Annotated in this window: 51 protein-coding genes, 1 tRNA gene and 3 pseudogenes; 28 read left to right on the forward strand and 27 right to left on the reverse strand. The window is 72.2% G+C overall.

Features of this window, described 5'->3' with window-relative positions:
* Positions 1 to 145: 145 nt before the first annotated feature.
* Together K7G59_RS09655 and K7G59_RS09660 are read right to left on the reverse strand one after the other, a co-directional pair.
* Positions 146 to 472, reverse strand: a complete 327-nt coding sequence (locus K7G59_RS09655; RefSeq protein ID WP_225832287.1) for an antibiotic biosynthesis monooxygenase — start codon at positions 470 to 472, stop codon at positions 146 to 148.
* A 31-nt stretch (positions 473 to 503) separates the two neighbouring features.
* Complete coding sequence (locus K7G59_RS09660; protein WP_225832289.1) at positions 504 to 1,490, reverse strand: hypothetical protein; 987 nt, start codon at positions 1,488 to 1,490, stop codon at positions 504 to 506.
* A 232-nt stretch (positions 1,491 to 1,722) separates the two neighbouring features.
* On the opposite strand from K7G59_RS09660, the gene K7G59_RS09665 reads away from it, so the two are divergent.
* The 3 genes from K7G59_RS09665 to K7G59_RS09675 all read left to right on the forward strand — a co-directional run bounded on the left by K7G59_RS09665 (position 1,723) and on the right by K7G59_RS09675 (position 4,967).
* Positions 1,723 to 3,204 carry an FG-GAP and VCBS repeat-containing protein gene (locus tag K7G59_RS09665; protein ID WP_225832292.1) on the forward strand — a complete coding sequence of 494 codons (1,482 nt, stop codon included), beginning with the start codon at positions 1,723 to 1,725 and terminating at the stop codon, positions 3,202 to 3,204.
* 218 nt (positions 3,205 to 3,422) lie between these two features.
* Positions 3,423 to 4,460: a Yip1 family protein gene (locus tag K7G59_RS09670; RefSeq protein ID WP_225832294.1), complete on the forward strand. Its 1,038-nt coding sequence runs from the start codon at positions 3,423 to 3,425 to the stop codon at positions 4,458 to 4,460.
* 189 nt (positions 4,461 to 4,649) lie between these two features.
* Entirely contained in the window at positions 4,650 to 4,967 is a 318-nt protein-coding gene (locus K7G59_RS09675) for a hypothetical protein (RefSeq protein WP_225832297.1), read from the forward strand.
* A gap of 23 nt (positions 4,968 to 4,990) precedes the next feature.
* Here K7G59_RS09675 and K7G59_RS09680 read toward each other — a convergent pair whose 3' ends face one another.
* Together K7G59_RS09680 and dcd are read right to left on the reverse strand one after the other, a co-directional pair.
* Positions 4,991 to 5,500 (reverse strand): phosphoribosyltransferase, encoded by a 510-nt coding sequence (locus K7G59_RS09680; protein WP_225832300.1) that lies wholly within the window; start codon positions 5,498 to 5,500, stop codon positions 4,991 to 4,993.
* A 13-nt stretch (positions 5,501 to 5,513) separates the two neighbouring features.
* The gene (dcd, locus tag K7G59_RS09685; RefSeq protein WP_225832303.1) at positions 5,514 to 6,089 is read right to left on the reverse strand and encodes a dCTP deaminase; all 576 of its coding nucleotides are present in this window, start codon (positions 6,087 to 6,089) and stop codon (positions 5,514 to 5,516) included.
* 529 nt (positions 6,090 to 6,618) lie between these two features.
* On the opposite strand from dcd, the gene K7G59_RS09690 reads away from it, so the two are divergent.
* Positions 6,619 to 6,692 (forward strand) — tRNA-Gly (locus K7G59_RS09690).
* Between the two features lie 201 nt (positions 6,693 to 6,893).
* Here K7G59_RS09690 and K7G59_RS09695 read toward each other — a convergent pair.
* Positions 6,894 to 7,358, reverse strand: coding sequence for an ABA4-like family protein (locus K7G59_RS09695; protein ID WP_225832306.1), 465 nt, complete (start codon positions 7,356 to 7,358; stop codon positions 6,894 to 6,896).
* A complete protein-coding gene (locus tag K7G59_RS09700) occupies positions 7,355 to 8,272 on the reverse strand; it encodes a hypothetical protein (protein ID WP_225833081.1) in 918 nt (305 codons plus the stop codon). The genes K7G59_RS09695 and K7G59_RS09700 overlap by 4 nt, the downstream gene beginning before the upstream one ends.
* A 220-nt stretch (positions 8,273 to 8,492) precedes the next feature.
* On the opposite strand from K7G59_RS09700, the gene K7G59_RS09705 reads away from it, so the two are divergent.
* Positions 8,493 to 9,146: a MerR family transcriptional regulator gene (locus K7G59_RS09705; RefSeq protein WP_225832308.1), complete on the forward strand. Its 654-nt coding sequence runs from the start codon at positions 8,493 to 8,495 to the stop codon at positions 9,144 to 9,146.
* A 283-nt stretch (positions 9,147 to 9,429) separates the two neighbouring features.
* Here the strand turns inward: K7G59_RS09705 and K7G59_RS09710 are convergent, their stop codons facing one another.
* Positions 9,430 to 10,344, reverse strand: coding sequence for a serine/threonine-protein kinase (locus K7G59_RS09710; protein ID WP_225832311.1), 915 nt, complete (start codon positions 10,342 to 10,344; stop codon positions 9,430 to 9,432).
* Between the two features lie 108 nt (positions 10,345 to 10,452).
* Here K7G59_RS09710 and K7G59_RS09715 point away from each other — a divergent pair, with 108 nt between their 5' ends.
* The 4 genes and pseudogenes from K7G59_RS09715 to K7G59_RS09730 form a co-directional block, all read left to right on the forward strand.
* Complete coding sequence (locus K7G59_RS09715; protein WP_225832314.1) at positions 10,453 to 10,998, forward strand: RNA polymerase sigma factor; 546 nt, start codon at positions 10,453 to 10,455, stop codon at positions 10,996 to 10,998.
* Positions 10,999 to 11,233: 235 nt separating this feature from the next.
* Entirely contained in the window at positions 11,234 to 11,806 is a 573-nt protein-coding gene (locus K7G59_RS09720) for a hypothetical protein (protein ID WP_225832316.1), read from the forward strand.
* 135 nt (positions 11,807 to 11,941) lie between these two features.
* The gene (locus tag K7G59_RS09725; RefSeq protein WP_225832319.1) at positions 11,942 to 12,637 is read left to right on the forward strand and encodes a hypothetical protein; all 696 of its coding nucleotides are present in this window, start codon (positions 11,942 to 11,944) and stop codon (positions 12,635 to 12,637) included.
* 243 nt (positions 12,638 to 12,880) lie between these two features.
* Positions 12,881 to 13,045, forward strand: a pseudogene (locus K7G59_RS09730) (VapC toxin family PIN domain ribonuclease); the annotation flags it as partial.
* A gap of 1,129 nt (positions 13,046 to 14,174) precedes the next feature.
* Here the strand turns inward: K7G59_RS09730 and K7G59_RS35285 are convergent.
* Positions 14,175 to 14,798: pseudogene (locus tag K7G59_RS35285) on the reverse strand (mucin-1); the annotation flags it as partial.
* A 144-nt stretch (positions 14,799 to 14,942) separates the two neighbouring features.
* Here K7G59_RS35285 and K7G59_RS09740 point away from each other — a divergent pair.
* The 5 genes from K7G59_RS09740 (at position 14,943) to K7G59_RS09760 (ending at position 21,296) form a co-directional block, all read left to right on the forward strand.
* Positions 14,943 to 15,962 carry a LacI family DNA-binding transcriptional regulator gene (locus K7G59_RS09740; RefSeq protein ID WP_225832325.1) on the forward strand — a complete coding sequence of 340 codons (1,020 nt, stop codon included), beginning with the start codon at positions 14,943 to 14,945 and terminating at the stop codon, positions 15,960 to 15,962.
* A 94-nt stretch (positions 15,963 to 16,056) separates the two neighbouring features.
* The gene (locus K7G59_RS09745) at positions 16,057 to 17,400 is read left to right on the forward strand and encodes a sugar ABC transporter substrate-binding protein (RefSeq protein WP_225832328.1); all 1,344 of its coding nucleotides are present in this window, start codon (positions 16,057 to 16,059) and stop codon (positions 17,398 to 17,400) included.
* Between the two features lie 92 nt (positions 17,401 to 17,492).
* Positions 17,493 to 18,485, forward strand: a complete 993-nt coding sequence (locus tag K7G59_RS09750; RefSeq protein ID WP_308295009.1) for a sugar ABC transporter permease — start codon at positions 17,493 to 17,495, stop codon at positions 18,483 to 18,485.
* 8 nt (positions 18,486 to 18,493) lie between these two features.
* Entirely contained in the window at positions 18,494 to 19,336 is an 843-nt protein-coding gene (locus K7G59_RS09755) for a carbohydrate ABC transporter permease (protein ID WP_225832333.1), read from the forward strand.
* A 562-nt stretch (positions 19,337 to 19,898) separates the two neighbouring features.
* Positions 19,899 to 21,296, forward strand: a complete 1,398-nt coding sequence (locus K7G59_RS09760) for an amino acid permease (RefSeq protein WP_225832336.1) — start codon at positions 19,899 to 19,901, stop codon at positions 21,294 to 21,296.
* A gap of 31 nt (positions 21,297 to 21,327) precedes the next feature.
* On the opposite strand, the gene K7G59_RS09765 is transcribed toward K7G59_RS09760, so the two are convergent.
* The 5 genes from K7G59_RS09765 to K7G59_RS09785 form a co-directional block, all read right to left on the reverse strand.
* Positions 21,328 to 21,921, reverse strand: a complete 594-nt coding sequence (locus K7G59_RS09765) for a hypothetical protein (RefSeq protein WP_225832339.1) — start codon at positions 21,919 to 21,921, stop codon at positions 21,328 to 21,330.
* A gap of 93 nt (positions 21,922 to 22,014) precedes the next feature.
* The gene (locus K7G59_RS09770; protein ID WP_225832342.1) at positions 22,015 to 22,545 is read right to left on the reverse strand and encodes a TerD family protein; all 531 of its coding nucleotides are present in this window, start codon (positions 22,543 to 22,545) and stop codon (positions 22,015 to 22,017) included.
* Positions 22,546 to 22,781: 236 nt separating this feature from the next.
* Positions 22,782 to 23,648 (reverse strand): potassium channel family protein, encoded by an 867-nt coding sequence (locus tag K7G59_RS09775; protein ID WP_225832344.1) that lies wholly within the window; start codon positions 23,646 to 23,648, stop codon positions 22,782 to 22,784.
* A gap of 188 nt (positions 23,649 to 23,836) precedes the next feature.
* Positions 23,837 to 25,120, reverse strand: coding sequence for a hypothetical protein (locus tag K7G59_RS09780; protein WP_225832347.1), 1,284 nt, complete (start codon positions 25,118 to 25,120; stop codon positions 23,837 to 23,839).
* A 78-nt stretch (positions 25,121 to 25,198) separates the two neighbouring features.
* Complete coding sequence (locus K7G59_RS09785; RefSeq protein ID WP_225832349.1) at positions 25,199 to 25,696, reverse strand: SigE family RNA polymerase sigma factor; 498 nt, start codon at positions 25,694 to 25,696, stop codon at positions 25,199 to 25,201.
* A gap of 203 nt (positions 25,697 to 25,899) precedes the next feature.
* On the opposite strand from K7G59_RS09785, the gene K7G59_RS09790 reads away from it, so the two are divergent.
* The 3 genes and pseudogenes from K7G59_RS09790 to K7G59_RS09800 form a co-directional block, all read left to right on the forward strand.
* On the forward strand, positions 25,900 to 27,240 hold the full coding sequence (locus K7G59_RS09790; protein WP_225832351.1) for an MFS transporter: 1,341 nt from the start codon (positions 25,900 to 25,902) through the stop codon (positions 27,238 to 27,240).
* A gap of 264 nt (positions 27,241 to 27,504) precedes the next feature.
* Positions 27,505 to 28,170, forward strand: coding sequence for an SDR family NAD(P)-dependent oxidoreductase (locus tag K7G59_RS09795; protein ID WP_225832353.1), 666 nt, complete (start codon positions 27,505 to 27,507; stop codon positions 28,168 to 28,170).
* Positions 28,171 to 28,366: 196 nt separating this feature from the next.
* Positions 28,367 to 29,200: pseudogene (locus tag K7G59_RS09800) on the forward strand (MIP/aquaporin family protein); the annotation flags it as partial.
* A gap of 609 nt (positions 29,201 to 29,809) precedes the next feature.
* Here K7G59_RS09800 and K7G59_RS09805 read toward each other — a convergent pair.
* Complete coding sequence (locus K7G59_RS09805) at positions 29,810 to 31,246, reverse strand: hypothetical protein (RefSeq protein ID WP_225832357.1); 1,437 nt, start codon at positions 31,244 to 31,246, stop codon at positions 29,810 to 29,812.
* Between the two features lie 112 nt (positions 31,247 to 31,358).
* On the opposite strand from K7G59_RS09805, the gene K7G59_RS09810 reads away from it, so the two are divergent.
* Entirely contained in the window at positions 31,359 to 32,600 is a 1,242-nt protein-coding gene (locus K7G59_RS09810) for a molybdopterin-dependent oxidoreductase (protein WP_225832359.1), read from the forward strand.
* A gap of 346 nt (positions 32,601 to 32,946) precedes the next feature.
* Here K7G59_RS09810 and K7G59_RS09815 read toward each other — a convergent pair whose 3' ends face one another.
* The 3 genes from K7G59_RS09815 to K7G59_RS09825 are packed head-to-tail and all read right to left on the reverse strand — an operon-like array spanning position 32,947 to position 35,071.
* The gene (locus K7G59_RS09815) at positions 32,947 to 33,705 is read right to left on the reverse strand and encodes a methyltransferase domain-containing protein (protein ID WP_225832362.1); all 759 of its coding nucleotides are present in this window, start codon (positions 33,703 to 33,705) and stop codon (positions 32,947 to 32,949) included.
* Complete coding sequence (locus K7G59_RS09820; protein ID WP_225832364.1) at positions 33,702 to 34,325, reverse strand: DUF2064 domain-containing protein; 624 nt, start codon at positions 34,323 to 34,325, stop codon at positions 33,702 to 33,704. The genes K7G59_RS09815 and K7G59_RS09820 overlap by 4 nt, the downstream gene beginning before the upstream one ends.
* A complete protein-coding gene (locus tag K7G59_RS09825; protein WP_225832366.1) occupies positions 34,322 to 35,071 on the reverse strand; it encodes a glycosyltransferase family 2 protein in 750 nt (249 codons plus the stop codon). The genes K7G59_RS09820 and K7G59_RS09825 overlap by 4 nt, the downstream gene beginning before the upstream one ends.
* Before the next feature lie 113 nt (positions 35,072 to 35,184).
* Here K7G59_RS09825 and K7G59_RS09830 point away from each other — a divergent pair, with 113 nt between their 5' ends.
* Positions 35,185 to 35,928, forward strand: coding sequence for a response regulator transcription factor (locus tag K7G59_RS09830; protein ID WP_225832368.1), 744 nt, complete (start codon positions 35,185 to 35,187; stop codon positions 35,926 to 35,928).
* A complete protein-coding gene (locus tag K7G59_RS09835) occupies positions 35,921 to 37,033 on the forward strand; it encodes a sensor histidine kinase KdpD (protein ID WP_225832371.1) in 1,113 nt (370 codons plus the stop codon). The genes K7G59_RS09830 and K7G59_RS09835 overlap by 8 nt, the downstream gene beginning before the upstream one ends.
* A 17-nt stretch (positions 37,034 to 37,050) precedes the next feature.
* Here the strand turns inward: K7G59_RS09835 and K7G59_RS09840 are convergent, their stop codons facing one another.
* From K7G59_RS09840 to K7G59_RS09855, 4 genes are all read right to left on the reverse strand, one after another.
* On the reverse strand, positions 37,051 to 38,514 hold the full coding sequence (locus K7G59_RS09840) for an FG-GAP and VCBS repeat-containing protein (protein ID WP_225832373.1): 1,464 nt from the start codon (positions 38,512 to 38,514) through the stop codon (positions 37,051 to 37,053).
* A 71-nt stretch (positions 38,515 to 38,585) separates the two neighbouring features.
* Entirely contained in the window at positions 38,586 to 40,004 is a 1,419-nt protein-coding gene (locus K7G59_RS09845; RefSeq protein ID WP_225832375.1) for an FG-GAP-like repeat-containing protein, read from the reverse strand.
* A 78-nt stretch (positions 40,005 to 40,082) separates the two neighbouring features.
* Entirely contained in the window at positions 40,083 to 41,261 is a 1,179-nt protein-coding gene (locus K7G59_RS09850; RefSeq protein WP_374114210.1) for an MFS transporter, read from the reverse strand.
* A gap of 220 nt (positions 41,262 to 41,481) precedes the next feature.
* Positions 41,482 to 42,318, reverse strand: a complete 837-nt coding sequence (locus K7G59_RS09855) for an undecaprenyl-diphosphate phosphatase (RefSeq protein ID WP_225832379.1) — start codon at positions 42,316 to 42,318, stop codon at positions 41,482 to 41,484.
* A 96-nt stretch (positions 42,319 to 42,414) separates the two neighbouring features.
* Here K7G59_RS09855 and K7G59_RS09860 point away from each other — a divergent pair, with 96 nt between their 5' ends.
* Complete coding sequence (locus tag K7G59_RS09860) at positions 42,415 to 42,804, forward strand: BlaI/MecI/CopY family transcriptional regulator (RefSeq protein ID WP_225832381.1); 390 nt, start codon at positions 42,415 to 42,417, stop codon at positions 42,802 to 42,804.
* A 13-nt stretch (positions 42,805 to 42,817) separates the two neighbouring features.
* Positions 42,818 to 43,798: a M56 family metallopeptidase gene (locus tag K7G59_RS09865; RefSeq protein WP_225832383.1), complete on the forward strand. Its 981-nt coding sequence runs from the start codon at positions 42,818 to 42,820 to the stop codon at positions 43,796 to 43,798.
* 22 nt (positions 43,799 to 43,820) lie between these two features.
* Here K7G59_RS09865 and K7G59_RS09870 read toward each other — a convergent pair whose 3' ends face one another.
* A complete protein-coding gene (locus K7G59_RS09870) occupies positions 43,821 to 44,597 on the reverse strand; it encodes a VOC family protein (protein WP_225832384.1) in 777 nt (258 codons plus the stop codon).
* Positions 44,598 to 44,879: 282 nt separating this feature from the next.
* On the opposite strand from K7G59_RS09870, the gene K7G59_RS09875 reads away from it, so the two are divergent.
* Positions 44,880 to 45,887, forward strand: coding sequence for an NAD(P)-dependent oxidoreductase (locus K7G59_RS09875; protein ID WP_225832386.1), 1,008 nt, complete (start codon positions 44,880 to 44,882; stop codon positions 45,885 to 45,887).
* Position 45,888: 1 nt separating this feature from the next.
* Here the strand turns inward: K7G59_RS09875 and K7G59_RS09880 are convergent, their stop codons facing one another.
* From K7G59_RS09880 to K7G59_RS09890, 3 genes are read right to left on the reverse strand one after another with little or no spacing between them, the layout of a single operon-like run.
* Positions 45,889 to 46,761: a phosphatase PAP2 family protein gene (locus K7G59_RS09880; protein WP_225832388.1), complete on the reverse strand. Its 873-nt coding sequence runs from the start codon at positions 46,759 to 46,761 to the stop codon at positions 45,889 to 45,891.
* 46 nt (positions 46,762 to 46,807) lie between these two features.
* Entirely contained in the window at positions 46,808 to 47,671 is an 864-nt protein-coding gene (locus K7G59_RS09885; protein WP_225832390.1) for a polyphosphate polymerase domain-containing protein, read from the reverse strand.
* On the reverse strand, positions 47,668 to 48,345 hold the full coding sequence (locus K7G59_RS09890) for a DUF4956 domain-containing protein (RefSeq protein WP_225832392.1): 678 nt from the start codon (positions 48,343 to 48,345) through the stop codon (positions 47,668 to 47,670). The genes K7G59_RS09885 and K7G59_RS09890 overlap by 4 nt, the downstream gene beginning before the upstream one ends.
* A gap of 152 nt (positions 48,346 to 48,497) precedes the next feature.
* Between K7G59_RS09890 and K7G59_RS09895 the strand changes: the two genes are divergently transcribed.
* From K7G59_RS09895 to K7G59_RS09905, 3 genes are all read left to right on the forward strand, one after another.
* Complete coding sequence (locus K7G59_RS09895; protein WP_225832394.1) at positions 48,498 to 49,169, forward strand: response regulator transcription factor; 672 nt, start codon at positions 48,498 to 48,500, stop codon at positions 49,167 to 49,169.
* Complete coding sequence (locus K7G59_RS09900; RefSeq protein WP_225832397.1) at positions 49,166 to 50,566, forward strand: HAMP domain-containing sensor histidine kinase; 1,401 nt, start codon at positions 49,166 to 49,168, stop codon at positions 50,564 to 50,566. Before K7G59_RS09895 ends, K7G59_RS09900 begins: the two co-directional genes overlap by 4 nt.
* A gap of 103 nt (positions 50,567 to 50,669) precedes the next feature.
* On the forward strand, positions 50,670 to 51,122 hold the full coding sequence (locus tag K7G59_RS09905; RefSeq protein ID WP_225832400.1) for a hypothetical protein: 453 nt from the start codon (positions 50,670 to 50,672) through the stop codon (positions 51,120 to 51,122).
* 81 nt (positions 51,123 to 51,203) lie between these two features.
* Here K7G59_RS09905 and K7G59_RS09910 read toward each other — a convergent pair whose 3' ends face one another.
* Together K7G59_RS09910 and K7G59_RS09915 are read right to left on the reverse strand one after the other, a co-directional pair.
* On the reverse strand, positions 51,204 to 52,052 hold the full coding sequence (locus K7G59_RS09910) for a hypothetical protein (protein ID WP_225832402.1): 849 nt from the start codon (positions 52,050 to 52,052) through the stop codon (positions 51,204 to 51,206).
* Positions 52,053 to 52,139: 87 nt separating this feature from the next.
* Positions 52,140 to 52,772 carry an RNA polymerase sigma factor gene (locus K7G59_RS09915; protein ID WP_225832404.1) on the reverse strand — a complete coding sequence of 211 codons (633 nt, stop codon included), beginning with the start codon at positions 52,770 to 52,772 and terminating at the stop codon, positions 52,140 to 52,142.
* Between the two features lie 367 nt (positions 52,773 to 53,139).
* Between K7G59_RS09915 and K7G59_RS09920 the strand changes: the two genes are divergently transcribed.
* Complete coding sequence (locus tag K7G59_RS09920; protein ID WP_225832406.1) at positions 53,140 to 53,868, forward strand: hypothetical protein; 729 nt, start codon at positions 53,140 to 53,142, stop codon at positions 53,866 to 53,868.
* A 15-nt stretch (positions 53,869 to 53,883) separates the two neighbouring features.
* Positions 53,884 to 56,343, forward strand: coding sequence for a bifunctional polysaccharide deacetylase/glycosyltransferase family 2 protein (locus tag K7G59_RS09925; protein WP_225832408.1), 2,460 nt, complete (start codon positions 53,884 to 53,886; stop codon positions 56,341 to 56,343).

Below are 56,343 nucleotides of genomic sequence, written 5' to 3' on the forward strand. Positions count from 1 at the left end.
TCGACCCGGCGGGCGAGACGGAGCTGGAGAGCGAGCCTGAGCCCGAGCCGGTGAAGTGACACCCCGGTGACATGACCGGCCGCTGAAAAGCCCGACGGCGCCCCCTGACCCGCACAGGCAGGGGGCGCCGTCGTATCCGCGGTGGCTACGCCTCCTTGGGCCCCGCCTGCTGGACGACCTCGAAGGACCACAGAGTCGAGCCGGAGGCCGCGGGCTTCGGGCGCTCCCCGCCCTCTCCGCCTCCCTGGTGCGCCGACTTCATCGGCCCCTCCATCCACGCCTGGAACGACTCCTCGTCACGCCAGCGCGTGTACACCAGGTACTGGTCGGTGCCCTCGACGGGCCGCAGCAGCTCGAACCATTCGAAGCCGTCGGAGTTCTCCACGGCGTGGGCCCGCGAGGCGAACCGCTTCTCCAGAACCTCCCGCTGCTCGGCGGGAACGGTCAGCACGTTGATCTTCACTACGCTCATGGACCCATCCTGACCCACACCCCGGCCGTTCTCAGAAGGCGGTCGTGCCGGCGTACACCAAGAGGATGAGTACGAAGCCGCCCCCGGCGAACACGTACGACACCACGGTCGCCTCCTGCCCCAGCAGGATCGGGCGCCACGCCAGGTACAGCCCGACGACGAACAGGCCACGGACCGTCTGTGCCCAGGCCGACCAGGCCCGTTCCCGGAGGGAGTCCGTGTCGGGGGCCAGGGAGAAGACCGAACCCATGACGACACCGCCGACCACGGCGAGGAGAACGAAGGCGTGCAGCGCCGCCCTTCCCGACTCGTCGTCCGGGAACGCCTTCCACCGGCCGGCGGCAAGGGTCGGCAGGTCCTTGGCCTCGTTGACGTATCCGCCCAGTCCGGGTTCGGACGGGGACCACAGCACCTGGACCCGGGTGCCGTCGCGCGGTTCGTCGTAGGTGTACGCACCCTTCACGAGGAGGTGCCCGGGACCGCCGTCGACCGCCAGCACCAGCCGTGAGGCATAGCCCTGCACCTGGTCCTCGTCGTCCAGCTCGGCCCGTGTCCGCAGCGGCTTGCCCACCACACGTGCCGTGCTCACCCCGGCGCCCGCGTCCCGCAGCTTCTCGATCCGCCCGTCGGACGGCATGCTCATCAGGCACGCGAACATGGCCCCGGAGGCGACGGCCACCAGCAGCCAGACGACAGCCGTGCGGCCCTTGACCCACAGCGCGCAGTCGTCGAAGCCGGGTCTTCGTGCGCCGGTCTTCCCCACGCCGCTCTGCCGCACGCCCTTCTTCAGCGAGACCCCGCCAAGGCCCGGCGGTCCCGCCTCGTCCATCAGCCGCAGCGCCCACAGCGCCACCACCCGCGGCGCCGTGGACCCGGCAGCCACGCCACCCCACACCAACGGCCCGTTCCAGGGATGTGACGTGGGCGCGACCCCCAGCAGCCATGCACACGCGACCGCCCCCGCGCCCCATCCCACCAGCCCGCACATCCGGACCAGCCACACCAGCACGGACGCCATCCGTACCCCCTCCAGCGAGCGCCCGGTCCCCCGGCGCGGAAAGCCCCCGGCAGTCAGGCACAGCAACCCCTGCCGTGACCGAAAATATCCCCAACCTTCGTGTGTCCCGGCAGGTCTCCAGATCGCCATCCATCCCGTGAACCACGGAACGACCGGTGGTGAACACGGGCAGAACGCACAACACCGTCTGCGGATGCTCCCCCAGGCATCCCCCGCATGCCGAGGAGACCGCATGCACACGTATCCCCGACTGGCCCTGGCAACGGCCACGGCAGCCGCCCTGACGGGCGGTCTGCTCACCTTCGCCGCGTCACCCGCGACCGCCGCCGACTCCGTCAAGGTCGCCAAGGCCGACTTCAACGGCGACGGCATCGGCGACATCGCCACCTCGGCGCCCACCGCCTCCGTCAACGGCCACGACAAGGCCGGTCAGGTCGTCGTGGTGTACGGCACCGCCACCGGCGTTTCCTCCGCCAAGCACACCACCATCAGCCAGAACACCACGGGCGTGCCCGGCGACGCCGAGACGGGCGACATGTTCGGCACCGCGCTGGCGTACGCCGACTTCAACGGCGACGGCTACGACGACCTCGCGGTCGGGACCCTGCACGAGAAGGTCGGCACCGACACCAACGGCGGCGACCTCGCCATCCTCCTGGGCTCCAGCAGCGGTCTGACCGGCAAGAGCATCCATGTCACCGACCCGGCCCCCTCCGCCCACGACTACTGGGGCAAGAACCTGGCCGCGGGCGACTTCGACGGCGACGGCAAGACCGACCTGGTCGTCGGCAGCTCCACCGCCACCCTCTACCTCTACAAGGGCGGCTTCACCACCTCCGGCGGCTACGGCAGCCGTACCACCGTCAAGCCGCCCATCCTGTCGGGCACCAACGACTACCCGTACGGTCCGGTGAACCTGACCGCCGGTGACGTCAACGGCGACGGCCGCACCGACCTCGTCGTCGACGGCTACGAGACCACGACCTCGTACGGCTGGAACACCAACTACTGGCTGCCCGGCATCGCGAGCGGTCTGAGCGGCTCCTCGGCCAAGGCTCTCAAGCCCGGCATCATCACCGCCATCGGCGACATCAACGGCGACGGCTACGGCGACATCGTGAGCGGGGCCGGCTGGGACAACACCACCAGCGACGGCACACCCGTCCCGGACTCCGCCAAGGGCGGCAAGGTGAACATCACCTACGGCTCCGGCTCGGGCCCGGCCGGCACCACCGGCATCACCCAGGACACCGGCAACGTGCCCGGCTCCTCGGAGAAGGGCGACACCTTCGGCTGGGACCTCGACCTCGGAGACGTCAACGGCGACGGCTACCAGGACCTCGTCGTCAGCACCCCGAAGGAGGACATCGCCGGTGTCCCCGACACCGGCATGGTCACCGTCCTGTACGGCTCCTCGGCCGGCGTGAACACCACCTCCGGCATGCAGTCCTTCGCCCAGAGCAGCGCGGGCGTCCCGGGCGGCGACGAGAAGAGCGACCTGTTCGGCGCCGACGTCAAGCTCGACGACGTCACCGGCGACGGCAAGGCCGACCTGGTGGTGGGCTCGTACGAGAACGGCGGCGACGGTGCGCTCACGTACCTGCCGTCCAACGGCACGAAGATCACCACGAGCGGCTCCCGCCAGATCGGCGCGTCCACCGTGGGCGTCTCCACGGCCGGCACGCCCCAGTTCGGCGCGCTCTTCGCCGACTGAGCGGGCGCCGGAGCCGTGTGGCCGTTCAGGTCCGCGCGTCCGGCATCACCGCCACCGGCTCCGAGGCCCGCCGGCACGCCCCTGGACGGCCCGGCGGGCCTGCCGCACTTCGGGGACGTACCGGGGGGGCCGAGCACCCTTCGGAGCGCTGCCGGGCCGGTGGAACCGTCAGGAACCCCCGGTCCGCCCCCGACCCTCCCCTGACGGTCCCCTAGGGGATGTCACAGCTCGGCCGCAAAGCCGGGCCTGAACACCCGGGTCCGGCACGTGACGTGACCGGACCAGGTACGTTCGATGACGTGGCTGGATTCAGGAACGGACGCGGGGGCCGGGACAACCGCCCTCCGCAGGGACAGCAGGCGCCGCAGGGGTCGTACGGCCGGCCGGGACCGGGGTCGCACGGACGGCAGCCCAGGGGTCAGCAGCCCGGCGGGCCGTCGTACGGCTACCCGTCGGCGCCGCAGCCGTACCCGCAGCAGCGGCCCGCGTACGGCCCCGGCGGCCAGTGGCAGCCGCGGCAGGACGACGGACCGGAGTACTTCGGCGACGGCGGCTACGCGGCCCCGGGCCCGGGATACGGCCAGGGCGGCGGCCACGACCCGTACGCGGCCGACAATCCGGGCCACACCCAGGCGTTCTCCATCGACGAGGCCGCCGGCTACACCCAGGGCGAGACCTACCAGGCGGGCTCGGCCGCGCCGTCCGCCCCGCTCGGACCGCGCCTGCACTGGAAGGAGCTGCTGCGGGGCATCGTCTTCAGCCCCGACCAGACGTTCCTGCGGATGCGGGACTACACGATGTGGGGCCCGGCCCTCGTCGTCACCTTCCTCTACGGCCTGCTCGCCGTCTTCGGCTTCGACGGTGCCCGCCAGGACGCGATCAACGCCACGCTCTCGAACGCGGTGCCGATCGTCCTGGTGACGGCGGTGGCCATGGTGATCAGCGCCGTCGTGCTGGGCGCGGTCACCCACACCCTCGCCCGCCAGCTCGGCGGCGACGGCGCCTGGCAGCCCACGGTCGGCCTGTCCATGCTGATCATGTCCCTCACGGACGCCCCTCGCCTGGTCTTCGCCCTGTTCTTCGGCGGCGACGCCGGCTTCGTCCAGCTCCTCGGCTGGGCCACCTGGATCGGCGCGGGCGCCCTGCTGACCCTGATGGTCTCCCGCTCGCACGACCTGCCCTGGCCGAAGGCTCTGGCGGCGTCGGCGATCCAGCTGATCGCACTGCTGTCGATCGTGAAACTGGGCACGTTCTAGCCGCTCACCGGCGCGTCGAAGCCCGCCGGCCGGCAGACACCGGTGGGACACCACTTGATCACTGCGTCCCTGCGTCCCGTCGTCAGCCGGCGGGACGCAGTGCTTCGCGGAACGGACCGCCGCGCCGGAGGAACGCCCGGGTGCGACAATGGAGCGAATCGGACACTCGGAGCTTTCAGGGTGCTGGGTATGAAGAAAGCAGCATTGCGGACGGTCAGCCTTGCAGCCGCAGCCTCCTGCTGCCTGACGCTCGGCGCATGGGGCGCATCAGCGGGTGCCGCAGGTGCCCTGCCACAGAAAGCGCGGGCCGCACCCGCGAGTTCGGTGCTCCAGTGCTACGCGACGCGCGGCAGCCCGAACGAGATCGTGTGCTACCGGCATTCCTGGAAGGCCGAGTTCCGGCACGGCGAAATGGTGTACGTCCCCATCCTCATCCAGGTGCCCATGCCTTCAGCCGCCCCGTCCGTGACGGTCGTCGACAGCCTGAACGACATCCGCCCGAGCTAGCGCATGCCAGGGCCATCAACGGCTCAGAGCGCTTCCTTCGACGGCGTGACCGGCGTGCCGGCCTTACGGCACGGGGGGAGAACGGACCAGGGGAAGTTGATCCAGTCGTCCGTCCGCTTCCACACGTACTCGCACTTCACGAGCGAGTGCGACTTCTCGTAGATCACGGCGGAGCGCACCTCGGCGACGGTCTCGAGGCAGAAGTCCCGCACGAGTTTGAGCGTCTTGCCGGTGTCGGCGACGTCGTCGGTGATCAGCACCTTCTTGTCGGAGAAGTCGATCACGTTCGGAACGGGCGCGAGCATGACCGGCATCTCGAGCGTCGTCCCGACGCCGGTGTAGAACTCCACGTTCACGAGGTGGATGTTCTTGCAGTCGAGGGCGTAGGCGAGCCCGCCGGCCACGAACACACCGCCGCGGGCGATGCTCAGCACGACGTCGGGCTCGTACCCGTCGTCGGCGATAGTCTGCGCCAGCTCCCGGACGGCGGTCCCGAACCGCTCGTAGGTCAGATTCTCCCGCGCGTCGCTCATGTCACCTGCGTCCTCACACCTGGGTCCGGTGGAAGTTCAGGAAGGACCGCGAGGCGGTCGGCCCGCGCTGCCCCTGGTACCGGGAGCCGTAGCGCTCACTGCCGTACGGGTGCTCCGCGGGCGAGCTGAGCCGGAACATGCACAGCTGCCCGATCTTCATCCCGGGCCAGAGCTTGATGGGCAGGGTGGCGAGGTTCGACAGCTCCAGGGTGACATGGCCACTGAACCCCGGGTCGATGAACCCGGCGGTGGAGTGCGTGACCAGCCCGAGCCGCCCGAGCGAACTCTTGCCCTCCAGCCGGGAGGCAAGATCGTCCGGCAGCGTGATGACCTCGTACGTCGAAGCGAGCACGAACTCCCCGGGGTGCAGGATGAACGGCTCGTCCCCCTCGGGCTCGACCAACCGCGTCAGATCGGCCTGCTCGACGGAGGGGTCGATGTGCGGGTACCGGTGGTTCTCGAACACCCGGAAATAGCGGTCCAGCCGCACGTCGACACTCGACGGCTGCACCATGGAATCGTCAAAGGGATCGATCCGTACCCGTCCGGCGTCGATCTCGGCCCGGATGTCCTTGTCTGAGAGAAGCACGCCCCGAGGATACGCAAGGCGCGCGCAGCCGTGACAATCGTGACGACTCCGCGCGCCTGTGTTACCGCCCGCGCTCCCGCTTCCCGCCCGGCTAGTGCTTCTCCAGCGCGACCGGCACCGCACTGCGGAGCCGGGCACACCGAGGACACCGCACGAGCCGGCCGGGGCCGAGCCGCTCGGCCTTCTGCATCGGGAACGAAGCGGTACTGAACACGTGCCCATCGGCACAACGGACGACGGTGCGCTCCATCAAGTCCTGAAGTCCCTTCCCCAAGAGCCGCGCCGGGCTACTGCTCGCCTGGCGCCAAACGGCACATTACGGGATCAAAGAGACGACTCTCCAGGCGGCGCTCCGACCCCGCCGGGCCCTCTTCCGCACCCCACCGTACGCCCCAACTCCCGCCCCCCGCAGCCGGATCCCACCCCTGAAACGCGATCAGACCCCAGGGTCCAGGCACCGGGGGTCTGTGATGATGTACAGTGAGCAGCGTTCCGGACTTCGACCCACGGGGCCGACAGCCCGAACTACGCGGGTGTAGTTTAATGGTAGAACATCAGCTTCCCAAGCTGAGAGCGCGAGTTCGATTCTCGTCACCCGCTCCATAATGAAACCCCAGGTCGGCGGCCTGGGGTTTGTTTATGCCCCAGTCCGACAAGGCCAGGCATCACCGCCCCAGCCAACAACCCCAGGTCACGACCGCGGGTTGTTTGCCGTCCAGACCGGCAGGTGGCGCGCGCCTCGGACCACATCCGCACCATGACGCTGCGCTGTTGCGGCCGGCACCCATGGATCCCGAGCGCCGACTACCTGGCGCCGCCGACCACGGTAGCCGCCAGGTCTTCGCGGGTCGCACGCCATGACCTTGCGGCGCGCAGCCCCAGGAAGAGCAACAGTCCGAACGGTGACAGCAAGATCGTGAGAACCAGCAGCGGCCCCATCAGCAGGGCGGACATCCTCAGCCGCCTGGCCTCCCGGTACATCCATTGGCCGATCAGCAGATCCCAGGCGATGACCTGTGACCAGATGGCCCCCGCGCCGTCCGCGAGGGCCGTCAGATCGCGGAATGTGCCCAGATCCGGGCTGCGGACCGCGGCCCAGAGCTCGGGGAACACCGGGACCGCCAGTGCGAGATAGACCAGCAGCACGGGCACCACGGTCCACGGTGACCCGGCGATGCGGGCGGTCGGCCCCCACCCGGGCGCGAAGATCATGAGCAGCCATACGGGTGCGGCGAGCCAGAAGGAGAACTCGAAGAGGAATCCGGTCATGGCACGAGTTCCTTGGGAGTGGGGGCGCCGTCCGAGCCATTTGCCCTGACCGGCGAGGGAGTCGGAGCCCTCAGGGATGCGTAGGTCCCGAGAGCGCCGGCCGACAGGATCAGTGCGGCCACCCTCAACGTGGCGCCATCCGGGTGGATCAGTGGCTGACCCCGCAACGCCTGCCAGAGAACCAGCGCGAAGGTGGCGGCATACGTTCCCGAGGCGAGCAGCACCAGGCGCAGCCGTATCCGGTCGTCGGCAAGTCGAGTGAAGCGTGGCGCGAGGGCGGTCAGCACCGTGACCAGCAGCGGCAGGAGCTGCAGCGCATGCATGCCGACGAAGTGCGGGATCCGTAGATCGCCTCCCGTCGTCGACCAGCCGGTCAGCGGCATCGACGGACCGCCGTCCGGCACGCCCACGCTGTGCGCGCCGACCACCTTTGAGACGCCGCGCCTCTGTCCCGGCGCGGGTCGGCTCATCAGGAAGCCGACACCGGCCCCTGCCAGCGCCAGGATGATGCCGGAGCGCATCGCCCAGGCGGATGCGCGGTCGGCGATTCGGGCGCGGAGCAGCAGCACGGCGATGGCGAGTGTGCCGAGCCAGAGGATGGCGACTGTCACGCCCATCGCGTTGAACAGCGCCTCGTCGAAGGGTGTTTCGTGGTTGAAGTGGCTGCGTTTCCCGCGCACCACCTGCCCGGTGATGATCACCATCTCGATGAGGCTCGCCAGCGCGACGACCGTCCCCGCCCACCAGCCCACGCGTCGTCCGCTGGGCAGAAGCGACAGCATCCAGGCCAGGGAGAGGCAGTACGCCACGAACGAGACCGAGAACTTGAACGGCTTGAACCAGATCGGCGCACCCACCAGGACACGGTCGTCCATGGCGAGTCCCACCGCGGATATGACCGCCATCAGCGCCATCGCTGCCGCGAACAGCACCAGCGGCCGATGCCATGACCGCCACGGCGCCGACGGCGACCACAACGGCGCAGGCCGGGAAGGTGGACGTGAAAAAGACATGACTACCCCCTAAGTGGATAGCGGCACTATCCGCTATCCGATAGCCCAACTATCTATGATGGGGGCCGGGTCGGCAAGGGCCGGCCCGGCCTCAGGGCGAAGGTCGAGGAGTGAACCGGCTGTGCGCATTGGCGAGTTGAGCCGCAAGACCGGGGTGCCGGTGCCGACGATCAAGTACTACGTCCGTGAGGGCCTGCTGCCTCCGGGCGAGCTGACCAGCCCGAACCAGGCGACCTACAGCGAGGCGCATGAGCGTCGGCTGCAGCTGATTCGAGCCCTGCTGGAGGTCGGCGGCATGAAGGTGGCCGAAATCGCGGACGTACTGGCGGCCCTCGACGACCCGGAGCGCCCTCTGCACAAAGTGCTCGGCGCTGCCGCGGACCGCCTCGGCAGCGGGGACATCGAGCACGACGACGCCGAGTCGGCGGCCGCACGGGCCGTCGTCGCCGACCTCATCTCCCGGCGCGGCTGGCGCACGCACGAGTCGAACCCCGCCGCCACCGACCTGGCCAAGGTCCTCGCCGCCCTGGAGCGGTTGGGCCACGGGGCCTTTGTCGAAGTGCTCGACGACTACGCCGACGCAGCCGAGCAGGTCGCCCGCGCCGACCTCCGTTACGTGGGCCAACGGGTGGCGGTCGAGGACATGGTGGAGGCCGTGGTGGTCGGGACCGTACTGGGCGAGGCGATGTTCAGCGCGCTGCGGAGGCTGGCCCATGTGAACGCCTCGGCCGAGCTGTACGGCACGGAGGTGCCGCAGGAGCAGAAGCCGAGCTGAGCCGACCGAAGCTGAGCGCGAAGCGGGCTTTCTCCAAGCTCTGTGCCCGTGCGAAGGTGCTCCGGACCGGATGTCCGACCGAGCAGCTCAATACCGTGCCCGTCAGAGCGGGCACTTTGCCCACCGGCCTGCTCGCCCAGCAGTGCACCGCGGACAGCGATGTCTCCCCAGCAGGCCGAAGGCACCGAGGCGAACCATGAGCTGCGGCGGGCGTCGTGCCGGAACCTGCGTGGGCGCTCGCGAACAGGCGGCACCTTCTGTATGGGACGCGGTACCCGCAACTTCAGCGGGACAACCAGGTCAGCACCGCTGTCATCAGGTACACGACGACCGCCGCAAGCCAGACCATCAGGCGCGTCGGCCCCGAAGACCTGACCGACGCCGACGCCCACTGCTCTCCCTCCCGCGACAGCAGCGCATCCGCGAACGCCTGCGCGGTCTGGGGTCGTTCGTCAGGTTCGACGGACAGCGCAGCGCGAAGCAGTGCTTCGATGCCGTCCGGAACCCCCAGCTCCCTGGGAAGGGACGGCAACGACGTCGTCGACGCCTGCTGCGTCACCAGGACTGTGCGACCGCCCGACCCGAACGGCTTGCGTCCGGTCAACAACTCGAACGCGACGACACCGAGGGCGTACACATCGGCTCGACCGTCGAACCCGCCCGTCTGGAAGACCTGTTCGGGCGCCATGTACGCGGGAGTGCCGGTGGTGACTGTCAGCCCCGACGCGTCGGCCAGTTGCTTCGCGCTGCCGAGGTCCGCGACAAGTACGGCGGCAGGCGTGCGGTCGGCGTCGAGCAAGAGGTTCGACGGCTTGATGTCGCGGTGGATGACGCCCGCGTCATGGAGCACCTGAACTGCGTACCCAGCCTCGGCCGCGAGCCGGAGCGCCTCCGCGGGCCGGCAGTGCCCTGTCTTCTCGGCCAGCGTGCCGCCTCGGACGTAGTCCATGACGAAGTACGGCCGGTCGTCCTGGACGCCGACGTCGTGCACGCGCACGACACGTGGGCTGGAGATCCTGCGGAGCAGCCTCGCCTCCGCCAGGAAGCGCTGTCGTACATCGGCGTTCGACGCCCAGTTGTCGGCCAGCACCTTGACCGCGACATCGGTGTCAAGCTCGGGGTCGTATGCCTTCCAGACGGTGGCGAACGAACCGGCTCCCAGCCTGTCCTCGAGGAGATAACGACCTAGCTTCTGCATGTGGCAACATTTTTCCCGGGGCGATGTGACGGATGTGGCTGGCTGTAGTCGGGAACTTCCGTGCGACCCAGTGGGGTCCAGGTCGGACGATAGCGGGGGGACAGCAGGGTGCTCGAGGAGGACGAGCTGACGCACCTCGTGGCGTCTGCCCAGGCAGGTGACCGGGCGTCCCTGGACCGCCTCCTCGTCAGGCTTCGGCCCACCGTGATGCGCCGCTGCTCCCGGTTCCTTCCGCACCACGCCGACGCCGAAGAGGCCGCGCAGGACGCCCTGTTGTCCATCAGCACACATCTGCACGAGTACACCGGGCGAGGCTCGTTCCTCGGCTGGGTGACAGTGATCGCCTCGAACGCCGCCAGGTCCACGTATCGCTCGATGCGCCGACGCGCGGAGGACAGTCATGCCATCGTTCCCGACGGTGTCGATCCACGGACGACGAGCGTCATCGCGGGGACCCGCCTGGACCTGATGGAGTCGCTGGCCGCACTGGAGGAGCGGCACCCGGCTCTGGTGGAGTCCTTCGTGCTCCGCGATCTCGGAGACCTGACCTATCTTCAGGTCGCCGAGATCACCGACGCTCCTTTGGGCACGGTCAAGGACCGCATCCATCAGGCCCGTCGCTTCATGCGGGACCGTCTCGGCGGTGGCCTCTGAGACGCCCCGGCTTCCCGCTCTCACCTGGCATCAGCTCGACCGCGGGCCGGGAGGTGCTGCCGTGCGTCCTCGGACGATCGTCGTCATCCTGACGGTAGCCATCGGACTCGGCCTGTTGACCGGCCGGTTCGTCCTGCCCGCGCCCTCTGCTCCGGCCACCCCGACGGTGACGCCAGGCGCTGCGGCGTCCTCGCCAGGCAACGGCTCTCCGACGCCGAGGCCCGCGAGTGGGCCCATGACGAACCGGCACTTGTTGACAGCGGCCGACTTCAGGAAGGTTGGTCTCTCCAAGCGCATCTACGTGCGGGATCGCGTCGGAGACGGCAACTACGCCAACGCGACCTGCGCCGGCGAGAAGACCCTCGGCGAGACGCTGGGATCGTACGGCGCGCACTTCCGCGGGTTGGTGACGAGCAAGGACACAGGCCACGGCGACCCTACCGAGGCGACGAACATCGACGATCAGGTCGCTCGCGAAGTCGCCGACGACGCCGGAAGCCGCGCACTGGCTCAGAACTACGCGGAACGCCTGCTGTTGGAGGAAGTGCCGTGCCAGAGCGAGCCCGCCACCCACTGGATCTACGGGCCGACGCACACGATTGTCGTCGCTGCGGACATCACCGCGAGTTGGATGGGTGTTTACGGCGGCGACCTGAACACCACAGGGACCGCGCCACGAGACAAGGAGCCGTGTGGCGGCGTCGCCATACTCCGCAACGGCTCGCACTACGGGGTCCTGGAGATTGATGCCTGCCTGGACACGGCTGCGACGACGCGGGTCGTCCGTGCGGCCGTGACGCGGCTCTGAGACCACCCCGCCCCACCAGTGGACGTGACACAGGTCACACCGATCCGGTAGATCGCTATCCAACATCTCCCGTACCTCCGGCATCTCCCAGATGTACGACGACGCCAACCGCGTCGCGACCAGACAGGAGATGAGATGTTCGACAACCAGGCAGCCCGCAGGAAGTTCGCGCGTCGCGGTCGCACCGCAGGAACAGCCGCCTCCGTCGGTGCCGCCCTGATAGCGGTCGGCATCGGCGCGCTTCCCGCCGCCGGCGCGGACATGAGTTCTGCGAGCCGGCAGGCGACCGCCCCTGCCGCCGCTCCTGCCCTACCCGGTCTCGGCTCCGCCGGCCTGATGCAGAGTGACGACTTCTTCCAGCAGGGCCTGGCCCCGGTCCGCGCGACGGTGGGCCTGACCGGGAAGCAAGCTCTCTCGGCATGCTCCGGGGAGCAGACGATGCGAGAACTGACCAAGGGGAAGGCTGCCGCCTATGCCGACGTGACCTGGACCTTCGACACCAAAGGCACCTCGCTGACCGAATCCGTCGCGGACGGTACCACCGACACATCGGCGGCCTCGTACGAGAAGCAGCTCGACAAACTGGTGCGCGGCTGCCAGGACGAGCCGCGGGGTCACTGGTACTACGGCAAGGGGCACACGATCACCGTCAAGGCCGGCGAGGGACGTTGGTACCCGGCCTTCAGCGGCGACGGCAAGGTTGCCGGCGGCGTCGCGGTGATCCGCAGCGGCCACAGGTTCGGCATCGTCGAACTCACCGGTCAGCCCAGCGACGACCCCGGCTACATGAAGGGCATCACCGCCGGTGCCGTCAACCGGCTGGCCGACTGATCTGGTCCGGGCGGTTCCGGGAGCTGTTCGCGTGGGTGCTGCCCCCGTCCTGGGACCGTCCGGGTCGGCTGATGAACGTCTGGTCGGGGTTCAGAACCGGTGACGTCGGACGGCGGTCACGGGCCGCCGAAGCCGTGTGCCGAGAGGTCGAGCCAGTTGCCTTCCGGGTCGGGTCCATGGCCCGGTCGCTACTCGGCGAAGGGGCGGTCGGAAGCATTCAGCCGGTTTCGGAATGCCGACGGCACCCAACGCGGACAGCACCGCAGCGCCGGAGCCGTCGACCTCGTGATGGCCGCCACGGCTGAGCTGCAGGGACTGACCCTCCTGCACCGCGACCGGGACTTCGAGTGCATCGCCGCCGTCACCGGCCAGGCGCTCCAGTGGTACGGCCCCGAAACCGGCAACTGAACCAAGGGCAAGCGTCGGCCGGTCCGGGGAAAGCCACGACCGCCGGCCTTGCAGTGCCGAACGGGCTTTGCTCAAGCTCAGTGCACGCGCCAAACGTTCCCCGAGCAGACAACCACGGTCAACAGCAGCGATCCGACCCGCACGACCACCCGGGCAAAAGCCATCTGCGCACGTCAGAGCCGTATGGCCTGCCCAAGCGCCGTCGCTTCAGGCCGCGAAGCCATGACGGGGAACCGCGGGGAACAGCGGTCACTCACCCAGCACGTCCACCTGTCATGACGCCGCTCCGCAGCAGGTCAGCAAGCCTGTCGAGCCCGTAGGGCCCAAGCTTCCCCAGCTGAGAGCGCGACCGGCCCGGAGGTAGGTGGGCGTTTCACCTCGGCATTTCCGGTCCGGGCCATACGGCGGAGGCGTCGTCGCGGGTCGGGTCGGGCAGCCGGACCGGGCGTACGGGGACGGTGCGGGTGCTTCCTTCCGTCACCGCCGTCCAGGGGGCGGGACGCCCCGAGTAGCACAGGGCGGTCAGGACGAAGACGCCGTCGGCGTAGACCTCGACGTACTCGCCGATGGTGAGGATGCGCAGGGCAGCCGCGGGCTCGGGCAGAACGGTCTCGCCCAGTGGCGCGCCGGCGGATCCGGTGATCCGGAGGTTCTTGCCGTCGCAGCCGACCGCCAGGGCCGGACCGTCGTCGCCGGTGCGCAGGGTGATCTCCACGGGCCCGGAGACATCGACATCACCGACCGCGTGCAGCGTCGGCTCCCTCGTCTCCTCCAGCAGCCAGGCGTCCAGACCGGGCCACCATTCCAGGCGGGGCAGCGAACCTTCCCTTATCGCAAGGGACTTGGGCTGGGCCAGCATGCCCCGGCACCGGTCGCCCGAGTCCGTCAGGTCCACCTGACGAGGCGTGGTGTGCAGGACGACGCGGGAGCCGTCGGGAGCGGCGATGACGCGCGGGGCGTACGAGCCGGTCGGGCCCAGCGGACCACGCCGGGTCCACGGCCCCCTCAGCCTCGGCGCCGTCCACGCCTCGAAACCGCGCGTCGCGCCGATCGAACCGATCAGCAACCAGCTTCCGTCGTCGAGGCGTTCCAGGACCGGGCACTCCAACTCGTCCACGTCGCCCGGCGAGATGAGCGGCGGGTGGACCGTCCAGTGCTCCAGATCGTCCGAGGTCGCCCACGCCACACAGCCGCTGACCTCCACGGGCAGGGAGGCGTCGGCCGCACACACGACCATGACCCAGCCGTCCGACTCGTCGTCGCGTACGACGAACGGGTCGCGCCAGCCCATGCGTTCGCCGGTGCGGTACCAGCGGGCGTCCGCCTCGACGACGGGGCCGCTGCCGTGGCGGCGCCAGCCGGTGCCGTCGGTGCGGTCGGAGTACGCCAGCCCTATCGACTGCAACGGCCAGCCGCCCGCCGTCAGTCCGCTCACACCCGTGTAGAACATCGCCATTCCGTCGCCGTACGGGACGGGGTGCATGGTCCACACCGCTTGCTGGTCGAAACGGCCGGGCAGGCCGTTGCCGAAGGCGGTGCCCTCGGGCCGCCAGGCGACCAGGTCGGTGGAGGTGGCCCTGCCGTACGAGGTCTCCATCCTCAGGTGGTCGAACTCGCTCGTCCACGGGCCCTGCAGGTGCAGCACCGCGTAGGTGCCGTCGCCGTCGCGGAGCAGGGCGAAGTCGTTCACGCACAGGCCGGGCGGGGCGTATCGCATGCACAGTTCCTGTCGGCTCACAGCGCTCAAACGCATGCGCTGACCAATGACCTCGAAGGTCTCACTTGAGAATCGGCCCCAGTAAAACTGAACGCAAACGCTTGCGCAACAGCGAGGTCCGGCTTACGGTCACGTCACCGCCAGGTCACACCGATGTGAAACAGACGGGAGAAATGCGCTGTGACGGTCAGCATCACCGATGTCGCCCACGCCGCTGGAGTCTCGGCGTCCACCGTGTCCCGCGCCCTGCGCGGCCAGCCGGGTGTCTCCGACGAGGTGCGCGCGCACATCACGGCCGTCGCCGCACAGCTCGGCTATACGGCGTCCCGTTCGGCGTCCAGCCTGGCCAGCGGGCGCACCTTCACCATCGGGGTCGTGGTGCCGTACGTGGGCCGCTGGTTCTTCGGCACCGTGCTGGACGCGGCCGAGCACGTGTTCAGCGCCGCCGGGTACGACGTCCTGCTGTACAACCTGGGTTCGCCGGAGTCACGCAAGCGTTTCTTCACCAAGATGCCGGTCCGCAAGCGGGTGGACGCGGTGCTGTCGCTGCTCATCCCCGACGAGGAGGAGTCGGCGGCGCTGCGTTCGCTCGGAGTGCCGCTGGCCAGCACGGTCGGCGGCGCCCGCCCCGGCTTCACCGTCGTCGGCATCGACGACCACGCCGGTGCGGAGAGCGCCGTACGGCATCTGGTGAACCTCGGCCACCGCCGGATCGGCATGATCAGCGGGTCGAGCGGGCCGCAGCACTGGACCACGCCCGTCGCGCGTCGCCAGGCGTACCTGGACGTACTGGCCGACGCCGGAATCGCACACGACCCCGCCCTGGAGGCGGACGGCGACTACACCATCGAGGGCGGCGAGCGGGCCATGACCGAGCTGCTGGCCGCCTCCCGGCCACCGACCGCCGTGTTCGCGCAGTCCGACGAGATGGCGATGGGCGCGTTGCGCGCGCTCAGGAGGCATCGGCTCCGGGTGCCGGACGACGTGTCCGTGGTCGGCTTCGACGACCACGAGCTGTCCGACGTGCTCGGGCTGACCACCGTCGCCCAGCCGGTGGCCGGCCAGGGCGCCGAGGCCGCCCGGCTGCTGCTGCACCAGCTCGACGGGCCGGACGCGGACCGGCCCGGGCATGTGCAGATGCCCATCCGTCTCGTCCTGCGCGAGACCACCGCACCGCCGCGCCCGCGCGGCCCCCAGTAGCTCCTCTACGGCCGTCAGGCCGCCAGACCCCGCTCCCCCACGCCGGAAAGCACCGGCGCACCTCGACCCCCTCGCACCGCACGGAGGCACCACCATGAGCTCGACCAGCAGAAGGTACTCCCGTACAGCCTGTACGGGACTGGCCCTCGCCCTGCCCCTCGCGGCCCTGTCCGCGTGCGGTGGAGGCAGCAGCGGCGACACGTCCGCCTCGGCCGGCAGCGGCAAGGGCACCATCAGCGTCTGGGCCCACCAGGGCCAGACGAGCGAGGACACCGCCCTGCAGAACGCGGTGAAGTCCTTCAACTCCTCACAGAGCAAGATCAAGGTCGAGCTGAAGCTGATCCCCGGCAACGACTACACCAAGACCATCACCGCCACCGACGCCTCCAAGCTGCCGGACGTGATGGAGTTCGACGGCCCGACCATGGCGAACTTCGTCTACAACAAGAAGCTCGCGCCGATCGACTCGTACGTCTCCGCGAAGACGATGTCCAACGCCACCGCCGCGAGCAAGGCACAGGGCGAGATCGGCGGCAAGCACTACGGCCTGGGAATGTACGACTCGGGCCTGGGCGTCTACGGCAACAAGAAGCTGCTGGACGCGGCCGGGGTGAAGTACCCGACGAGCCTGTCCGCCAACTGGACGGCCGCCGAGTTCACGGCCGCACTCAAGGCGCTCAAGGCCAAGGACTCCGACGGCAAGACCCTCGACCTCCAGGAGAGCGGCGGCTTCGCCAACGAGTGGGGTACGTACGGCTTCGCGCCGATCGTCTGGTCGGCGGGCGGCTCGCTGCTGAAGAACGGCAAGGCGGAGGGCGCGCTGGACACACCTTCCGTGGTGTCGGCGATGAAGACCTTCCAGTCGTGGAAGACGTACGTCGACCCCAACACCGACGGCAACGCCTTCGCCAAGGGCCGGGTCGCGCTGAGCTGGGTCGGCCACTGGATGTACCCCGCCTACAGCAAGGCCCTCGGCAGCGACCTCGTCGTCCTGCCGCTGCCCGACTTCGGCAACGGCCCCAAGACGGGTCAGGGTTCCTGGGCCTGGGGCATCGGCGCCGACTCCAAGAACGGCAAGGCCGCCGGCACCTTCCTCGACTACCTCCTCAACGACACAAACGTCACCGCGATGACGACGGCGAACGGCGCCCCGCCCGCGACGAAGACCGCGCTCGCCAAGAGTGCGCTGTACAAGCAGGGCGGCCCGCTCCAGCGCTACGCCGACCAGCTCGCCAAGCCCTGCGGCGACAGCGACATCACCAAGTCCTGTGTCGCAGTGACCCGCCCGGTCACCGCCGGATACCCCACGGTCACCGCCAAGTTCAGCGACGCCCTCAACTCCGTCTACGGCGGCGCCGATCCGAAGAGCGCCCTGGAGAAGGCCGCCCGCGCCATCGACCAGGACTTCTCCGACAACGACGGCTACAAGATCCAGTAATCCAGCAGGACGCTTCGGCGGGGGCGGACGTGCGTACGCGGCTCAGGACGCGTACGACGGCACGCCCGCCCCGGCCGGGAACAGGACCCCCCGTGAAGACCGTGGAACCCGCGCACGCAGCGCCGTCCGGCAGCGAAGCAGGCCCGCCCGTGACCTCCGTGAAGCCGACGCCTGCCAGGCCGCCCAGGAACCGCGACTGGCTGCACGGACTGCTCATGTCCACACCCGCCGTCGCCGGCCTCGTCGCCTTCGTCGGCATCCCGTTCGGCTACGCCGTCGTCCTCTCCTTCTACAACGTGCGCCTGGGATCCCCGCTCGCGCCCAGATTCTTCGGCCTGGAACAGTACCGAAGACTGTTCACCGACCCGGACCTCTCCGGCCCGTTCCTGCGGGCCCTGCTCAACAACCTGACCTTCGCCGTGGTTGTCGTACCGCTCCAGACGGGCCTGGCACTGGCCCTCGCGATCCTCCTCAACCGCAAGCTCAAGGGGATCGGCCTGTTCCGGTCCCTCTTCTTCATGCCGGTCGTCTTCCCCATGACCCTGGTCGCCGTGATCTGGCGGCTCATCCTCGCCCGCAGCGACCAGGGACTGCTCAACTCCGCACTGCACACGGTGAGTTTCGGCCACTGGGGCGCCTTCGACTGGCTCGGTGACGCCGCAACGGCGATGGCCTCGGTCATCGTGCTGTCCGTCTGGCAGGGCGTCGGCTTCCAGATGGTGATCCTGCTGGCCGGCCTCCAGCAGATCCCCGGCGAGCTCTACGAGGCCGCCGAACTCGACCGCGCCACACCCTGGCAGCAGTTCCGGCACGTCACCCTGCCCGGCATCCGCGGCACACTCGTCTTCGTCGCCATGCTGACCTCGGTGCTGTCCTTCCGGGTCTTCGACCAGGTCTACGTCCTCGTCCACGGCGGTGGTCTCGACGAGGACGCCACCCGCACGGTCATGTACCAGGCCGTCACCACCGCCTTCGACCAGAACAACATCGGTCAGGCGTCCGCGATCACCGTCGTCTTCTTCCTGATCGTCGTCGTCCTGACCCTCATCCAGCGCCGCGTCGTCCGGCCCGACAACGAGGACTGACACCAGCCATGGCCACGACCCGCGGACCTCTGCGCCGCTTCACCGACTACGCCGTCCTCAGCGTCCTGGCGTTCATCTTCGTACTCCCCGTGCTGTACCTGCTCCTGGGCAGCCTCAAGCCGTCCGACGAAGTGCTGAACGGCCTGGCCGGCTTCCTCCCCACTCACCTGTCCTTCGACAACTACGCGCACGTCCTCGACGCCCTCGACTCCGACAGCACCGGTCACTTCTGGCGCTTCATGGGCATCTCGCTGCTCGTCGCGTTCGTGGTCGTGACCGGCGGTCTGTTCGTCAACTCGATGGCCGCGTACGGCATGTCACGGCTGAAGTGGCGGGGCAGGGAAGCGGTGTTCACCCTGGTCCTGCTGCTGATGCTGGTGCCGTTCGAGTCGGTGGCGGTGCCGCTCTTCTACATGTTCAACGACCAGCGCAACACGATCTTCATCCAGGCGATCCCGTTCATCGCCAACGCCTTCTCCATCTACCAGTTCCACACGTTCTTCCGCTCGATCCCGCCGAGCATCGAGGAGGCGGCCCGGCTGGACGGCGCGGGCCCCTGGCGCACCTTCTTCGCGATCATCGTGCCGATGTCGAAGCCCGCGTTCGCCTCGGTCGCGATCCTCACCTTCCTCACCCAGTGGGGCTCGTTCCTCTGGCCGGTCCTCATGGTCTCCGACCCCTCCGTCCGCCCCCTCCCTCTGGAGATGAGCGTCTTCCAGGGCCAACAGCCCCCCGACTGGGGCCAGATCCTCGCCTTCGGCGTCCTCCTGGTCCTCCCCGTCCTGATCGTCTTCGCCTTCTTCCAGCGCTGGTTCGTGCAGGGAGTCGCCAGCTCGGCCGTCAAGGGGTGAGCCCGCGCTGCCCTGCGGTCCGGACCCAGGACGGTCAGGACAGGCGGAGCAGCGCAGCCACACGTAGGCCAGTGAGATCGTGACGGCCGCGGCCGTCACGATCAGCCCGTACCTGGTGAACCGCCAGGAGGAGACGGGCTGCCGGTTGCGTTCGGCGATGCCGAGGACGACGACGTCGGCGGAGGCGCCGGTCGCGGTCACTTTGCCGCCGAGGTCGGCGCCGAGTGCGAGCGCTCATCACAGGACGTGGTCACTCGCAGGCCCGGGGCACCGGTCGACCGCGCAGTCTTCACGGCCTCCGAGGGCCCTGCCGGAGCAACCTCACCATGGCACGCCTCCGCGGCGCCCGGAAGCCGGACATCCCGCCCGGTCCGGCCGCGGCGACGACGACAGCAAGGGCCTGGAACACGGCCCCCCGGACGCAGGCACTCGGCGCGACTTTGACGCGTCCTTGACGGGCTGCTGATGGTCCGGTTGCAGGTCCTTGACGTATCTTTGTCGTCGGTGTGCCGGGAAGCCTGGTCGGCGAAGTCCCTTCCCCTTTCCCACGAGAGGTCTTCGCGTGCCTGCCACCAGCCGGACCACCGTCACTCCGGCAGCTGCTGCCGATCCGCGCGGACGCACACCGCGCCGTTCTGTCCTCTTCTTCGCGTTCGCTTTCGCGGTGATCGCCGACCCGGTGTCCTCCGTGGCGTACGCGATCGAGGCGGCGCTGCGCGCTCTGCACGGAGACCTGGCACTGCTGCTTCCCACGATGATCCTGGTGATCGGGCTGGTCGCCGTGGTCACCGCCAACTACTGGCAGCTTGTGCGCCGCTTCCCCAAGGGGGGCGGTGCGGCTGCGGCGGCGGCGCGGGCGTTCGGGCCGCGGTGGACGTTCCTGCCCATCGGTGCGCTGGTGGTCGACTTCGTCCTCACGATCGGCATTTCGATCGCGGCAGCGTCGAGCGCGATGATCGCCCTCTTCCCGGGCCTGGCGGCCTTCCGTATCCCGCTGGCCCTGGTACTGCTGCTCGTGGTGGCCGGGGTGACCTGGTTCGGGCACGGCGGACGGCTGCTGTTCGCCGTCATGACCGTGGCGTTCGTGGCGGTTTCCGTGGTGGTCCTGGTGCTCGGCTTCGCCGCACCGCACGCCACGGGCCACGCGGCGGCCCCGCACGACCCCGGACACCCGGCGATACTCGCCGTGGTGCTGGCCTTCCCGGTCGCCATGGCGCTGGCCACCGGGGTGGAGGCGCCGTCGACCGCGATCGCCCAGCTCGGCCAGCTCGACGACACCCACCGCCGCCGCTTCGGCCGCGGCACCCTGGCCCTGCTGGTGGTGATCGTCGGCGGCCTCACGCTCGCGCTGACCGCACTCGCCGTCCGGCTGCACATCGGCATCCCGGGTGCCGACTCCACCCAGATCGCCGACATCGCCCACGCCGCCGCAGGACCGGGCTGGCTGTACGGCGCCTTCCAGCTGACCAGCTCGCTGCTGCTGCTCGCCGCCGCCAGCTCCTCCTTCCAGGCCGGACCCGGACTGCTGAAGGCCCTGTCCGGCACACCCGAGCGGCCGGGCGTGCTGCCGCCGGTGCTCGGCCGGACCAACCACCACCACACCCCGTACTGGTCCGTGGTGGTCTACCTGGCAGCAGCCGCCCTGATCATCGTCGCGGCGGCCGGCCAGGAGCAGGAACTCGTCCTCTTCTACGCCGTCGCCGTCTTCGTCAGCTTCCTGGTGGGCCTGCTCGCCATGACCCGCTTCGCACGCACCGAACGCAAGCCCGCACTGGCCTGGATCAACGCGATCGCCGCGGCCGCGGTGGCGTTCACCCTCGCGGTGAACCTGTTGCGCGGCTGGCCGGTGCTGTCGATGGTGGCCACGCTCCTCATCGCCGGCGGTCTGTACGTCCGCTGGAACCGGGCCGGACGCCCCAGCGGCATCGAGGACGTCGAGGCGCAGGCCGAGGCGGACTGAGCCGGGGGCCGCGCTCGGCAGGGGTGGCGGATCAAGCCGTCGCGCCACCGCGCCGGGTGTCGGCGTGCTCCCACTCCAGCGCCCACTGCCTCATCCGACGCCGGTCCAGCAGGGCGCGTGCGGCTCGTGCGGAGCCCCAGACGGCGCATCCCGCGGCCGTGGCCGCAGCCGTGCCCGCGAGGGAGGACCTCAGTGTCGCGTCGGACCGGTCCGAAGGCGGGGTGACCAGGTCGCCTCCGGAACTGGTCCAGACGGGCACGCGGGTCCCCGCACGGCTGTGCGCAGGCACCGCGACCCGCCCCGTGCGCATCCGGCCGTCGGCCGTCGTCCACCGGACCGTCGCGCCGGCGTGGTTGCCCACGTCCGCGTGCGTGGGCGCCGTGTCCTCGGCGCGCTCCAGGAGGACCGCCACGACCTGGTGGCGGCCGGAGCGGTCCTCTTCGAAGCCCCGTTCGGCGACCACCGCGGCCATGACGCCCGCGGTCGCGCCACCGAGCACGCCCACGATCCACGCGACCAGCAGCAGCCACGCCTCGATGAGATCACTGGCCCGCCGCAGCGGACTGCGCCGCCACCGCCACAGCCTCGCGCGGAACCCGCCGCACCGTCCCGACGCCATCGCCATGGGCCGACACCCCCTTACGAGCACCAGCGCCTTTCCGTGGTGTTGTCCGGACGGTAAGGAAAGCCTCCGCCGATCGGAAGAGTCGCGGAGCGGTCAAGGCTGCGGGTTGCCCATCTCCGCGGTGAAGAGCACTGGGTCACTGTCGAAGCCCCGGATCATCTCGTGCATCTCCCAGCTTCCCGCGGAGTCTCTGGTGAACTCGACCACCGTCGCGGCCGTGGCATCGGCGACCCTGGAGAAGTCGTGCGCGAGCAGCTGCTGGTACCCGTGGACGACGACCACCCCGCCGTTGGAGATGTCTCCGAACGTCCGTGGCCCACCGTCCTGGTGGATGGCCACCCCGACCACGACCCGCCCGAAGGCGGACGACAGCCGCTCGAACTCCAGCACCATCACCTCGACGAACCCGAAGCCCATACCGGTCTCGCTGTGCCGGCTCATGTTGATGGTGCCGTCCGGCGACCGGCTGTCGTAGTGAACGACATACGCCGGCCGCCCATGGGGATCGTCCGCCGGGTACGTCGCCGCGATGATGTCGAGGTGCCGAGGCGGCTCCCCGTACGGGCTCGGATCCCACCGGAGCCGCACCTCGACCTTGCCCAGCCCCTGGCCCCCACCGCTCACCTTGCCGCTCCCCCCTAGGACCGCCACGCGACTTTCCTCATGGTGAAGTATGCGCGCCCACCAGGGGATTGACGCCTCTGCGGTGCTCCTCTTCGGCGGTCCTCTTCGGGGCCCCACGCCATGCTGTCCGGCCGCGGGACGGCGGCAGCCGGCACCCTGCCGAGCCGGAGACCGGCCACCTCATCCCCGTACTTCGCCGCACCCTCGACGACGGCTTCTCGCGTCGCCCGGCTCGCTCAGGGACTGCCGTGGTCGCGGGCGTAGGCGGCCAGGACCTGCTGCCGCGTGCCTCCGGTATGCAGGAAGCGCTGGTCGAGCACGACGGCAAGGTCGTCGAGGGCGGTGGTGAGCACGGCCGCGGCGTTCCGGGCGTCCGGGCGCTTCCTTCGCCCTGTTCGCTCGGCGAGGTCGGCGGCGTAGGCGAGCGTGAAGGCCAGCGAGATGTCGCCGGGGCCGTCGTGGAAGTAGTAGGACTCGGGGTATTGGAGGAAGTCCACGCAGGTACGTGCGATGTCGGCAGCGAGCTGAGCGAGGACGGCGGCACCCGCGTCGGAGTCCGGTTGCCCAGCCGCCGGTTCGGCACGGCGCAGCTGGGAGATCCGCAGGGCAAGCGCCCGTCGCCGGGCCAGGGCTGGATAGATGCCGAGGATCCAGGAGACGGTGGCGGTCAACAACGCGAAGCCGACCAGCGCCTCCAGCGGTGCGACGATGCGCACCCAGTCGGCGGAGGGCGCGATGTCGCCGAGGCCGAGCGTGGCGACGGTCACCAGGGAGAGGTACAGGGCGTCCACCGGCCCCGAGTGCTCGGACGGCACCAGCGTGCCGGAGAAGGAGAACGCTTCCGGCATGTGCGGCCAGTACACCAGGGCCCAGCCCACGGCGACGGCGCAGGCCCACGTGGCCACCACCGTCACCATGCCGACAGGCCCGGCCAGCCCGGCGGTCCTGCTGCTCTTGCGGCCCCGGGTGGACAGCCGCCACAACAGCGACATGACGACCCTGCTCAGGCCCCCGTGCCGGGTGGGGTGCCACAGGGTGTGGAAGACATCCCGCAGGATGATCAGTACCACCGCCGCGCCGATCAGCGTGACCAACCAGTCCATGGAACCTCCCGGGCTCACCCGCTCCGGGTACAGCATGCGGCGATCCCCACCCGGAGACGATCAACCGCCACGCCCGTCCGCCGCGCCCCAGTCGATCGGGCCAGAGTCCGGTCGACCGCGCCGGCGGCCGGCCGGCACACGGCCGCACCGGCGCCCCTTCGGTGAGATGACGGCGGCCCTGGCAGTCCTCAGTTCGTGAAGAACTTCTTGTCGAGCGCGATGCTCAGCAGCTGGGCCATGCTCAGTGCCGGCCGGGGGCGCGTCACTGGGCCGCTCTCGGCATACGAGTTGACCTCCCGGGCCGCCACCCGGCGGCCGTCCGGATACAGGACGTCGACCAGCCACACCTGAGCCGCACCGCCCTTCTCCGAAGGGCCCTGGACCTTCTTGACCTGCGTGCCGTCGGCCAGTGTCGTGGCCTCGCAGTGACCGGAGACACCGGCGCAGCCCATGTGCTCGGCCAGGAAGGCTGTCATGTCGTACTGCGCGTCGGCCTCGACCATGTTCTTCCCGTGGCCGTCGTCGTAGACCAGCTGGACCATCCCGTCACCGGCGTTCAGGTCGGAGACGGTGCCGGTCCGGGGCAGGTGTGAGGTCAGCACCCGGTTCATACGTGCGCCGGGTACGTGCTTGCTGGTGGTGGACGGGGCCGTGGACGGGGCTCCCTCCTGGGCCGGCAACGCGGTGATCGCCTTGTTCCACGCCGGGCTGCGCACGATCGAGGTCAACTGGGCGATGGACAGCAGCGGATCGGTTCCGCTGGACGATCCCTTCTCGTCGCCACCGCCGAACTCCTCAACCGTCAGCTGAACCCGGTCAGCGGTGGTGAGCACCACGTACCAGCGCTTCTGCCCGGTATCGCTGCTGGGGTAGGTGAAGGACCTGGTGGTGTTGAGCACCGCGCCCCCGGGGAGCTTCCCGGTGGTGCACGTGTCGTAGGGGCGTACCTCCACCGGCAGGCAGCCGCCCTCGCCTTGCTGGTCCGCGGGGATGCCGGAATCCAGCCGTGAGAGGGTGATGTCGATGCTGGAGGATCCCTTCGCGGTGGAGTAGGTGAGTTTGGCCGACGGCCACACGACGGGAGGGCCGGCCTGGGACGCCCTGCCCGAGGCCGCGGAGACGGTGCCGCCGGCCGGCAGCAGGCTCTTGAGCGTGCTGACCATCTCCTCACCGCTGACCGAGGAGGACGGCCGGGCAGGCTGCTGCTCGGTGGAACGTGCCGGGGCGCCGACCCGCAACTGCTGCTGGGCATCGGCACCGTGGCTGCCGAAGGCGCCCGTGGCCATCAGAGTGCCGCCCGCGGTGACCACCGCGACGGCCATGACGACGGTGCGGGTGGCGGCGAACAGCCGCATCCGGCGGCCCCGGGCCACGGACCGCTGCACCAGGTCGGCCGCGTGCGGCGGGAACTCACTGGTGGCACGGCTCATGGCGCGAGCCACCCGGGTTTCGAAGTCCTTGTCGAGGGACATGGTGGGTTTTCCGTTCTTCTGGGTTCCGGGACGTACTGGGACGTCGACGCGGCACCGCGCGTCGTCGGCTCGTGCGCGTCAGGCGGTCAGGTCGGCCAGCTCGGCGCCGAGCTGGGCGCGCAGCCGTTGCAGAGCGCGCATGCTCCGGGCTCGGACGGCTCCCGGCGACAGCTTGAGGACCTGAGAGGTCTCCTCCACCGAGCGGTCCTCCCAGTAGCGGAGCACCAGCACCGCACGGTCCTTGGCCGTCAGCTGGGCCAGCCCGTCGAGCAAGGCCATCCGTAGCTCCGCGTCCGGGGCCGGCCCTGCCGCGTCGGGCAGCCGGTCGCTGGGGCGCTCGGTGGAACTGCGGCGCCTGCGCTGGGAGATGTAGGTGCGCACCAGCACCGTGTCGGCATAGGCCACCGGGGAGCCCGCACGGCTGATCCGCCGCCAGGAGCGGTACATCTTGGCGAGAGTTTCCTGGACCAGGTCCTCGGCGAGGTGCCAGTCGCCGGTGAGCAGGCAGGCCGTCCGGAACAGCGGCCCGCTGCGGGCGACTGCGAACTCCAGGTAGTCCGCGGGAGCTTCCCTCACCGTGTTGTCCTTTCGGGGTCGAACGTCATCTCTTACACGCGTTGAGGGTGCTTCCGCGTTACGCCCCGACGGCACGTGAGCCCAAGTGATGGGGACGGACCAGGCAGCGGGCGGGTGGTCGCCGACACGGAACGTCTCCCGGTCCGCGTCGTTGTGCCAGAGCCGAGCGGTTTTCCCAGCAGCCGTACACGGAGGGCCGCCGCATGACCGCAGACCCAGCAGCCGCAGCCGCCCGCCGGGCGCGGGCGGCGGTGACGGCGGTCTTCTTCGTCCACGGCGCGGTTTTCGCCTCCTGGGCCTCCAGGGTTCCCGCCGTGCAGGCCGAGCTCCGGCTGTCCGACGGGCTTCTGGGCCTGGTACTGGCCGGTCCGGGAATCGGCGCGCTGGTCGGCAGCCAGGCGGGCGGGCTGCTGGTGCGGCGGCTCGGCAGCCGTGCAGTGAGCGCGATGGCGCCTGTGGCTCTGAGCGTGCCGCTGGGCCTCATCCCCGCGGCACGCTCGGCGTGGATCCTGATGGGCCTGCTGGTGTTTCTCGGAGCGGCCGACGGGTGCACGTCGGTGGCCATGAACGCTTCGGCGGTCGTCGTGCAGCGGCGGTACGGACGGGCGGTGCTCAACTCGATGCACGCCGTCCGCAGCATCGGTGCCGTCGTCGGCGGGCTGGCAGGAGTGGCTGCGGCGGCCCTCGGTCTGGCGCTGACGACCCAGTTCGTGCTCATGGCCACCGTCCTCGCCGTCGTGTCGGCGGCAGCGGCCTACGGGCTCGGGTCGCAGCGGCAGCCCGCGCAGCATGTGCAGCATGTGCAGCATGTGCAGCGGACCGACCGCACTGGGCAGGCAGAACGGACCAGGACGACGGGGGCGGGAGCCGGGGCGGGAACCGGGACGGGAGCCGGGGTGCAGCCCGCGGACGGGCGCTCCTGCGCCATGGGCGGAGGAGGGGCGGCCGGGCGGGGAGCGGACCGGCGGGTGATCGTTCTGCTGCTCACGCTGATGACCTTCCTCGCCGCATGGGTGGAGGACGCCCCGGCCTCCTGGAGCGGCGTGTATCTGCGGCACGTGGGCGCGGACGCCGCTACCGCCGCGGCCGGATACGCGGCCTTCTCGGCCGGGTCGGTCCTCGCCCGGCTGTTCAACGACTGGATGGTCGACCGCATCGGCTGGGCCCGCCTCATCCGGGTAGGCGCTCTGTGCTGCTCCGCCGCGCTGGCCGGGGCACTGCTGCTGGGGCAGCCCGGCGTCACGCTGGCGGCGCTCGTGGTCGCCGGTGCGGGAATCAGCGCGGTGTTTCCCGGCGCGTTCACGGTCGCAGCCGGGCTCCCCCACGCGGCTCAGGCCATGGGACATGTCGGCTTCGCCGGGAATCTCGGCTGGCTGCTCGTCTCCCCCGTCATCGGCGGCCTGGCCACGCTCGTCGGTCTGCCCACTGCCCTCGGCCTTCTGGTTGTCGCGGCAGCGACCATCGCCGGCCTGGCCCCGATCACCCGCTCGGCCACACCGGCGCGCTCGGCTGCGCGGCAGACCGCCCACGAGGTGAACAGCTGAGGGGAGTGCGTCACGCAGGTGCCCGGCAGTACCGGCCCGACTCCGACGCTGTCATGGCACGGCACCCGGTACGCCCTTCCCCTGCTTCGCACCGGCTCCGCGGACCGGCCGGCGCCGGCTGCGGCGTTCGCCGTACGGGCCGGGGCCGCCGTGCACGGGGGAGCGCATCCGGCGGGCCCGCGCAGAGGCAGGCGCAGGGCACGGACGGCGCATTTCGGAAGTGCGGGGATGCACCGAACGGCGGGCGCGGTAAGGATGGCTGGCATGACGTGCATGGCCATCGTCGGTGCCGGGCCGGGGCTCGGTGCCGCCGTCGCTCGTCGGTTCGGGCGGGAGGGGTTCGCCGTGGCCCTGGTCGCCCGGGACGAGGAGCGGCTCGCGGCGCTGGTCGGGGACCTCGCCGCCGAGGGCGTGACCGCGCGGGGCTTTGCCGCCGATGTGCGCAAGCCGGAGGACCTGGTCAGGGCGCTGGCGGCGGCGGGTGAGGAGCTGGGCACCATCGAGGTGCTCCAGTACAGCCCCGTGCCGCACCGGGACTTCATGCGGCCGGTGCTGGAGACCCGGTACCGGGACCTGCTCGGGCCGATCGAGTTCTCGGTGTACGGGCCGGTCGCCGCCGTACAGCAGGTACTGCCCGGCATGCGGGCGCTCGGGCGCGGGACCATCCTGTTCGTCAACGGCGGGAGCGCCGCCGTACCGCATCCGGAGCGGGCGGGGACGTCGATCGCGTTCGCCGCGGAGACCGCGTACGGGCACCTGCTGCACGACCGGCTGGCCGGCGAGGGCATCCACGTGGCCCAGCTGGTGATTCCGGGGGTCATCACGGCCGGGCACGTCCGCAAGGATCCGGCCGTGCTCGCGGAGCTGCTGTGGGGCATGCACCGGGACCGGCACGGGTTCCGGCACTACGCCGACGACCTGGACAGCTGACCCGCGCGGTCGGGTCCGGCCCCAGTCCGATCAGGCTGCCGTCCACCCGAGTTGTCCTGCATGGAGTGATTTCGTAGGTCAATATGGTGATGTTGGCCGTATTGCTCTCTTCAAGGGGGCCTCCGTGGCTGTCGAAATCCCCCCGCTGATCAGGCCCTCACGACTGCGGGCCAGAGGCGGCCTGCTGGGCGAGTGCATGGCGGAGTTCCTCGGGACGTTCGTCCTCATCTCCTTCGGCTGCGGCGTGGTCGCGATGGCGGTCACCGCGCTGCCCGGCTCGGGTCGTGCCGCCACCCCCACGACGATCTTCCTCGCGGCGGGTGACTGGCTGCTGATCACCTGGGGCTGGGCCATGGCCGTCGTCTTCGGCGTGTACGTCGCCGGCGGCGTCAGCGGCGCCCACATCAACCCGGCGGTGACGGTCGCGATGGCGGTGCGCCGCGGGTTCTCCTGGGCGAGGGTGCTGCCGTACATCTTCTCGCAGGTGCTGGGCGCGTTCGCGGGCGCGGCGCTGGTCTACCTGGTCTACCGCGACGCGATCAACGCCTACGACGGTGCCGTTCCGGGGCCGAAGGTGAACGGACACACCAACGCCACCTTCTCCGTCTTCGCGACGTTCCCGGCGGCCTACTTCCACGGCGGCGTCTGGGGGCCGCTGATCGACCAGATCGTCGGTACGGCCTTCCTGGTGATGTTCGTCGTCGCCATCGTGGACCTGCGCAACCAGGCCGTGAAGGCGAACCTCGGACCGCTGCTGGTGGGCTTCGCAGTCGCCGCGATCGGCATGTCGTACGGCGCCAACGCGGGCTACGCCATCAACCCGGCCCGTGACTTCGGACCGCGGCTGTTCACGTGGCTGGCCGGCTGGAAGAGCCTGGCGTTCCCGGGGAGCCTGTCGGGGGTGTACAGCGGCTACTGGTGGATCCCGATCGTCGGGCCGATCACCGGCGGGGTCATCGGGGTTCTGGTGTACGACCTGTTCATCGGGGACGTCCTGTTCGTGCGCGGTCGGCTGGGCGAGCTGCCGGAGCCGGGGCTGACGCGTCCGGTGCGGACCACGGACGAGGAGTAGCGGAGGTCTGCGGATCCGGTGCGGGCCCTGCCGCCGGGGGGATCGGACGGACTGGCGTCCGGGGCGTTCGCTGCGGGGTGTGATCCGGGAGCGGGGGCGCCGCCGATGGCGGTACAGACCCGACGGCCACCCGGCCGTCGCGCCCGCGTGCGGGGCGGGGCCGGGCGTGCCTGGCGTCCACCCCCGGCGACCCTCCCCCGTCCGTGAGCCTCGCCGCGCCCGGCCGTCGGCCGGGCAGCCCGATCCCCGGCGCCGCCCGCCGGGCACTGTCGCACCCGGGTGTGGGCGACGACGCGTGGCCACCGTCCGCGCCCGGGGCGCTGTGGCCCCGCCGGACACCGTGCCCGCCGCGCCCTACGACCTGCGGCACCGGCCCGGACGCCCCCAGGCGCGTGCGGCCCCGAACCACCTGGCAGCGACATCGCAGCAGGCGTCCGCGTCCGCCCGCACCGCGCCTTCGTCCCGCCACCCCGCACGAAGATCCCCGTCCCCGCACCCAGGTCGAGCCCGGTGCCGAGCTGGAGACCCGGGACCGCCCGCGTGTCCACAGGCTGTGGACGACGCCGGTCACCAGCCCGTCAGCAGCAGGTGGTTGAGGAGGAGCGCGAGCACCGCCTGGGCGGTCAGCCAGGGGCGTGGGCGGGGGAGGAAGGCGCAGGCGGCGAGGAGCCATACCGCGAACGGGAGCCAGATGCGTTCCGTCTCGGCCTTGCTCATGCCGGACAGGTCGGCGACGAGGAGGGCGAGGAAGACGGCGGCGAGAAGCAGGGCCAGGCGCGTGGGGGCCGGGCGGGCGGAGACCAGGCGCGTGGAAGTCGGGCGCGTGGAAGTCGGGCGCGTGGAGGTCGGGCGCGTGGAGGTCGAGGTGGTGCGGTGGGTGAGGGCTGTGGCGGTGCGGCGCAGGCCCGCCGCCGTCGCCGGGCCGGTGATCAGCACCGTGCAGGCGAGGTTGGCCCATACCCAGTAGCCGTAGGGGCGGGTGCCGCCGACGCCCTGGTAGTAGCGGGTGATCAGCAGCCGGTACGCCGTCCACCAGTCGAAGCCGGCGAGCGTGAAGGCCAGCGGGACGACGGCGGAGCCCGCCAGGAGGGCCGGGAGGAGGGCGGGGCGGGCGAGCACCGTGGGCCCGGCGAGGAGCAGCACCGCCGCGCAGGGCAGGGCGATGAGCGTGAGGCCGTAGGAGAGGTAGCAGCTCAGGCCCAGAAGGAGGCCCGAGGCTGCCGCCAGGGCGGGGGAACGGCCGGTCACCGCCAGGGCCAGCAGGGCCACCGACCAGGCCGCCACCGCCGCGAAGTACGCGTCCGCGGACGCGCCCAGCCACACCGCCGCCGGTGCCAGGACCAGGAAGGGGGCCGCACGGCGGGCCAGGGATTCGTCGGCCAGGGCGCGCACGGTGACCAGGACCGCCACCGACGCCGTCGCGCCGGCCAGCACGCACCACAGCCCCGCCCAGCCGCCGCCGCGCAGCCCGGTCCGGTCGAGGAGGACGAAGGTCAGGGTGGCCGCCGGCGGGTGTCCGGCGACGTGGGCGGGCCACGGGTCCGGGGTGCCGGCGACGATGTGATGGGTGAAGTCGCGCAGGGTGCCGGGGATGTCGTGGAAGCGGTCGATGACTCTGAGGTACTCGTTGTGGCCGGTGAGGCGGGATGCGATGCCCCGGTGCCAGCCGTCCACCAGGGCCAGGGAGAGGATCCAGGCCGTGGTCGCCGCCCAGGCCGTCGCCAGCAGGGGGCGCCAGGAGAGGCGGGCGGCCAGCGTGGGGCCGTAGGCGACGGTGGCGGCGGCCAGGAGTACGGCCCCGGGGGTGCCCGGACCCGCATGGGGGTCCCAGTCGGCCAGCAGGGGCGGCCAGCGTACGAAGAGGGTGCCGTAGGTGAACTGGATGTGCCGTCCGACCAGCACGGCGGCCGTCACCAGCAGGGCGGCGGCCCCGGCGGCGTACAGGTCACGGCGCAGGCAACGGGGGTCGGAACGGCGCTCGGACCGGGTGCGGGAGAGGGTCACAGCCGCAACGTAGGGGGCCGGGCGTGCGGAGGCCGCCACCAGCGGGTGTACGTCAGCGTTTCGTCATCACTTCCGCACCTTTTCATGGGGATTCGCGGCCTACGGTCGGGGCATGCGAGACGATCCCCGGCTGCCCACCTCCCCCGGCTTCTGGCGCAGCCCGCTGCGCGGCCCCTGGCTCACCTCGGTGCTCGGTCTCGTCCTGCTCACCGGCATCACCGCGCTGTTCGTGACGGGCCTGGTGTCGTACGCCGCCTACAACCCGGGGCTCTCCCCGGTGAACGACACGACGCCGGACAAGGGTGTCCTCGGCTTCTACCTCTTTTCCTGGCCGACGGACCCGGTGTGGCTGTACCGCTTCACGCAGGGCCTGCACGTCACCCTCGGCGTCACCCTGGTCCCCGTGCTGCTGGCCAAGCTGTGGTCGGTGGTGCCGAAGCTGTTCGAGCTGCCGCCCGCCCGCTCCCTCGCGCACGCGCTGGAACGGCTCTCGCTGCTGCTCCTCGTCGGCGGCGGGCTGTTCGAGTTCACCACCGGGGTGCTCAACGTCCAGCTGGACTACGTGTTCCCCGGCTCCTTCTACCCCCTGCACTTCTACGGGGCGTGGGTGTTCTTCGCCGCGTTCGTGGCGCATGCGGTGTTGAAGGTCCCGGTGGCGCTGCGCGCCCTTCGCCGGCGGCTGGGGCCGCAGGAGGCGACAGGCCTCGTCCCCGCGCGCCCCGACCCGCCCACCGTGTCCCGCCGGGGCGCCCTGTGGCTCGTCGGCGGCGGCTCGCTGCTGCTGTTCGTGACGACCGTCGGGCAGAGCCTGGGCGGCCCCTTCCGCCGCACGGCCCTGCTCGCACCGCACGGCGGCCCGGATCCGGGCGGCGGCCCGAACGGCTTCCAGATCAACAAGACGGCCGCCTACGCCGGGGTCACCACCGCCGACACCCATGAGGACGCCTGGCGGCTCGTCGTCACCGGACGGGCCGGAAGGACCGTCCGCCTCAGCCGCGCCCAGCTGCTGCGGCTACCGCTGCACAGCTCGTCGTTGCCGATCGCCTGCGTGGAGGGCTGGTCGACCGCCGACCAGTGGTGGCGCGGGGTACGGCTGCGCGACCTCGCGGTGCTCGCCGGGTACGACGGCGACCCGCCGGACGTGCTCGTGGAGTCCCTGCAACGCCACGGCGCCTTCCGCCGCGCGGCGCTGCGCGCCAACCAGGTCGCCGACCCGCGCTCGCTGCTCGCCCTGTACGTCAACGGCGAGGAACTGAGCCCCGACCACGGCTACCCGGCGCGCGTCATCGTCCCCGCCGCGCCCGGGGTGCTCAACACCAAGTGGGTGACCCGGCTGACCTTCGGAGACCTGTGATGCGACGACCTGGGCTGCGACGGCCCGTGCTGCGACGCCGGCTGCCTCCCGTCGGCAGGCCGCTGCACCTTCTGCTGCTCGCCTGTTCGTTCGCGCTCGCCGGTTATGCGGGGGTGCGGCTGCTGGCCGGTGACTGGTTCGCGGTGGCGGTGTGGTTCGTGGGAGCCGCGCTGCTGCACGATCTGGTGCTGGTGCCGCTGTACGGGACGGCGGACCGGGCGGTGGCGCGGGGGCTCCGGGCGGCCGGGCGGCGGGCCTGGACGCCGTACGTGCGGGTCCCCGCCGTACTGTCGGGGCTGTTGCTGCTGGTCTGGTTCCCGCTGATCCTCGACCTGGTGGACCGGCGTTACCGTTCGGCCACCGGTGTCTCCGCCGACGTCTTCCTCGGCCGCTGGCTGCTGATCACCGCCGTGCTGTTCGGCGGCTCGGCCCTGCTGCTCGTGCTGCGGGGGCGCAGGGCGACGAAACGGCGGTCGCCGGCCGCCCACTGAGCGGCGGTCCGCCAGCCGGCGCCCCGGGCCAGCCGCAGCAGGGCCGGGGTGCCGGTCCGCGCCCACGCAAACGGGGCACCGACGGCTTCCCGGCCCGGGGTGACGACCTGGACGCGTATGCGTTCGTCGACGTCCGCCTGTGCCGTCTCCGCGATCAGCAGGCCGCCGGGGCGCAGAAGCTGACCCATCCGGTGCAGCAGTGCCGCCGGGTCGCCGCCGATGCCGATGTTGCCGTCCATGAGCAGGACCGTGCCCCAACGGCCCTCGCCGGGCAGCGGTTCGAAGACCGAGCGGCGCAGCGCCTGACCGCCGCTGCCGATGGTGCGGGACACGGCGGCCTCGCTGACGTCGACACCGAGGACGGTACGGCCCCGGGCGGCGAGTTCCGCCACCAGGCGGCCCGGTCCGCAGCCGACGTCGAGCACGGCACCCTCGCACCGGTCCAGCACCGCCCGGTCGGCCTTGTCCGCCCCCGCACACCACCGCTCCACCTCCAGCGGCAGCAGCCGGCCGTCGTCGCGGCGCAGGAACAGCGGGCCCCGGCCGGTGCGCAGGGCGGCGGAGTAGGGGTCGGCGGCGGCCCAGGGCGCGGTGTCGGCGGGAGCCGTGGTCACGGGGTCTCCGGCAGTGCCGCGCGGCAGTCCGCGAGCCGGGCGGCGAAGGTGCCGTGCGGGGCGAGGGCGGCCACCGCTCGGGCGTCCGCCGCGGTGTCGACGTCCCGCAGGCGGGGCAGGTCGCGCACCCGGAGCCCCGCGGCGCTCAGTCGCGCCCGCTGGACCGCACCGGTCCGCGGCGTCGACATCGGCACGCCCCGCAGCAGCGCGGGCTCGGGCCGGGCCAGGCCCAGCGCCCAGAAACCGCCGTCCTCGGCGGGGCCGAAGTACGCGTCGCAGCCGGTGAAGTCCACGTCCAGCAGCTCCGGGGTGACCTGCGGGGTGTCCATGCCGATGAGCAGCGCCGGGCCGGTGCAGTGGGCGAAGGCGTCGGCGAGGCGGGCGTCCAGGGCGCCGGTGCACTGCGCCACGACGTCGAAGCCGGGTGGCAGCCAGGGACCGGGGGTGCCGTCGAGGACGAGGACCCGGCGGTCGGCGGGGGTGGCGGCCACCGTGCGCAGGGTGTCGGTGAGCGCGGCTTCGGCCAGTGCGGCGGCCTGGGCAGGGGAGAAGGGCGGGCAGAGCCGGGTCTTGACCCGGCCGGGGCGGGGTTCCTTGGCGATGACGAGCAGGGTGGTCAACGAATCTCCGGGGGTGGGGTGGGGCCGCCGGCGGCCAGGGAGCTGTCACGACCGCCCGCGGCCGGGGAAGAGGGTGCCTCGTTCAGGACCCGGCTCATGTCCCGGACCGCCTGCCAGGTGCCGCGCCAGGTGCCCGTGACCTTCGAGGTGCCCGTGCGGGGGCGGTAGGGCACCTCGTGTTCGGTGATGCGCCAGCCCGCGTCGGACGCGCGGACCACCATCTGCAGGGGGTAGCCGCTGCGCCGGTCGGTGAGGCCGAGCGCGAGCAGGGGTTCGCGGCGGGCGGCACGCAGGGGGCCGAGGTCGTGCAGGCGCAGCCCGGTGCGGCGGCGCAGCAGCAGGGCGAGGGCGAGGTTGCCGGCGCGGGCGTGTGCGGGCCAGGCGCCCCGGCCCTGCGGGCGGCGCCGGCCGAGCACCAGGTCGGCCGTGCCGGAGCGGATCTCCTCGACGAACGGGAGCAGCCGGCCGGGGTCGAGGGAGGCGTCGCAGTCGCAGAAGCACACCACGTCGGCGGTGGCCGCCGTCAGCCCGGCGTGGCACGCGGCGCCGAAGCCGCGCCGCTCCTCGCGGACGACGGTGGCGCCGAGCGCGCGGGCGATGTCCGCGGAGCCGTCGGTGGAGCCGTTGTCCACCACGAGGGCACGCCAGCCCGCCGGGATGCGCGCCAGCACCCACGGCAGGGCCGCGGCCTCGTCGAGGCAGGGCAGGACGACGTCCACGTCGGGGTGCGCGGGGGAGGTGGTCACGGCTTCACCCTACGGATACGAACCATGACAAAGCGGACTTCGGTTCCTTACGAAACGCGGACGTCGAAGCCGTCACCGGGCCCCGGCGACGGCGCGGTGACAGGGTGGAGGACATGCAGCAGCCGTACGCATCACCGGACGCCGGGCCGCCTCCCCCGGGCCGGATCCTCGTCGTGGACGACGACCCGACCGTGGCCGAGGTCGTCGCCGGCTACCTGGACCGTGCCGGATACGCCGTCACCCGTGCCGCCGACGGTCCCGAGGCCCTCGCGCGGGCCGCCGCGCACCGGCCGGACCTGGTGGTGCTGGATCTGATGCTGCCCGGCATGGACGGCCTGGAGGTGTGCCGGCGGTTGCGGGACGGCGGGCCGGTGCCGGTCATCATGCTCACCGCGCGCGGCGACGAGGACGACCGCATCCTCGGCCTGGAGGTCGGTGCCGACGACTACGTCACCAAGCCGTTCAGCCCGCGGGAGCTGGTGCTGCGCGTGGAGTCGGTGCTGCGCCGCACCCGGCCCGCCCTCCCGCGCGGCCCGCTCGGCGCGGCCGGTCTGACCGTCGACCCGGCCGCCCGCCGCGCCACCAAGAACGGCGCCGGCCTTGCCCTGACGATCCGTGAGTTCGACCTGCTCGCCTTCTTCCTGCGGCACCCGGGGCGGGCGTTCGGGCGGGAGGAACTGATGCGGAAGGTGTGGGGCTGGGACTTCGGTGATCTGTCGACCGTCACCGTCCATGTCCGCCGCCTGCGCGGCAAGGTCGAGGACGACCCCGCCCGGCCCCGCCTCATCCAGACGGTGTGGGGCGTCGGCTACCGCTTCGATCCCGCCGGCGAGGAAGGACGGGACGGCCGTGCGTGACACGCTGCTCATCGCCCTGTACGCCTTCCTCGGTGCCGCCGCCACGGGACTGGTCGGCGCGGGCGTGCTGCGGTTGATCCGCCGCCGTTCGCTCACCGTCTCGCTCGCCGTGGTGGCCGCCGTCACGGTGGTCGCGATGCTCGCCGGGACCATGGCCGTGGCGCAGGCGATGTTCCTCTCCTCGCACGACCTCCGTGTCGTCACGACCGTCGTCGCCATGGCGGCCGTCGTCTCGCTGGTCACCGCGCTGCTGCTGGGCCGCTGGGTCGTCGCCCGCAGCCGCGAACTCACCGATGCCGCCCGGCACTTCGGTGACGGAGGTGCCTTCGCCGCGCCCGCCGCCCCGGGCACCGCGGAACTGGACGCGCTCAGCAGGGAGTTGGCGGCGACCAGTGCCCGGCTCGCCGCGTCCCGCGAGCGGGAGCGGGCGCTGGAGACCTCACGGCGGGAGCTGGTCGCGTGGATCTCGCACGACCTGCGCACCCCGCTCGCCGGGCTGCGCGCCATGTCGGAGGCGCTGGAGGACGGCGTGGCCACCGACCCGGACCGCTACTTCAAGCAGATCCGCACCGAGGTGGAACGCCTCGACGGCATGGTCGGGGACCTCTTCGAACTCTCCCGCATCCACGCCGGCACCCTGCCCCTGAGCCCGGCCCGGATCTCCGTGTACGACCTGGTCGGCGACGCCCTCGCCGGGGTCGGACCGCTCGCCCGCGAGCACGGCGTACGACTGGTCGGCGACCGGGTGGAGCCGGTGCCGGTCGAGGTCGACGGCAAGGAGATGAGCCGGGTCCTGGCCAATCTGCTGGTCAACGCCATCCGCCGGACCCCTGCGGACGGCACGGTCGCCGTCGCCGCCGAGCGCGCGCCCGAGGGGGTCGTGCTCTCCGTCAGCGACGGCTGCGGCGGCATCCCCGAGGCGGACCTGCCCCGCGTCTTCGACACCGGCTGGCGCGGCACGGACGCGCGGACGCCGCCGGCGGGGGCGGGCCTGGGCCTCGCGATCGTCCGGGGGATCGTGGAGGCGCACCACGGCCGGGCGAGCGTGCGCAACGTCCCCGGCGGCTGCCGCTTCGAGGTGACCCTGCCGACGGCCGAGGCGTAGGCGCGAGGCCCCAGCCCCTAGCCCGCCAGGTCGGCTCCGAACTCGGTGTACTTGCCGGCGGGCAGACCCAGCTTCGTCGGGCCGAAGCTCGTCGACGCCGTCGTGGAGTAGAGCGTGGACGAGGCGCCGGGCAGGAACCAGGCCGCGCCCTCGGGGTCGTTCTCCTGGGAGGCGACGGCCGTGAGGTCGGCGTGGCCGTCGTGGTTCACGTCGGAGGCGAGCAGGGCGTCACCGAAACCGTCGCCCGCCTCCTGGGTGCCGGGCACGCCGGGGCTGTCCTGGGTGAGGAACACCGGGCCGGTCGTGGTGAGGCCGGAGGCCGAGCCACGGAGCAGGGTGATCGCCCCGGCGGAGGCGCGGTAGTCGGAGTCGTCGCCGAAGCTCTCGCCCGGCGCGCCGACCGCGAGGTCGCGGTAGCCGTCCTTGTCGAAGTCCCCGATCGCCAGCGCCGCGCCGAAATCGTCGCCGTACTCGGAGGAGTCCGGGACGCCCGCGCTGCTCTGGCTGAGCGATACCCGGCGGGTGGTGCTCGGGCCGGACGAGGTGCCGTAGATGATGTGGATCTTGCCGCCGGTGGAGGCGGAGGGCTCGTTGTCCGGTTCCTCGGGGTTGCCGAGGACGATGTCGCCGTAGCCGTCCTTGTTCAGGTCGCCGATCGCGGCCGTCTCGGCGGTGCGCAGGGTCGCCGCCTTGCTGATGCCGTCGGAGGTGCCCTTGTAGTAGACGGCTGTGGCGAGGTGGTCGCCGCCCGGCTGCAGGCCGGTGACGACCAGGTCGGCCTTGGTGTCGCCGCTGACCCGGCCGGCGGTGAGGACCGGCTTGTCCAGGCCCGGGGAGTACGAGGAGACGGGGCCCGTCGAGCCCGACTTGGAGAACGGGCCCCGGATCAGCCGGACCCGCCACGCGGACGGGTTCTCGGTGTCGCTCTGCCCGGAGATCGCCAGGTCGGGCTTCCCGTCGCCGGTGAAGTCCGCCGCCGCGATGCTCAGGCCGAAGTAACTGCCGTACAGGGGCTGCGGGTTCTTCACGGTCGTACCGCCGGACAGGCCGCTGCCCGAACCCCACAGGATGACGACCATACCGGCGTCGTCGGCGCTGCCCACCTTCTCGTGCGGGGTACCGACGACGAGGTCGCTGTAGCCGTCGCGGTTGAGGTCGGCGGCGGCGAGGGGGGCGCCGAACCGGTCGTACGCCTCCGCGTCGCCGGGGACACCGGCGGTGTCCTGGCTGATCAACTGGTGCCTGGCCGGGTCCGGTCCGTTCGCGGTGCCGTAGACGACGGCCACCTGTCCGGCCCACGACCTGCCGTTCACCGTGGCGGCGGGGGCGGCGACCGCCACGTCCCGGTAGCCGTCACCGTTGAAGTCGCCCTGGAGCCCGGAAGGGGCGGCCGAGGCGGGGGTGGGGGACAGGACCACCGGGGTCAGGCTCGCGACGAGCAGGGCGGCGAGCGCGGTGCTGCCGCGCAGGGGGTGCTTCACGTGCGTGTCTCCAGTCGACGTTCTGGGAGGGAGGCCGGGGAGGGGTGAGGGAGGGGCGGCGGCGCAGGGGGTCAGTCCGGCAGTGCCGCACCGAAGTACGAGCGATCGCCCAGGCCCAGGGACTGCGTGGTGAGCAGGCTGGATCCGGTGCCGGTGGGGCCCGACGACGTGCCCGGCAGGATGTGGAGGCGGCCGGCCTCGGTGGCGGCGGCGACCAGTTCGGCCCGGCCGTCGCGGTTGAAGTCACGCAGCAGGACGGAGGCGCCGAACCAGGCGTCGTCCTCCTCGGCCGGGTCGCCCTCGACGCCCGGCGTGCCCACGTCGTACAGGCGGGAGCCGCGGCCGGTGAGGCCGCCGGTGCCGCCGCGCAGGACGGTGACCGCGCCGGCACGGAAGAGGCTGTCGCCGATCATCTCGCAGGGGATGCCCACCGCGAGGTCGGGGTAGCCGTCGCCGTTGGTGTCGGCGGCCGACAGGTCGTTCCCGAAGCGGTCGCCGGACTCGGGCGCGCCGGGGACGTCCGTGGTGGCCTGCGTGAACGTGGTGCCGGTGGTGCTGGGACCCTGGGCGGTGCCCTTGAAGACACGGACGGCACCGCCCTTGCCCGCGGCGCCCATGCCGACGGCGAGGTCGCCGTAGCCGTCCTTGTCGAAGTCAGCGACCGTGGCGCTCGCGTTCATCAGGCCGGAGTTGCCGAGCAGACCGATCTTCCGCGGCGGCAGGGCGGGGCCGCCCGCGGCGCCGCGGTAGAACCAGGCGCGGTTGGTGGAGGTGTTGGAGTCGTAGCCGAGCACGGCGAAGTCGGCGGTGCCGTCCTTGGTGACCTTGCCGGAGACCACGAGGTCCGGCTTGATGTCCTCGCCGTCGATGGGGTCGAGGTTGGTGGCGGTGCCGTGCGAGCCGGACTTGGTGAACGGTCCGCGTACGAGGTAGACGTAGTCGCCCGTGATCGCGACGACGTCCTGCTTGCCGTCCGCCGTGAAGTCGCCCACCGCGACGTCCTGGGCGAAGCCGCAGTCCTTGCAGCCCGGGCTTCCGAAGGCGGTCCCGCTGGTCAGGCCGGAACTGGAGCCCCACAGGACGGTGAAGGTGCCGCGGTAGGCGCCGGCGTCCTCGCCGGGGGCGGTGACGACGAGGTCGCCGTAGCCGTCGTTGTTCATGTCCGCCGCGGTGACCTTCGTGCCGAAGAAGTCGTTCGTCTCCGCGGCGCCCGCGATGTACGGGGTGTTCTGCGTGATCAGCGAGCGCTTGGCGGGATCGGGGCCGTGGGCCGTGCCCCAGACGACCACGACGGCACCGGCCTGCTTCTGACCGGCCACGGTGGCGGTGCGGTCGCCGAGGGCGAGGTCTCGGTAGCCGTCGCCGTTGAAGTCGTCCGCGTACTTCGCGGTGGCCGCGGTCGCCGGCGCGGCCACCGCCAGCGGCGTCAGGCCGGAGGCGAGCAGCACGGCGGTCAGCAGGCTGGTGCGCTTGCGCAAGGTGTCTCCCACGGTCGGGGCGGATCCCGGGCGCCAGGTGGCGCTATCAGGAGACCTGCGGCAACAGGTAAACGTTGTACGTGAGTTCGGTCAGCCCTCGGGGTTTTCGGGCCGGCCCCGGCCCTGCGGTTCACACCCGCGCGCGACCGGGCGGCGGCACGCCGCGACCACCGCCCCCACGCCGACGACCACCCCGAGCGCCCCGAAGCCGTAGTCGAGCGTGGCGGCGGAGGCCACCGTGGCCACCAGCAACGGGCCGCCCGCGTCGCCGACTTCGCGGCCGAGTTCGGCGGCGCCCATGGTCTGGCCGAGGCGTTCGGCGGGGGTGACGGCGGCCAGGGCGGCGAAGCCGAGCGGGGTGATCAGGCCCGCGCCCGTGCCGGTCAGGGTGGCGCAGGCGAGGATGCCGGTCAGGCCCGGCAGCGTGGCGCAGGCGAGGCCGGCGGCGGTGAGCGCCAGCCCGGCGGCCAGGCCGGTACGGGCGGTCAGGCGCCTCTCGTCGAGCGCGCGCCCGGCCCGCGGCTGGACGACGGCGGCGCAGGCGGCGAGCACGGACACCGCGGCGCCGGTGGTCACCGTGCCGAGCCCGGCCGCCCGGCCGGAGACGGGCAGGAAGCCCACGCCGACCGACAGGGCGGCGGTCGCCGCGGCCAGCGCGGCGGTCGGGGTGAGGAAGGCCGGGTCGGCCAGGCGCCGGGCGAGGTCGAGGACCGTCTGCCGTTCCTTGGGCAGCGGCGGTACGACGGGCACGGACAGCGCCGCCCACCCGGCGACCGCCGCGCCGAGCACCGCCGCCACCGCGAACAGCAGCCGCAGTCCCCCGGCCCACACCAGGACCCCGCCGAGCAGGGGGCCGAGGGTGTAGCCGAGGGACTTGCAGAAACCGTAGCCGCCGAACGCCCTGCCGTGTTTCGCGGCCGGATTGAGCCGGGCCACCAGCGCGGACGCGGACGGGGAGAACGCGGAGGCCGCCGCGCCCTGGCCGAGCCGGGCGGCCCACAGCCAGCCGGGGCTGCCGGCGACGGCGTACACCGCGGACGCGGCGGCGAAGGCGAGCAGGCCGCCGAGCAGCACGGGCCGGGCGCCGACCCTGTCGGCGAGGGTGCCGAACACCGGCTTGAGCAGCACCTCGGCGCCGTCGTACAGGGCGAGCAGGCCGCCCAGCACCAGCACCGAGGTGACGGCGCCCGCGGAGTGGGCGCCGAGGTTCGCGGCGATGCTGTGCGCGCCGAAGGCCGTGGTGAACCCGGCCGCGTACAGCGGCCACATCCGCCGCTCCGGCGCCGCGGGTGCCGCCGGCGCCGCGGGTGCCCGGTTCGTCATCGCCGCTCCTCCTGATGCGGATCCCGCTCTGCGCATGCCCGCACGCGAATCCCGGCCAGAGGATCCCGGCACGCGGTACCGGCACGCGGATCCCGGCCTGCGGATCCCGGCACGCGAAGGGAATCCCGCCATGCGAAATCCTGGCACACCGGCGCTCACCGCCGGCTCAGGCGTTGAGCACCCCCGTCGCCAGCAGGCCGAGCAGTCCCGCCCCGATGACGATGCGGTAGATCACGAAGGCGTTGAAGGAGTGCCGGGCGACGAACTTCAGCAGCCAGGCGATGGAGGCGTATGCGACGACGAAGGAGACCGCCGTGCCGACGGCGAGCGGCGCCGCGCCGACCCCGGCGCCCACGGCGTCCTTCAGCTCGTAGATGCCGGCGCCGGTCAGGGCCGGGATGCCGAGGAAGAAGGACAGGCGGGTGGCGGCGACCCGGTCGAGGTCGAGGACGAGCGCGGTCGACATGGTCGCGCCGGAGCGGGAGAAGCCGGGGAAGAGCAGTGCGAGGATCTGCGAGCAGCCGACCAGCATCGCGTCCTTGAAGGTCGTGTCGTCCTCGCCGCGCTTGTGCCGGCCCATCTGGTCGGCGCACCACATCACGGCCGAGCCGACGATCAGCGAGGCGGCGACCACCCACAAGGAGGCGAGCGGACCCTCGATCAGCGGCTTGGCGGCCAGCCCCACGGCGACGATCGGGAGGGTGGCCCAGATGACCCACCAGGCGAACTTGTAGTCGTGGTGGTAGCGCTCCTCGCGGTCGGTCAGGCCGCGGAACCAGGCGGAGACGATCCGCTTGATGTCCTTGAAGAAGTAGACCAGCACGGCGGCGATCGCACCGACCTGGATGACGGCGGTGAACCCGACGACGGACTCGTCGTCGACCGGAATGTCCATGAGCCCTTCGGCGATCTTGAGGTGGCCGGTGGAGGACACGGGGAGGAACTCGGTCACCCCCTCGACGACTCCTAGGACGACGGCCTGGCCGATGCTGATAGCGCTCATGGGCGTTCCAATGGCTACACTCGGGAGGAGAGCTTTTACACGGGCGTAAAAGTTCTACACGACTGTAGAAGACAGAGCGGGAGTACGACAAACGCCATGGGAGCCGGCACACAAGGGCAGGCCTCGAAGCGGCCGAACGGCGCCCGCGAGACCGAGATCCTCGGCCTGCTGCAACAGGCCGAGGACGCGCTGACCCCGGGCGAGGTGGCCGAACGCCTCGGCGGCGAGCTGACGTACAGCAGCGTGGTCACGATCCTGACCCGCATGCACACCAAGGGCCTGCTCGACCGCGCCCCTCGCGGCCGGGCGTACGCCTACACGCCCGTCACCGACGACGCCGGCTTCGCCGCCCGCCGCATGCGCACCGTCCTGGACGAACGCCCCGACCGCGAGGCCGTACTGGCCCGCTTCGCCGACACCCTGTCCGACGCCGACGCCGACGTGCTGCGCCAGCTGCTCGGCCCCGAACCCGGCACCGGCCGGTAGCGGGGGCCGCGCGATGCGCATCGCCGTCTACGTGCCGCTGCTGCTCTCGCTCCTCGCCCCGTTCGGCGCCCGCCCGCTCTCCGAGCGCTGCGACCCGCGCCTGGCGACCTGGCTGCTCACCGCCTCGTCCCTGGTGCTGGGCACCGCGAGCACGATCTCCCTCGGCCTGCTGGCCGTCACCGGTCTGATCCGCATCCCCCAACTCGCCGCCCTCGGGCAGTGGTCGGCCACTTCCGCGCAGCGGGACGCCCCCGCCCAGCTCTCCGTGTCCGTGCTTGCCGGGCTGCTGCTCGGCGGCGCCGTCGTCACCGCCGCCCGGCTGCTGTGGCGTCGCGCCCGCACACTGGCCACCGCCGCGCTGGACGCCGCCTGCATGCCCGCCCGCGACGGCCTGGTCGTCATCGAGGACGACGCCCCCGACGCCTACGCGCTGCCCGGTCTACCCGGCCGGGTCGTCGTCTCCACCGGCATGCTGCACACGCTGGACGAGAGCGAGCACGACATCCTGCTCGCCCACGAGCGCGCCCATCTGACAGCCCACCACTACGCGTTCGTCGCGCTCGCCCAGCTCGGCGCCGCCGCCAACCCGCTGCTGCGCCCGCTCGCCACCGCCGTGACCTACACGATCGAGCGCTGGGCCGACGAGCGGGCCGCCACCGCCACCGGCGACCGCGCCCGGGTCGCCCGCACGGTCGGCAAGGCCGCGCTCGCCGCGCACCGCACGCCCGCCCTCGCCCGCGCCGCCGCCGCGCTCGGCATCCGGGGCGGCGGCCCCCGCAGCCGGGGCCTGCTCACCAGGCCGGGCCGACGCAACGCCCTCGCCACCGCCGGGCCGGTCCCGCGCCGGGTCGCGGCCCTGCTCGCCCCGCCGCTCGGCCGGCGCCCCGCGCTGACGGCCGTGACCGTGGCGATCTGCGCGGTGGCGACCGTGGCCACGGCGGAAGCCGCGCACGACCTCCATGAGCTGCTGCTGAACGTCGGCGCCTGGAAGTGAGCGCGGCCCCGGTCCGGCGCCGTCAGCCCTGGCGCGGGTTGGGCTTCAGCACGGCGAACACGGCCTGTGCCGGGTCGGCCAGCCAGGCGATGCGCCCGACGTCGGGCACGTCCGCGGCCGGAATGACCACCGATCCGCCGTGGTCCCGTGCCGCCGCGACGACGGTGTCCACGTCGGCCACCGCGAAGTACGGCACCCAGCGCGCCTCCTCCTCCTGCCCTTCCCGGAGCGGGGCCACGCCACCGAAGGAACCCTTCTGCTGGTCGCCTTCCCCGATGCTGAGCACCTGGTACGTCATGCCGGGCGTCGACATCTGCGCGGAGCGCCAGCCGAACAGCCCGGCGTAGAAGCGGATCGCCGCCTCCGGGTCGGCGGTGTGCAGCTCCACCCACACCAGCGCGTCGTCCTCGGAGGCCTTCTCCAGACCCGTCAGGGACTGCGACACCGCGAACCGGGCGCCCTGCGGGTCGGTGAACTGGGCCAGCTTGCCCTCGCCCATGCTCATCGGCTCGACGCGCACCGTGCCACCGCCCGCGACCACGTCCCGCGCGGTGGCGTCGGCGTCGTCACTGCGGAAGTACGTCATCCAGGCCGGACGCGCCCCCCGCTCGGTCAGCCGGCCGAGGGCGGCGACGGTCTTCCCGTCCTTCTGGAAGAACCCGTAACCGCCCGCCTCGGGACCGGCGGAGACGAACCGCCACCCGAAGACGGCGCCGTAGAAGGCGGCGGCCTCCTCCGGGTCCGGGCTGCCCAGGTCGATCCAGACGGGCGAACCGGGACGGAATTCGGTGCCGAGCATGCGTTTCCTCCTGCTGATCGGACTGGGTCTCCGGCTGATCCGGGTGATCTCCGGCTGATCCGGTGGACTCTGGGCGACCCGATGCCACGTCGCCCGCCACTATGCCGCCCGCCGGTCCCGGAATCCGGTACCCCGCCCGGCCGCCCAAGGCGTTTCACCCGGGTCGGCGGACGAAGTGAACGCACACGTGAACGCGCACGTGGACCCCACGGTCCTTACGGAGCCGTGACGCACCGCCCGTCGCACCCCCGCCCCGGCCCGCTCCCGGCCTAGCGTGGCCCCATGCGAGTGCTGGTCACCGGCGGTGCCGGGTTCATCGGGTCCCATGTCGTCGACGCGCTGCGCGCCCGCGGGCACGAACCGGTGGTCTACGACGTCCGGGACGATCCCGCCTCCGACGTGCGCGACCCGGCGGCCGTGGCCCGCGCGCTGGACGGCGTCGACGCGGTCTGCCACCAGGCGGCCATGGTGGGCCTCGGCGACGGCGTCGCCGACGCGCCCGAGTACGTCTCCCGCAATGACCTGGGCACCGCCGTCCTGCTCGCCGCGATGGCCCGGGCGGACGTACCGCGGCTCGTGCTGGCCGGGTCGATGGTGGTGTATGGGGAGGGGCGGTACGAGTGCCCCGCGCACGGTGTCGTACGGCCCGGCCCGCGCGCCGCGGCCGACCTGGCGGCGGGCCGGTTCGAGCCGGGCTGCCCGCTGTGCGGGGCCGAGTTGGCGCCCGGCCTGGTCGGCGAGGACGCCCCGCCCGACCCGCGCAACGTGTACGCCGCCACCAAGCTCGCCCAGGAGCACCTGGCCGCCGCCTGGGCCCGGTCGACGGCCGGTACGGCGGTCTCCCTGCGCTACCACAACGTGTACGGCCCCCGGATGCCCCGCGACACCCCCTACGCCGGAGTCGCCTCCTTGTTCCGCTCGGCCCTCGAACACGGCACGCCGCCGCGCGTGTTCGAGGACGGCCGTCAGCGCCGCGATTTCGTGCACGTACGGGACGTGGCCGTGGCGAACGTACGAGCCCTGGAGGCCGGGCCGCGCCCGGGCACGCTCACGGCGTACAACACCGGCAGCGGACAGCCGCACACGGTCGGCGACCTGGCCCGCGCCCTGTCCGCCGCCCACGGCGGCCCCGACCCGGTCGTCACCGGCGAGTACCGGCTGGGCGACGTGCGGCACGTGACCGCCGACTCCGCCCGGCTGCGGGCGGAGCTGGGCTGGCGGCCGGAGGTGACCTTCGAGGAGGGGATGCGGGAGTTCGCCGTTCTCGGCACTGCCGTGCCGAAGCGGTAGCTCAGTGCGCCCGGCTGTGGCCGTTCACCGCGAGTTCGTAGTCGCCGATCAGGTAGCCGAGGAGGCTGCCGGAGGTGAGGTCGGAGGTGACGTGCCCGGCCATGTAGAGGCGCGAGTAGAGGATCTCGTCCTGCATCCGTGTGTACTCGGCGGTCCGCTCCGGGGCGAGCGCGCTGAGGAAGGTGACGGCCGCGGCGGCGCGGGCGGCGTGCCGGGAGGGGTAGGAGTACGGGCCCTTGGCACCGGGCTTGATGTGCTTCTCGGGGCGCAGGCCCGGGTCGAGCACGAAGGGCGCGGGCTGCTTGTCCTTGGCGGCCAGCTGGTCGCTGATCGTCTTGGCCAGCTTCAGGGCCGACTTCAGCTGGGCCTTCTCGGCCGCGCCCTGCTGGGCGGGGACCAGTTCGCGCTGGTCGTGGAGGTACAGCTTCCAGATGTCCTTCTTCCCGTACAGCTCCAGCCAGGTGGCGGCCTTCTTCCCCGCGGCGGTACGGGACTTGGCCAGCTGCTGGACCTGGTGGAGTTCGGCGGCGCGCTCCTTCGCCGTGGGCGGCGCGGGGAGCCGCCGGGCGGCCCAGGCGGCGAACGCCTTGTCGTCGCGGGCGGTGCCGTGCACGGACGTCCACCGGGCGAAGAGGGCGTCGGCCTTCTTGCGCTGAGCGGCGGCCTGTCGGCCGATCGGCGCGATCTCGGCGTCGGTGAACAGCCCCGGCGGCGGGTTCTGCTGGATCCGCTCCGTCGCCCCGGGCTTCTTCTTCGCCGCGCTCGCGACGGCGGCCGGTTCCGTCTGCGGTCGCAGCAGACCGAAGGCGGCGGCCGTGACGGCGAGCACCGCGATCACGGCGTACGGCCATCTGACGGTGCGCAGGGCGTTCATGCGGCGGGAGTCCTTTCGGGATGCGGGACGTCGAGGTGCGGTACGGCTACGCCTCGGCGGTGAAGTGCCTGCGGGCCAGGCGGCGTACGTCGTTGTCGGGCAGGCCGGGGGTGAGCAGCGACTGGCCGAGGATGTACTTGCTCAGGGAGACGGGCCGGCCGCCCAGGCCCAGCAGCAGCCGGTCGGCGGGGGCGGGGCGGGCGCCGCCCTTGGTCTCCACGAGGACGTGACCGGGGTCGAGGGCGGCGGTGCGGCCGGCCCGGTGGCAGGTGAGGTGGCCGTCGAGGGTGACGCGGGTGCCGTGGTCGAGGTCGGCGAGGGCCACGCGGACGTAGCGGATCTCGGCGGCGGCGGTCAGGGCGGCGGCGGTGACCGGGACGCCGCAGGCGCGCAGGACGCCGTCGACGAACTCGCCCGCCCGGTCGTCGAGCCGGCCGTATGTGTGAGCGGGGGCCTTGAGGGCGTGTTTGACGGTGGCGCCGCGGCCGTCCTTCGTCTTCACCTCCACCCGGCACAGCCCGTCCTCCGCGTACAGGCGGGTGCGGACCTTCCAGCGGCGGCGCCGCCCCTGGACGTGGGCGCGCCAAGCCGCCAGCTCCGGGGTGTCGAAGTACGTGCTGAGGTAGCTCGTCGTACGGCGTCCCACCAGGTCGAGGACCCGGTGGCTGTCGGCGAGAGCGGCCACGAAGGCGCGGGCACGGTCGAGGGGCAGCAGGTACTTGCGGTCGGTGCGGTGCTGGAGGGCGGCGGCGTCGTCGACCTCGGCGAGCGTGGCGCCGCGCAGCGCGGACAGGCCGAGCGAGGTGGCGAGGCCGGACGCGGAGGAGGTCGCTCCGTCCGGGGCGGGCGTCGCGACGGTGGCCCCGGGGCGGGTCGCCGGGACCGCCGGGAGGGACGGCACCGGCGTCATGACACGGTCACCTGCTCGCGGGTCTCCGGGTCCGCCGGCCCCGGTTCCGCGGTGGTCATCGGCTCGGCGGAGGCGCCGGCCGGGTAGCGGGCGGAGACCTTGGTGGTCTCGCGGACGTAGTCGACCTCTTCCACCGCGACCGAGAGCGGGGCCTGGCCGAAGCGCAGGGCCACGTCCTGGGCGATCACCGAGGGGTCCGGGTAGACCCGGTCCAGGGTGAGCTTCACGGTCCGGGTCGGCGGCGGGTACGAGCGGGGGTCGTCCACCAGCAGCACCGCCACCAGCACGACGAGGTCCAGGGCGATGACGAGCCAGCTGTCGCGCTGCGGCAGCCCGTTGCACAGGGCGACGACCAGCGCGACGAAGGCGTAGGCGACGTCGCGCAGCGTGAAAGCGGCACTGCGCAGCCGGACCAGCGAAAGGATGCCGAACAGGCCGAAGCCGACGCCGGCCGGGAACTTGCCCGCACTGATCGTGCTCATGGCGGCGAACAGTCCGATGTTCAGTGCGGTCAGCACCAGCGGCATCGCCGGGGCGCTGGGACGGCGCCGGTGGAGCCCGCCGACCAGGACGAGCAGGGCGACGACATCGAGGGCGCCGCGCGTGGTGAGGTCCGTGGGGCCGATGTGGGCGGTGATGCCCTTGACGGCGAGCACCGATACCGCTGTGTGCATGGCTGTCCCTTCCGTCACGGCATCTCGACGGCGGACCGGTCGCGGTCCGCGGAGCACCGCGACACCAAGGAAGGTAGGGATGTCACATGAACAGACCATGAAGCCTTTCGGGCGACCGGGGATGTGCACGGCCCCGCATTAACCTCTCCGGTATGCACTGCCTGGTCGTCGACGACGAGACCCGCCTGACCGATCTGGTGGTCCGCTACCTCACCGAGTCCGGTCACACCGCCGAGGGCCGCTACGACGGGCCCTCCGGGCTCGCCGCCGCCCGTGACCCGCGCCTGGACGCCGTACTCCTGGACGTGATGCTGCCGGGCCTGGACGGGGTCGAGGTGTGCCGGACGCTGCGCGGTGAGGGCATCGACGTGCCCGTGATCCTGCTGACCGCCCGTGGTGCGATCAGCGAACGTGTCGCCGGGCTGGACGCCGGGGCCGACGACTACGTCGTGAAGCCGTTCGCCATGGAGGAGCTGCTGGCCCGGCTGCGGGCGATCTCCCGGCGCCGCCCCGACCCCGCCGGCCGGCTGCGGGTCGGCGATCTGGTCCTGGACCCCGAGCAGCAGCGCGCCTGGCGGGCGGGCACGGAACTGGAGCTGTCGCGACGCGAGTTCGCCGTACTGCGCGTGCTGATGGAGAACGCGGGCCGTGTGGTGTCCCGGCTCCAGTTGCTGGACGAGGTGTGGGACGGCGAGGCCGACCTGCGCAGCAACGCCATCGACGTGCACGTGTCCAAGGTGCGCGCCAAAGCGGACCGGGCGTTCGGCCGTACGACGATCACGACCCTGCGGGGCCGCGGCTACCGCCTGGAGACGACCCCGTGATCCTGCCCCGCCGGGTGCCCGCCTGGTTCGGGCGGCTGCCCGTGGTGACCCGGCTGGTGCTGGCCGTCGCCGTGACGATGTCGCTGGTGCTGGCGGGTGCGGCGGGGCTGGTGTACTGGCGGGTGCAGGCCGCGCTGGACGGGCAGCTCGACGGTGACCTGGCGACGTACCAGCGCAGTCTCGACCATGCCGTCCGCGCGGGCACCGCGCTGCCGCCCGGCCCCGACGGCAGTCTCCACCAGGTGCTCGACACGCGGGGCCGGATGCTGACGTCCAGTGCGGCCGTCGGCCACGAGGCGCTGCTCGCCCCGGCGGAGATCGCCGCCGTCGCCGACGGCGCGACCGTACGGCGGGACATAGGCGCCCTGCTGCCCATCACCCCGGACACCCTGCGGCTGCAGGCCGAGCGGGTCACCACCGCCGGGCAGCCGCGCGTCGTCGTCGTGGCCGTACGACGCGGTCATCGTGACGAGGCACTGCGCGAACTCCTCGCCCAGCTGGCCCTCGCCTCGGGCCTGACCCTGGTCGCCGCCTCCTACGTCGGCTACCGCACCGCCCGCGCGGCCCTGCGCCCGGTCGAGCGGTACCGAGTCGGGGCGGCCACGCTGGCCGACGGCGCCCAGAAGCTGCGGCTGGACGTGCCCGCCGACCGCGACGACGAGATCACCCGCCTCGGGCACACCCTGAACCGCATGCTCGGCAGGCTGGAGGCCGCCGCCGCCCGCGAGCGCCGGTTCATCGCGGACGCCAGCCACGAGCTGCGCACCCCGCTGTCCCTCCTGCGCGCCGAACTCGACGTCGCCCTGCACCGTCCGCGCGGCGCCGAGGAACTGACCGAGACCCTGCGCTCGGTGGACGCCGAGGTGCAGCGCCTGATCGACCTCTCCGACGCGCTGCTGGATCTGGAGGAACTCGGCGGCACCGGCCACGTGACCCGGGCGCCCGTGCCGCTCGCCGATCTGGTCGCCGACGCCGTGGCCCCGCGGCTGCGCACCGCCGAGCAGGCCGGACGCACGCTGAGCGTGGACGCGGCCCGCACGACCGTGGACGTCGACGCCCGGTGGCTGCGGCCCGCCATCGGCAACCTTGTGGACAACGCCCTGCGCCATGGCAGGGGAGCGGTCCGCCTCACCGCCGTCGTCCGGGAGGGACGCCTGACGCTGTCGGTCACGGACGAGGGCCCGGGCTTCCCGCCGGACTTCCTGCCCCGCGCCTTCGACCGCTTCGCCCGCGCCGAGACCAGCCGCACCGGCGAGGGCTCCGGGCTCGGCCTCGCCTTCGTGCACGCGGTGGCCACGGCCCACGACGGCACGGCGCACGCCACGAACACCCCGCACGGGGCGACCGTCACCCTCGACCTGCCCTGCCAGGGGCCGGCAACGACCGTCTCCCTCTGAACAGGGCCAGGTCGGGGCACGGCCGACTCGCGGGTGCACACGAGAGGAAGCAGGCCGTGCTGTCGGACGGTTGGCAGGCCCCCCGGCGGAGCAGCGTACGGGGATGGAATGGATCAGTCTCGCAAGTACGGCGCTGGGCGCGCTGGTCGGCCTGGGAGCGACGTTCGTGCTGGACCAGGCGCGGTGGCGGCGGGAGAGCGAGCAGCGCAGGAGGGACGACCGAAGAGCGGTGTACACGTCCTTTCTGGCCGCCACCGCGGAGGCGAGCGAGATACTTTTCAACATCGCCCACGGTCACGACACCGACGCGTCGGCGACGAGCCGCGCGCAGACCGTCATCCGTGACAGCGCGGTGCTGTCACGGCGCCTGGAACTCTCCCTCGTCGCGGCACCGGCCGTCATGAGGGAGGCGAACCGTCTCGTGGACCGCCTGCGGGACTACCGCCGTGCCGTCGGCCAGGGCCCGGCCGAGGACACGCAAGCGGTGGATCAGGCACGCGTCGCGTACAACGAGCAGCGGGACCGGCTCGTCGAGGTGATGCGCGGGACGCTGTGACCGCTCCTGCGTCGAGCGCGTCGAGCCGGACCTCGCCGCGAGAGGGCCCGGGTTCTACGGCCCCGGCCCTTTTCCCGTCGGCTACCTGTGTCTCCCGCTGCCCTGACCGCCGCTCGCCTGGCCGCTCCCGCCCGCGTCGGCAGTGGCGCCGGGGGTGCCGGCGGGCGTGCCGTTGGCGGCGCCGTCGCCTGCGTTCCCCGCCGTGCTGCCCGCGGCGCCGGTGCCGGCCGGCGTGACGTCGACCGGGGGCGTGGCACCGTCCGAGGGTCTGCCCGTACCGGACTCCGGCCTGCCCGGTGTGGCCGTCGCCCGGGTCAGCTGCTCGGAGCAGTACGCGGCGACCTTGGCCCTGCCGCCGGCGGCGGCGACGAGCTGCTGCCACACCGCCGCGTCGAGCGCCCTGCCACGGCCCTCGACCTGTTCGTAGGCGCGGCAGTGCGCCTCGGTGTCCTGGGCGGGCGCCGGGCCGTCCGTCGGCCGGGGACCGCCGGAGGTCGCCGGGGAGGCCACACCGCCCGGCCGGTCCGGAGCGAGTGCCGACGGATGCCCGGTGGCCCGGCCGGCGTCGCCACCGTCCGCGGAGGAACCGGCGGAACCGATGGCCGCGACCGCGACACCGCCCAGGGTGAGGGTGGCGAACACCACCCCGAACGTGGTCCGCACCGTGTGCCGGGCACGCCGCTGTGCCGGTGGCCGCCAGTCGTCCCGGCGCCGGGTCCTGGCCCGGTGCGGACCCGCGGCCCGGGCGGCCCGGAAGGCGGCCACGGCCCGCTGCTCGGCCTGGGGGTCGAGATCGCCGACACGTATGGCGGCGGCCAGCACCGTTTCCAGTGCGGCGGCGTCCGCCACATCCGCGGGGCCGGACACGGCGCCGCCGGGGTGCACACGCCGACGGCCCGGAAATCCGTCGCCGCTCAGCCGTTCACCCATGTCCGCTTCCGTTCCTGTTCCGACTGCTTCGATTCGCTCGGTGCACCGTCCCGGTGCCTGTTCGTCGGCCACTGCCGCCGTCGTCGTTCATGTCGACTCCCCCAGCGTGCGGGAAGTCCCATCCGTCACACCCTCCCCCGCCCCGGCGCCGAGGCCGAGCTGCCTCGCGAGGCGTTTCAGACCCCGGTGCGCGGCGGTGCGCACCGCTCCCGGGCGCTTGCCGAGGACGCGTGCGGCGGCGGGACCATCCAGGCCGACGACCACCCGCAGGAGCACCGCCTCGGCCTGGTCCCGCGGCAGCCCCTGCACCAGTTCCAGGGCCCGCTCGGTGGAGAGTGACTCCATGGCCTGGTCATAGGTGCTGTGCGGGGCGGGCAGGTCCAGCACGTCCTGCTCGGTCCCCGCCGCCCGGGGCCGTACGCGCTGGCGGCGCAGGTGGTCCAGCGCCCGGTGCCGGGCGATGGTCGCGGTCCAGCCGCGGAAGCCGGCCCCGTCGCCCTTGAAGCGTCCGAGGTCGCGGGCTATCTCCAGCCAGGCGTCGGACGCCACGTCCTCCGCGTCGTCACCGACGAGGCCGTGCAGATAGCCGAGCAGGCCCGGCTGCACGATCCGGTAGGCGACCGCGAAGGCGGTCTCGTCACCGTCCTGGGCCCGCGCGACCGCCGCGCCCAGTTCCCCGTCGTACGCATGTACGCGCCGGGGTTGCCGTACCTGGCCCAAGATTGTCCTCGTTCACACCGGTTCACAGTGAGTGCGTGCCGTCCCCCGCGCTCCAGTCGCGTCGACGGCCCATGGAGACCAGCGTCTGACGCCACTGAAGTGTCACAACGCACCGGCCGTCCTTCACCCGGGTGACGTTTCGCCCGAGCCGTGCGCTGGAGGAATGACCTCTCTTCGTGCCGTTCGTGTCTCCCCCCGTGAGCGGCACGCAGAGGGACGGGGCGGCCGGATCCCCGACCACTGCACGGGGCTCCGGCCGCCTACGCATGCCCGCACTCATGCGGCCGGGAGCTGTAACACTTTCGGCCCGTTGCGCTCTTTCCATTCGGACGACCATGTCGGTCGGCCGGGACAGGGGGCACGACTCGTGCAATGGACGGACGGGAACGGCACGCCGTACGGCGAGGATCCGTACGGCGGCTACGGGTACGCGTATGCCTACGGCCACCAGGGCGACACCGCCGTCACCGACACGGCCACGCTGTCCTGGGACCCGGCGCAGCTCGAGCAGTGGACCTACCCGGTGGCCGAGCCGGACCACCTCACCGCGACGGCGTGGGACGCCCCCCACGGTGACGTCCTCACCGCGCCGCCGCCGGAGCCGGACACAGCCCCTCGTCCCGTACCGGAACCGGACCTGCCGGAGAAGGAGCCGGTACGGCCGGTCTTCGTGGACTCCTCAGGGCGACGCCAGCGCCGTGTGCTGCGCGCCGCCCGGCTGCTGGTGATCCCCGCCGGCGGTTACGTCGCCCTGCTGATCAGCACCCTGCTGGGCGGCCCCAGCGTCAGTTCCCCGTTCGTCCCGCAGCCGGACAGCGCCCACCGGGCCACGCCCCGCGTGTCCGCCCCCGACTCGCCCTCCCGCACCGGCCACCACTCCGCCGAGGGCGCGGGTTCGGCGACGCACGAGAGCTCCCTTCCCACGGCACAGAACACCTCCGGCCCGACCGGCGGCCCGGGAGCCTCGTCCGCCCCCGCGGCCGCCTCCGGAACGACCACGACGGCCACCAGGACCACGTCCCCGGCCCCCGCCTCCACCTATGACCCCACGCTCAAGGGGCGCGCCGTCGGCTCGTCCCACAAGCCCGTGAAGTGATCGCAAGGCCCTGACGTGTCCGACCGCCGCCGCCGCAACGCCCCCTCCCGCCACAACGCCCCTTCCCGCCGCCGCGGCCGTACCGGCCAGGTCACACCCCGCACCCACTGGCTGCTGCTGAGCGTGTTCGTGGTGACCCTGTCGACGGCCCTGCTGCTGCAGGGGTACACCCACCACATGTTCGGGGTCACGTCGGACGACGTGGCCGGTGCCCGTGGCCGCAGCGGGGCGGTGCCCGCACAGGTGACCCACGGCGGCCCCGTGATCGCGAACGCCGCCGGCTCCGCGCACACCGCCCGGGTGAAGGCCCGCACCGTCGCGCTCACTTTCGACGACGGCCCCGACCCCCGCTGGACGCCCCGCGTCCTCGACGTGCTGCGCCGCAACCATGTGCACGCGACCTTCTTCGTCGTCGGAACCGAGGTCGTGGCCCACCCGGAACTGGTCCGCCGGATCGTCGCGGACGGCCACCAGATCGGCATCCACACCTTCACCCACCCCGACCTGTCCCGCCTCGCCCCGTGGCAGCGCTCCCTGGAGCTGCGCGAGACGCAGCTGGCGGTGGCCGGCGCGGCCGGGGTCACCACCGCACTGCTGAGGCCGCCGTTCACCGTCAGGAACGACATGCTGGACGACGCCGACTGGGCCGTCCTGAAGCAGGCCGGCACCGCGGGCTATGTCACGGTGCTCGCCACCCGGGACGCCGAGGACTGGCGGCGTCCCGGCACGGACCGCATCCTCGCCCGTGCGACACCGCACGGCAGCGCCGGGCAGATCGTGGTGATGCACGACGGCGGCGGTGACCGGTCCCAGACCGTCGCCGCGCTCAGCGCCCTGATCCCCCGCCTCAAGGCGCAGGGCTTCCGGTTCGCGACGGTCGGCGACGCGGTCGGCATGGCCGCGCCCGTCCGGCACGCCGGGTTCGGCGACCACCTCCAGGGACTGGCCCTGATCAAGGTGTTGCAGGCCGGCGACTGGACCGTGTGGCTGCTGGGCGTGCTGATGTACGCGGCCGGAGCGGTCAGTGTGCTGCGCGCGGTGGTCGTGCTGGTCGCGGCCCGCCGGCACCGGCGGCTGCGGAAGGGTCGCCGGGGCAGGCGCTGGGGGGCCGCGGTGACCGAACCGGTCAGCGTCATCGTCCCCGCGTACAACGAGAGCGCCGGGATCGAGGCGGCCGTGCGCTCCCTGCTCGCCTCGGACCACCCGGTGGAGATCATCGTGGTGGACGACGGTTCCACCGACGGCACCGCCGACCTGGTCGAAGCGCTCCGGCTGCCGGGGGTGCGGGTGATCCGGCAGGAGAACGCGGGCAAGCCCGCCGCGCTCAACACCGGGCTCACCGCCGCCACGTGCGACCTGGTGGTCATGGTCGACGGCGACACGGTCTTCGAACCCGAGACCGTCCGCACGATCGTGCAGCCCTTCGCCGACCCCCGCGTGGGTGCCGTCTCGGGCAACGCAAAGGTCGTCAACCGCGGTGGGCTGCTGGGCCGCTGGCAGCACATCGAGTACGTGGTCGGCTTCAACCTCGACCGCCGTCTGTTCGACCTCGCCGAGTGCATGCCGACCGTGCCCGGAGCGGTCGGCGCCTTCCGCCGTCAGGCGCTGCTCGACCTCGGCGGCGTCAACGACGCCACCCTCGCCGAGGACACCGACCTCACCATGGCGCTGTGCCGCGACGGCTGGCGGGTGGTGTACGAGGAGGGCGCGGTGGCCTGGACCGAGGCGCCCGCGTCCCTGAACGCCCTGTGGCGGCAGCGGTACCGCTGGTGCTACGGCACGCTGCAGGCGATGTGGAAGCACCGCGGCGCGCTGGTGCAGCGCGGTGCGGCCGGAAAACTCGGCCGCCGGGGCCTGGTCTACCTGCTCCTCTTCCAGGTACTGCTGCCCCTGCTCGCCCCCGTCGTGGACGTCTTCGCCCTGTACGGCCTGGTCTTCCTCGACCCGCTCCGGATCATCGGCCTGTGGTTCGCCTTCCTGCTGGTGCAGCTGCTGATGGGCCTGTACGCCTTCCGCCTGGACGGGGAGAGTCCGGGCCCGCTGTGGAGCCTGCCGCTGCAGCAGTTCGTCTACCGCCAGCTGATGTACCTGGTGGTGATCCAGTCCGTCTTCACGGCGGTCTCGGGCTCACGGCTGCGCTGGCAGCGCATGGAGCGGTACGGCAGCCTGCGGGCGCCGACGGACGCCGGGACCGGCCGGCAGGCCCCGCCCGACGCCGTTGCGGAGCCGGCACCGTACGACGCCTTCCAGCAGCCGGGGACGTACGACGCCCTCCAGCAGCCGGGGACCTACGACGCCCTCCAGCAGCCGGGGACGTACGGCACACTCCAGCAGCCGGCACCGTACGGCACACTCCAGCAACCGGGGACCTACGACGCCCTCCAGCAGCCGGGGACGTACGACGGTCGTCCACCGGTCGCTCCCCACCCCGGTCACCGGCAGCCCGGACCGTACGAGACACCGCAGTCGTACTGA

This window comes from Streptomyces sp. NK08204 (assembly GCF_020400585.1).
Lineage (GTDB): Bacteria > Actinomycetota > Actinomycetes > Streptomycetales > Streptomycetaceae > Streptomyces.

Excerpts from the sequence above, each read along its gene's own strand:
- K7G59_RS09675 (WP_225832297.1), top strand. The coding sequence starts at position 4,650 with ATGAAGAAAGCAGCATTGCGGACGGTCAGCCTTGCAGCCGCAGCCTCC.
- K7G59_RS09905 (WP_225832400.1), top strand. The coding sequence starts at position 50,670 with ATGGAATGGATCAGTCTCGCAAGTACGGCGCTGGGCGCGCTGGTCGGC.
- K7G59_RS09780 (WP_225832347.1), bottom strand. The coding sequence starts at position 25,120 with ATGTCCCTCGACAAGGACTTCGAAACCCGGGTGGCTCGCGCCATGAGC.
- K7G59_RS09830 (WP_225832368.1), top strand. The coding sequence starts at position 35,185 with ATGCAGCAGCCGTACGCATCACCGGACGCCGGGCCGCCTCCCCCGGGC.
- K7G59_RS09885 (WP_225832390.1), bottom strand. The coding sequence starts at position 47,671 with ATGACGCCGGTGCCGTCCCTCCCGGCGGTCCCGGCGACCCGCCCCGGG.
- K7G59_RS09790 (WP_225832351.1), top strand. The coding sequence starts at position 25,900 with ATGACCGCAGACCCAGCAGCCGCAGCCGCCCGCCGGGCGCGGGCGGCG.
- K7G59_RS09745 (WP_225832328.1), top strand. The coding sequence starts at position 16,057 with ATGAGCTCGACCAGCAGAAGGTACTCCCGTACAGCCTGTACGGGACTG.
- K7G59_RS09895 (WP_225832394.1), top strand. The coding sequence starts at position 48,498 with ATGCACTGCCTGGTCGTCGACGACGAGACCCGCCTGACCGATCTGGTG.
- K7G59_RS09810 (WP_225832359.1), top strand. The coding sequence starts at position 31,359 with ATGCGAGACGATCCCCGGCTGCCCACCTCCCCCGGCTTCTGGCGCAGC.
- K7G59_RS09655 (WP_225832287.1), bottom strand. The coding sequence starts at position 472 with ATGAGCGTAGTGAAGATCAACGTGCTGACCGTTCCCGCCGAGCAGCGG.
- K7G59_RS09720 (WP_225832316.1), top strand. The coding sequence starts at position 11,234 with ATGACGAACCGGCACTTGTTGACAGCGGCCGACTTCAGGAAGGTTGGT.
- K7G59_RS09725 (WP_225832319.1), top strand. The coding sequence starts at position 11,942 with ATGTTCGACAACCAGGCAGCCCGCAGGAAGTTCGCGCGTCGCGGTCGC.
- K7G59_RS09680 (WP_225832300.1), bottom strand. The coding sequence starts at position 5,500 with ATGAGCGACGCGCGGGAGAATCTGACCTACGAGCGGTTCGGGACCGCC.
- K7G59_RS09695 (WP_225832306.1), bottom strand. The coding sequence starts at position 7,358 with ATGACCGGATTCCTCTTCGAGTTCTCCTTCTGGCTCGCCGCACCCGTA.
- K7G59_RS09665 (WP_225832292.1), top strand. The coding sequence starts at position 1,723 with ATGCACACGTATCCCCGACTGGCCCTGGCAACGGCCACGGCAGCCGCC.
- K7G59_RS09890 (WP_225832392.1), bottom strand. The coding sequence starts at position 48,345 with ATGCACACAGCGGTATCGGTGCTCGCCGTCAAGGGCATCACCGCCCAC.
- K7G59_RS09795 (WP_225832353.1), top strand. The coding sequence starts at position 27,505 with ATGACGTGCATGGCCATCGTCGGTGCCGGGCCGGGGCTCGGTGCCGCC.
- K7G59_RS09775 (WP_225832344.1), bottom strand. The coding sequence starts at position 23,648 with ATGGACTGGTTGGTCACGCTGATCGGCGCGGCGGTGGTACTGATCATC.
- K7G59_RS09660 (WP_225832289.1), bottom strand. The coding sequence starts at position 1,490 with ATGGCGTCCGTGCTGGTGTGGCTGGTCCGGATGTGCGGGCTGGTGGGA.
- K7G59_RS09880 (WP_225832388.1), bottom strand. The coding sequence starts at position 46,761 with ATGAACGCCCTGCGCACCGTCAGATGGCCGTACGCCGTGATCGCGGTG.
- K7G59_RS09710 (WP_225832311.1), bottom strand. The coding sequence starts at position 10,344 with ATGCAGAAGCTAGGTCGTTATCTCCTCGAGGACAGGCTGGGAGCCGGT.
- K7G59_RS09765 (WP_225832339.1), bottom strand. The coding sequence starts at position 21,921 with ATGGCGATGGCGTCGGGACGGTGCGGCGGGTTCCGCGCGAGGCTGTGG.
- K7G59_RS09910 (WP_225832402.1), bottom strand. The coding sequence starts at position 52,052 with ATGGGTGAACGGCTGAGCGGCGACGGATTTCCGGGCCGTCGGCGTGTG.
- K7G59_RS09870 (WP_225832384.1), bottom strand. The coding sequence starts at position 44,597 with ATGCTCGGCACCGAATTCCGTCCCGGTTCGCCCGTCTGGATCGACCTG.
- K7G59_RS09850 (WP_374114210.1), bottom strand. The coding sequence starts at position 41,261 with ATGTGGCCGCTGTACGCGGCCGGGTTCACCACGGCCTTCGGCGCGCAC.
- K7G59_RS09700 (WP_225833081.1), bottom strand. The coding sequence starts at position 8,272 with ATGGCGCTGATGGCGGTCATATCCGCGGTGGGACTCGCCATGGACGAC.
- K7G59_RS09855 (WP_225832379.1), bottom strand. The coding sequence starts at position 42,318 with ATGAGCGCTATCAGCATCGGCCAGGCCGTCGTCCTAGGAGTCGTCGAG.
- K7G59_RS09875 (WP_225832386.1), top strand. The coding sequence starts at position 44,880 with ATGCGAGTGCTGGTCACCGGCGGTGCCGGGTTCATCGGGTCCCATGTC.
- K7G59_RS09865 (WP_225832383.1), top strand. The coding sequence starts at position 42,818 with ATGCGCATCGCCGTCTACGTGCCGCTGCTGCTCTCGCTCCTCGCCCCG.
- K7G59_RS09860 (WP_225832381.1), top strand. The coding sequence starts at position 42,415 with ATGGGAGCCGGCACACAAGGGCAGGCCTCGAAGCGGCCGAACGGCGCC.
- K7G59_RS09670 (WP_225832294.1), top strand. The coding sequence starts at position 3,423 with ATGTCACAGCTCGGCCGCAAAGCCGGGCCTGAACACCCGGGTCCGGCA.
- K7G59_RS09755 (WP_225832333.1), top strand. The coding sequence starts at position 18,494 with ATGGCCACGACCCGCGGACCTCTGCGCCGCTTCACCGACTACGCCGTC.